The 51158-nt window shown below is 37.7% G+C and carries 55 protein-coding genes and 2 pseudogenes; 54 read left to right on the top strand and 3 right to left on the bottom strand.

From position 1 onward, the window contains the following. From H9632_RS16595 to H9632_RS16430, 35 genes and pseudogenes are all read left to right on the top strand, one after another. Positions 1-201, top strand: a pseudogene (locus H9632_RS16595) (SMI1/KNR4 family protein); the annotation flags it as partial. Positions 202-945: 744 nt separating this feature from the next. After that, positions 946-1647 (top strand): SMI1/KNR4 family protein, encoded by a 702-nt coding sequence (locus H9632_RS16590; protein ID WP_191705180.1) that lies wholly within the window; start codon positions 946-948, stop codon positions 1645-1647. A 108-nt stretch (positions 1648-1755) separates the two neighbouring features. Beyond that, positions 1756-2985, top strand: a complete 1230-nt coding sequence (locus H9632_RS16585) for a PoNi-like cognate immunity protein (RefSeq protein ID WP_191705185.1) — start codon at positions 1756-1758, stop codon at positions 2983-2985. A gap of 182 nt (positions 2986-3167) precedes the next feature. Next, positions 3168-3296, top strand: coding sequence for a hypothetical protein (locus tag H9632_RS19035; RefSeq protein ID WP_263618337.1), 129 nt, complete (start codon positions 3168-3170; stop codon positions 3294-3296). A 4-nt stretch (positions 3297-3300) separates the two neighbouring features. Next, positions 3301-4434, top strand: a complete 1134-nt coding sequence (locus tag H9632_RS16580; protein ID WP_191705179.1) for a suppressor of fused domain protein — start codon at positions 3301-3303, stop codon at positions 4432-4434. Positions 4435-4488: 54 nt separating this feature from the next. After that, positions 4489-4809 (top strand): DUF6572 domain-containing protein, encoded by a 321-nt coding sequence (locus H9632_RS16575; protein WP_191705178.1) that lies wholly within the window; start codon positions 4489-4491, stop codon positions 4807-4809. Between the two features lie 150 nt (positions 4810-4959). Continuing rightward, positions 4960-6270: a ribosome biogenesis GTPase Der gene (gene der, locus H9632_RS16570; RefSeq protein ID WP_191705177.1), complete on the top strand. Its 1311-nt coding sequence runs from the start codon at positions 4960-4962 to the stop codon at positions 6268-6270. Positions 6271-6384: 114 nt separating this feature from the next. Continuing rightward, positions 6385-7398 carry an NAD(P)H-dependent glycerol-3-phosphate dehydrogenase gene (locus H9632_RS16565; protein ID WP_191705176.1) on the top strand — a complete coding sequence of 338 codons (1014 nt, stop codon included), beginning with the start codon at positions 6385-6387 and terminating at the stop codon, positions 7396-7398. Between the two features lie 151 nt (positions 7399-7549). Next, positions 7550-7819, top strand: coding sequence for a DUF2768 domain-containing protein (locus H9632_RS16560; RefSeq protein ID WP_318247712.1), 270 nt, complete (start codon positions 7550-7552; stop codon positions 7817-7819). A 19-nt stretch (positions 7820-7838) separates the two neighbouring features. Further along, entirely contained in the window at positions 7839-8561 is a 723-nt protein-coding gene (locus H9632_RS16555) for a hypothetical protein (protein ID WP_191705175.1), read from the top strand. Positions 8562-8669: 108 nt separating this feature from the next. Then, a complete protein-coding gene (gene spoIVA / locus H9632_RS16550) occupies positions 8670-10175 on the top strand; it encodes a stage IV sporulation protein A (RefSeq protein WP_318247713.1) in 1506 nt (501 codons plus the stop codon). 198 nt (positions 10176-10373) lie between these two features. After that, positions 10374-10646, top strand: coding sequence for an HU family DNA-binding protein (locus H9632_RS16545; RefSeq protein ID WP_004232618.1), 273 nt, complete (start codon positions 10374-10376; stop codon positions 10644-10646). Positions 10647-11032: 386 nt separating this feature from the next. Next, positions 11033-11602 (top strand): GTP cyclohydrolase I FolE, encoded by a 570-nt coding sequence (folE, locus tag H9632_RS16540; RefSeq protein ID WP_191705174.1) that lies wholly within the window; start codon positions 11033-11035, stop codon positions 11600-11602. A 54-nt stretch (positions 11603-11656) separates the two neighbouring features. Beyond that, on the top strand, positions 11657-11872 hold the full coding sequence (gene mtrB, locus H9632_RS16535) for a trp RNA-binding attenuation protein MtrB (protein WP_191698172.1): 216 nt from the start codon (positions 11657-11659) through the stop codon (positions 11870-11872). A 73-nt stretch (positions 11873-11945) separates the two neighbouring features. Continuing rightward, the gene (locus H9632_RS16530) at positions 11946-12692 is read left to right on the top strand and encodes a heptaprenyl diphosphate synthase component 1 (RefSeq protein ID WP_191705173.1); all 747 of its coding nucleotides are present in this window, start codon (positions 11946-11948) and stop codon (positions 12690-12692) included. Between the two features lie 24 nt (positions 12693-12716). After that, on the top strand, positions 12717-13418 hold the full coding sequence (locus H9632_RS16525) for a demethylmenaquinone methyltransferase (RefSeq protein ID WP_191705172.1): 702 nt from the start codon (positions 12717-12719) through the stop codon (positions 13416-13418). A gap of 22 nt (positions 13419-13440) precedes the next feature. Beyond that, positions 13441-14415, top strand: coding sequence for a heptaprenyl diphosphate synthase component II (hepT, locus tag H9632_RS16520; RefSeq protein WP_191705171.1), 975 nt, complete (start codon positions 13441-13443; stop codon positions 14413-14415). A gap of 111 nt (positions 14416-14526) precedes the next feature. Beyond that, positions 14527-14946, top strand: a complete 420-nt coding sequence (gene ndk / locus H9632_RS16515) for a nucleoside-diphosphate kinase (protein ID WP_191698168.1) — start codon at positions 14527-14529, stop codon at positions 14944-14946. 169 nt (positions 14947-15115) lie between these two features. Further along, the gene (locus H9632_RS16510; protein WP_191705170.1) at positions 15116-15343 is read left to right on the top strand and encodes a hypothetical protein; all 228 of its coding nucleotides are present in this window, start codon (positions 15116-15118) and stop codon (positions 15341-15343) included. An 18-nt stretch (positions 15344-15361) separates the two neighbouring features. Continuing rightward, positions 15362-15592 carry a hypothetical protein gene (locus tag H9632_RS16505; RefSeq protein WP_225223891.1) on the top strand — a complete coding sequence of 77 codons (231 nt, stop codon included), beginning with the start codon at positions 15362-15364 and terminating at the stop codon, positions 15590-15592. 80 nt (positions 15593-15672) lie between these two features. After that, a complete protein-coding gene (locus H9632_RS16500) occupies positions 15673-16443 on the top strand; it encodes a CheR family methyltransferase (RefSeq protein WP_191705169.1) in 771 nt (256 codons plus the stop codon). Positions 16444-16693: 250 nt separating this feature from the next. Next, positions 16694-17875, top strand: a complete 1182-nt coding sequence (gene aroC, locus H9632_RS16495; RefSeq protein WP_191705168.1) for a chorismate synthase — start codon at positions 16694-16696, stop codon at positions 17873-17875. A gap of 1 nt (position 17876) precedes the next feature. Then, positions 17877-18968: a 3-dehydroquinate synthase gene (aroB, locus tag H9632_RS16490; protein WP_191705167.1), complete on the top strand. Its 1092-nt coding sequence runs from the start codon at positions 17877-17879 to the stop codon at positions 18966-18968. After that, the gene (gene aroH / locus H9632_RS16485) at positions 18965-19327 is read left to right on the top strand and encodes a chorismate mutase (protein WP_191705166.1); all 363 of its coding nucleotides are present in this window, start codon (positions 18965-18967) and stop codon (positions 19325-19327) included. The genes aroB and aroH overlap by 4 nt, the downstream gene beginning before the upstream one ends. Before the next feature lie 25 nt (positions 19328-19352). Beyond that, positions 19353-20453, top strand: coding sequence for a histidinol-phosphate transaminase (hisC, locus tag H9632_RS16480; RefSeq protein ID WP_191705182.1), 1101 nt, complete (start codon positions 19353-19355; stop codon positions 20451-20453). Next, positions 20450-21547, top strand: coding sequence for a prephenate dehydrogenase (locus tag H9632_RS16475; protein WP_191705165.1), 1098 nt, complete (start codon positions 20450-20452; stop codon positions 21545-21547). Before hisC ends, H9632_RS16475 begins: the two co-directional genes overlap by 4 nt. A gap of 56 nt (positions 21548-21603) precedes the next feature. Continuing rightward, positions 21604-22893: a 3-phosphoshikimate 1-carboxyvinyltransferase gene (aroA, locus tag H9632_RS16470; RefSeq protein WP_191705164.1), complete on the top strand. Its 1290-nt coding sequence runs from the start codon at positions 21604-21606 to the stop codon at positions 22891-22893. 415 nt (positions 22894-23308) lie between these two features. Next, positions 23309-24553: a tetratricopeptide repeat protein gene (locus tag H9632_RS16465; RefSeq protein WP_191705163.1), complete on the top strand. Its 1245-nt coding sequence runs from the start codon at positions 23309-23311 to the stop codon at positions 24551-24553. 12 nt (positions 24554-24565) lie between these two features. Then, positions 24566-25117 carry a ReoY family proteolytic degradation factor gene (locus tag H9632_RS16460; RefSeq protein ID WP_408022386.1) on the top strand — a complete coding sequence of 184 codons (552 nt, stop codon included), beginning with the start codon at positions 24566-24568 and terminating at the stop codon, positions 25115-25117. Positions 25118-25184: 67 nt separating this feature from the next. Then, positions 25185-25628 (top strand): YpiF family protein, encoded by a 444-nt coding sequence (locus H9632_RS16455; RefSeq protein ID WP_191705161.1) that lies wholly within the window; start codon positions 25185-25187, stop codon positions 25626-25628. 166 nt (positions 25629-25794) lie between these two features. Next, positions 25795-26301 carry a QcrA and Rieske domain-containing protein gene (locus tag H9632_RS16450; RefSeq protein WP_191705160.1) on the top strand — a complete coding sequence of 169 codons (507 nt, stop codon included), beginning with the start codon at positions 25795-25797 and terminating at the stop codon, positions 26299-26301. A gap of 22 nt (positions 26302-26323) precedes the next feature. Next, the gene (gene qcrB / locus H9632_RS16445; RefSeq protein WP_191698144.1) at positions 26324-26998 is read left to right on the top strand and encodes a menaquinol-cytochrome c reductase cytochrome b subunit; all 675 of its coding nucleotides are present in this window, start codon (positions 26324-26326) and stop codon (positions 26996-26998) included. 39 nt (positions 26999-27037) lie between these two features. Then, positions 27038-27832, top strand: coding sequence for a menaquinol-cytochrome c reductase cytochrome b/c subunit (locus tag H9632_RS16440; protein WP_191705159.1), 795 nt, complete (start codon positions 27038-27040; stop codon positions 27830-27832). Between the two features lie 224 nt (positions 27833-28056). Next, positions 28057-28656: a DUF1405 domain-containing protein gene (locus H9632_RS16435; RefSeq protein WP_191705158.1), complete on the top strand. Its 600-nt coding sequence runs from the start codon at positions 28057-28059 to the stop codon at positions 28654-28656. A 51-nt stretch (positions 28657-28707) separates the two neighbouring features. Further along, entirely contained in the window at positions 28708-29388 is a 681-nt protein-coding gene (locus tag H9632_RS16430) for a zinc metallopeptidase (RefSeq protein WP_191705157.1), read from the top strand. A gap of 144 nt (positions 29389-29532) precedes the next feature. Here the strand turns inward: H9632_RS16430 and H9632_RS16425 are convergent, their stop codons facing one another. The 3 genes and pseudogenes from H9632_RS16425 to H9632_RS16415 form a co-directional block, all read right to left on the bottom strand. Next, entirely contained in the window at positions 29533-29751 is a 219-nt protein-coding gene (locus tag H9632_RS16425; protein WP_191705156.1) for a transposase, read from the bottom strand. Positions 29752-29791: 40 nt separating this feature from the next. Next, positions 29792-30076: pseudogene (locus tag H9632_RS16420) on the bottom strand (transposase); the annotation flags it as partial. A 375-nt stretch (positions 30077-30451) separates the two neighbouring features. Further along, positions 30452-31318, bottom strand: coding sequence for a YitT family protein (locus H9632_RS16415; RefSeq protein WP_191705155.1), 867 nt, complete (start codon positions 31316-31318; stop codon positions 30452-30454). A gap of 220 nt (positions 31319-31538) precedes the next feature. On the opposite strand from H9632_RS16415, the gene dapB reads away from it, so the two are divergent. From dapB to H9632_RS16320, 19 genes are all read left to right on the top strand, one after another. Beyond that, positions 31539-32336 carry a 4-hydroxy-tetrahydrodipicolinate reductase gene (dapB, locus tag H9632_RS16410; protein ID WP_191705154.1) on the top strand — a complete coding sequence of 266 codons (798 nt, stop codon included), beginning with the start codon at positions 31539-31541 and terminating at the stop codon, positions 32334-32336. 16 nt (positions 32337-32352) lie between these two features. Beyond that, a complete protein-coding gene (mgsA, locus tag H9632_RS16405; protein ID WP_191705153.1) occupies positions 32353-32757 on the top strand; it encodes a methylglyoxal synthase in 405 nt (134 codons plus the stop codon). A gap of 87 nt (positions 32758-32844) precedes the next feature. Beyond that, positions 32845-33996, top strand: coding sequence for an N-acetyl-alpha-D-glucosaminyl L-malate synthase BshA (bshA, locus tag H9632_RS16400; protein WP_191705152.1), 1152 nt, complete (start codon positions 32845-32847; stop codon positions 33994-33996). Then, complete coding sequence (locus H9632_RS16395; protein ID WP_225223890.1) at positions 33941-35137, top strand: CCA tRNA nucleotidyltransferase; 1197 nt, start codon at positions 33941-33943, stop codon at positions 35135-35137. The genes bshA and H9632_RS16395 overlap by 56 nt, the downstream gene beginning before the upstream one ends. Next, positions 35115-36098, top strand: a complete 984-nt coding sequence (locus H9632_RS16390) for a biotin--[acetyl-CoA-carboxylase] ligase (protein ID WP_191705151.1) — start codon at positions 35115-35117, stop codon at positions 36096-36098. The genes H9632_RS16395 and H9632_RS16390 overlap by 23 nt, the downstream gene beginning before the upstream one ends. Positions 36099-36375: 277 nt before the next feature. Beyond that, a complete protein-coding gene (gene panB, locus H9632_RS16385) occupies positions 36376-37212 on the top strand; it encodes a 3-methyl-2-oxobutanoate hydroxymethyltransferase (RefSeq protein ID WP_191705150.1) in 837 nt (278 codons plus the stop codon). Beyond that, positions 37212-38075 (top strand): pantoate--beta-alanine ligase, encoded by an 864-nt coding sequence (gene panC / locus H9632_RS16380; protein ID WP_191705149.1) that lies wholly within the window; start codon positions 37212-37214, stop codon positions 38073-38075. The genes panB and panC overlap by 1 nt, the downstream gene beginning before the upstream one ends. Then, positions 38068-38451, top strand: a complete 384-nt coding sequence (gene panD / locus H9632_RS16375; RefSeq protein ID WP_191705148.1) for an aspartate 1-decarboxylase — start codon at positions 38068-38070, stop codon at positions 38449-38451. The genes panC and panD overlap by 8 nt, the downstream gene beginning before the upstream one ends. A gap of 201 nt (positions 38452-38652) precedes the next feature. Continuing rightward, complete coding sequence (locus H9632_RS16370) at positions 38653-39225, top strand: 3D domain-containing protein (protein ID WP_191705147.1); 573 nt, start codon at positions 38653-38655, stop codon at positions 39223-39225. 271 nt (positions 39226-39496) lie between these two features. Further along, entirely contained in the window at positions 39497-40834 is a 1338-nt protein-coding gene (lpdA, locus tag H9632_RS16365; RefSeq protein WP_191705146.1) for a dihydrolipoyl dehydrogenase, read from the top strand. 89 nt (positions 40835-40923) lie between these two features. Further along, positions 40924-41262: a transketolase gene (locus H9632_RS16360; protein ID WP_191705145.1), complete on the top strand. Its 339-nt coding sequence runs from the start codon at positions 40924-40926 to the stop codon at positions 41260-41262. Positions 41263-41419: 157 nt separating this feature from the next. Then, the gene (locus tag H9632_RS16355; RefSeq protein ID WP_191705144.1) at positions 41420-42568 is read left to right on the top strand and encodes a cation:proton antiporter; all 1149 of its coding nucleotides are present in this window, start codon (positions 41420-41422) and stop codon (positions 42566-42568) included. A 564-nt stretch (positions 42569-43132) separates the two neighbouring features. Beyond that, on the top strand, positions 43133-45919 hold the full coding sequence (dinG, locus tag H9632_RS16350; RefSeq protein WP_191705143.1) for an ATP-dependent DNA helicase DinG: 2787 nt from the start codon (positions 43133-43135) through the stop codon (positions 45917-45919). Between the two features lie 97 nt (positions 45920-46016). After that, positions 46017-46499, top strand: a complete 483-nt coding sequence (locus tag H9632_RS16345; protein ID WP_191705142.1) for a cell wall elongation regulator TseB-like domain-containing protein — start codon at positions 46017-46019, stop codon at positions 46497-46499. A 13-nt stretch (positions 46500-46512) separates the two neighbouring features. Further along, positions 46513-47706: a pyridoxal phosphate-dependent aminotransferase gene (locus H9632_RS16340; protein WP_191705141.1), complete on the top strand. Its 1194-nt coding sequence runs from the start codon at positions 46513-46515 to the stop codon at positions 47704-47706. A gap of 32 nt (positions 47707-47738) precedes the next feature. Further along, positions 47739-49034, top strand: coding sequence for an asparagine--tRNA ligase (gene asnS / locus H9632_RS16335; protein WP_191705140.1), 1296 nt, complete (start codon positions 47739-47741; stop codon positions 49032-49034). 83 nt (positions 49035-49117) lie between these two features. Further along, positions 49118-49849, top strand: coding sequence for a DnaD domain-containing protein (locus tag H9632_RS16330; protein WP_191705139.1), 732 nt, complete (start codon positions 49118-49120; stop codon positions 49847-49849). Between the two features lie 18 nt (positions 49850-49867). Then, positions 49868-50527, top strand: a complete 660-nt coding sequence (gene nth / locus H9632_RS16325; protein WP_191705138.1) for an endonuclease III — start codon at positions 49868-49870, stop codon at positions 50525-50527. Beyond that, the gene (locus tag H9632_RS16320; protein ID WP_191705137.1) at positions 50524-50874 is read left to right on the top strand and encodes a YpoC family protein; all 351 of its coding nucleotides are present in this window, start codon (positions 50524-50526) and stop codon (positions 50872-50874) included. The genes nth and H9632_RS16320 overlap by 4 nt, the downstream gene beginning before the upstream one ends. The last annotated feature ends 284 nt before the right edge of the window (positions 50875-51158 follow it).

Genomic DNA, 51158 nt, shown 5'->3' with positions numbered 1-51158 from the left:
TTTTCCCGGGACCAATTATTGCCGATTGCAGCCACAGAATTTGACAAAGATTTATTTGTTTTATGTCTACCTAATTCTTCTAATCCTGGATCAGTAGTCTGGTTCGCTGGGGAGGAAATTGATAGATTCGAGAATTTTAATGAATATTTTATGGCAATGATTGATTATAATCGAGATGAAGTATTAGCGTTAAAAGATTGATATAATGTGTAATTTAGAAAACCTGTTGAAGCTACTGTCTGTATTTTACAGGCGGTAGCTTTTTCTCCGGTAGGAATGAGGAATATGTAGATATAGAAAACGAATACTTGTAGTTACATTATATATAGGTAGAAGTTTTAATAGAATTAAAGCACTTGATTGTCTATAACAGGCGACAAGTGCTTTTTTTGCATGTTTAAATACGGGTATTTAATTAGTGTACTAAGTATTAAATTGTATACAAGTACTTGCATACAAGGGGAAAAACAGTCGATGGAAGTAGAGGTTTCGATAGATAAGTTCGTTATAGATTATAAGGATGTACCACATTTAGCGTTTTACATGTTTATATGGTGGGAGTGTAGAAATTTAAAGTGAAAATGAAGATTTATATTGGAAGATATAGCTATGATCTGCACATGCGGGAAAGTGACAAAATGTATACATTCATATATATTTTAAAAACTTTAGGATAACAGAAGGACATTTACATACCCTAAGGATTGAAACAATGCCGGAGTATTATCCAATAGAGTAAATACGAGAAATAGAAATTTTAAGTACTTGACTGTTTACTTCAACTTAAGCAACAAATCCCGTTACTGATTTTTATATACATAATTGTTAATATTAGGTTATGCATGAGGTTTGGGAGGTGAAATTTTTATTATAGATAATTTCGATGTACCATAAACGCCATTTTTTATAGGTTAGGAAATAATCAATTAGGGAGCTAATTAATAAATGGAAAAAATAAACTATTTAAAAAAGTACAATGAAAATGTTCGAATACTAACAGTTGATGAAATTAGTAGATTAAATAATAATGAAATACCAATTGAATGGAAAGAGCTATTTTATAATGCTGATATTAAATGGAATATTAATTTACTTTTGAGCCTATGGGAAAAAAATGTAGGGTCTGAATTAGGGAAAACAATTTCCTATCTTTATCAAAATCTTATAAATATTGAGATTATGGAAGAGGGAGGAGTTTATTCAATTTTATATACTATAAAAAATTCTAAAGGAGACATTTTATATTACGAAGGGCGTAATCCTCATAAGGGACAAAAAAACATAGAATTAGAGGGGGCGTGGGATAAAGTACCTGCTTCAATTCGAAGTTTTTACGAAAATATTCATGATGGTTTTTATTACTATGCGAGTGAATCAATGGGCCTAGTTCCACTTGAATCGGTAACATATCTTGGGGACGAGGATCTCGAATGGAGTATTATTGATGATTTAGAAGAACCAATAAAAATCAACCTAGACTCATCATTTGGTTTTTTCTCTAATGGTATGGGAAGCTACGTAGCTATAGATGTCACTAATTGTTTTAATAACAATGCTAGTTTTTGGTCTGCAAAATTAAAGCCCAAATATAATATAAGTTTTTGGGGTTATGTAGATGAATGGATTGTAATGGGCTTTGAAATGTAACTAGTTGTAACTACATAAAGGGACAATATAAACAGTTTCATTTAGATTAAATGCTCAGGGTGAAATAATTGGAGAATGGCCATAATTGGCAAGGAGGAATTAAATATAATGAGGGATCATCTATGTATAGGAGAAAAATGTAGAGAAGGAATTGAATATCATAAAGAATTTATTGCTGAAAAAAGGTTGGATATCAAAAATTTAGACGAAGATACTAAAAATGGTATACAAAGGAAATCGAAAGATAATAAAAGTATTATAGAGGCAAGATATTTAAGGACTTTTAAATACGAGATGGAGGATATTAGGGCAAAATATTCATTAGGGGATGAAATTACTACAATAGAAGAAGATTTTTATAATGCAATTAATGATTTAGAGAATACAGGAACTAGGGAAGTAGGCTATTTAAGTCTGCTTTGGACCATTTCTTTAGGAATCCTATTAGAAACAGATAAAAAGAATATAGAAAGATTAAGTAAGGTGGTTGAGAAAAAGGAAATAAACGATGCAGTAATTGATTATTTATTATATGCGAGTGATATCGGATACACAAAAATCAGCAATAACTATTATAAAGAAAACCCCTATGCAAAAACAAGAGAAATTATAGAACTTGCCCAAACCGATAAAAAAGAAGCCTCTAAACGATTACAAAAGTATATGGAGAAGGAGTGGTTTAAAGGGCATTATGACTATGAATGGAAAAATGCGCATAAAGAACCTGGCTATGTAGGATTTTGGAGTTTTGAAACAGCAGCCCTTGCCAAAATACTTGAACTGGATGATTCAAGCTTAATCAATAATAATCACTATCCATATGATTTAGCGCATTACAAGAATTCAATGAAATTTAAACCGATTTCTCTCAATGATATAATCATTGAGCAGGAAATTGAACAGACCGAAATAATAGAAGGTATTGAAAATAACTCGCTATTAGAAACAATTATTCCAACAAGATGGCATGCATTTGTCAATGAAGTAGTCCATGATTATGAGGTTATGGCTGATAGTGACTTCTATGAAAAATACAAAAAAATGATGGGCTTAGACCAAATTTGGTTCCAATACCAAGAGTATGAAGAAGCCAATGAACAGAAGGGTCTTTTAGGGAGTTTAATTGTTTTTGCGATGGTAGAGAAAGGTTATCTATTACAATTGGATTATAAAGAAGATTTGGAAGAATACGAATCCAGTTTAAAAGATTTTTGGAATCCTACAAAAACCAAATTGGTTCAATTTATAGTAGATAATGATCAATATTATTATGCTTTACTACCAATCGATATGAATATGAAGGAAATGTATGAAGTTAACCTTCTAGATGAAAAGTAAGGTAATGGAAAAAATGTTGAAATGGTGGTAGTTGGAAATTTCAACCGGCGCCATTTTTTTTTATAATTTTAGATACGGATAGTTAAATCGATAACAAGACATCGTCGTGACCCAAGCGAAAAAGCACGTCAAAGCCGCCGTAAAGAAGACGAAGAAGGCTTTGAAAAAGGGCGGTGGAAAAGTTGCCGTTACATATACGTTCTTCAATAGTAGATAGTATTAAAGAAGTAAAAAATCATGGCGGTGACCGATATTACATGGTCCGAAGGCTTAAAGAATTAGGTGACTTAGCCGCTACAAGGAGATCGTAATCATATGGGAAATATACAACTAGCCAAAGAAATTCGTACAGCTATCAAACAAAATAATGTTGAAAAAGTAGTCGAGTTAATTGGTTCTGATATGGAACTCATGAATATAGTTACACCATTTGGGACTTGGCTACATGTTGCAGCTAAACATGGGAAGCTTGAAATAGTCAAGCGACTGATAGACTTAGGTGCTGACATCAATAGACGCGGCGGTGTTTTTGGTGGTGGAGCAATGAACGAAGCGGCTTCAAAAGGACATCTTGACATTGTTGAATGCCTATTGTCTAGTGGAGCTGAAATGGATGTGAGCGAACCAGAAAGGAACCCATTATTTGCTGCTATTCTTGGTGGACATATAGATATTGTCAACCTTCTCATTGAAAATGGCATTGATATTCATGTTAAGTACACAGGAGAATCTATGAAAAATATGGATGCATTAGCATTTGCACATGAACGAGGGCAAAAAGAAATAGCAATCTTATTGGGTTCTGCTAAAAAAGAAGTGTATAACGATACTGCACAAAATGAAACAACTGAGATGTTGGATTACATAAGAGAACATTTCGGACCCATTTATCAGACAATCAGTGAAATTGTCCCTGGCAGTAAGGTAGCGGTTCATATTCACATTATACTGCCAACGAAAGAACAAGATTTTATCACGCTTGTGACTACAGGGATGAGTGATGTAGCCATGGACGAAACAGAAGAAAGTACTGGCGTTAAGTACGCGGAATTAGTACTCAAGTTACCTGCGAATTGGCCAATCAGGAAAGATGACATGGCGAACAATAATCATTATTGGCCTTTAAAATGGCTGAGAATGGTCGCTCATATTCCCCATTCCTATGATGGATGGCTAGAGGCAGGGGTCATTCTTCCAAACGGGGAACCTCCCATGCCATTCGCTGCTAATACAGCCTTATCATGTATATTGTTAAAGGAAACTGAAGCAGGACGTTTTATTGATTCGGTAAATAGAGTAATTGATTTCTTTACTCTACTCCCCATTTATGAAGAAGAAAGACAGATAGCTTTACAAAAAGGATCTGATTATTTAATAGAAACATTCGATGAATATGGGATATCAGATGTACTTAATCTAAAAAGGAAAAACATTGGGTTGGACGGTTAGGCAAAAATATCCTACGAATATGGATTATATGACCCGAAAAGAGAGGACACTACTATGTCTATAATAGAAACGAATAAAATTGATGCAATGGGTATGAGTAAAGATGGGCAAGGTTTAATGTTGATGCTCGCAGATCATTTAGATTGGAACAATGAACAGGAGCATTTAATTCTTTTACAAGAAAAAATTAATGCATATTTAGCCTTTATCGAATCAAATCAGTATTCAGAAACATACCCGGATACAGCATTTGAATATTACGTTATTGAGGTAAGTACAAAATATAAAGCCCCCGAGAATTGCTTGAAATTTTTTGAGGTAATCAATACTCAATTAAAAGAATATAGGATTCAAGTGATATTAAGTGAAGAATAAATCTCTGAGTATTACAACTTCATCCGAAAACAAAATATACTAACAAGCCGAACATACAATAATTCCATTTAGAATGTTGTGAAAAAATGATATAATAGTCAAATTCGTGTATAATACGGAAAGACAAGAGTTTGGAAGGATGAAGTACAGATGACAAAACCAGTAATCGCCATCGTAGGACGTCCGAACGTAGGTAAATCGACAATTTTTAACCGAATTGTCGGAGAACGTGTATCGATCGTGGAAGATATTCCAGGTGTAACACGTGACCGTATTTATAGTTCGGCTGATTGGCTAGCACATGAATTTAATATTATCGACACTGGTGGTATTGAAATTGGGGACGAGCCATTTTTAGAGCAAATTCGCCAGCAAGCGGAAATCGCTATTGATGAGGCGGACGTTATTATTTTCATGACAAATGGTCGTGAAGGTGTAACAGCTGCAGATGAGCAAGTAGCTAAAATTTTATATAAAACAAAAAAACCGGTTGTATTAGCAATTAATAAGGTCGACAACCCGGATATGCGTCATATGATTTATGACTTCTATTCATTAGGTTTCGGTGAGCCTTGGCCAATTTCAGGTTCGCACGGTTTAGGCTTAGGGGATTTATTGGACGAATGTGCAAAACACTTCCCGCAACCAGATGAAGAGCAATACGATGAAGATACGATTAAATTCTCATTAATTGGGCGACCAAATGTTGGGAAATCTTCACTTGTAAATGCCTTTTTAGGCCAAGAGCGTGTTATTGTAAGTGAAATTCAAGGGACAACTCGAGATGCAATTGACTCTCCGTACTCACATGATGGGCAAGATTATGTCATTATTGATACAGCGGGTATGCGTAAAAAAGGGAAAGTCTATGAAACAACAGAAAAGTATTCTGTGCTACGTGCACTGCGCGCAATCGAACGTTCTGACGTTGTTTTAGTTGTTCTGAATGCAGATGAAGGCATTCAAGAACAAGATAAAAAAATCGCAGGCTATGCACATGAAGCTGGTAAAGCAGTAATTATTGTTGTAAACAAATGGGATGCAATTGAAAAAGACGAGAAAACGATGAACTTATTCACAGAACAAATTCGTGAGCATTTCTTGTTCTTAGATTATGCACCAATCATTTTTGTTTCGGCAAAAACGAAACAACGTGTACTCAATATTTTACCTATTATAAAGCGTGTTAGTGAAAACCACGCGATGCGTATCCAATCATCTATTTTAAATGAAGTAATTGAAGATTCCATTGCACGTAATCCAGCACCAACAGATAAAGGGCGTCGTTTACGTATTTACTATGCAACACAAGTGGCGATTAAACCACCAACATTCGTTGTATTCGTAAATGAACCTGATATGATGCACTTCTCATACGAGCGCTTCTTGGAAAACCGTATTCGTGAGACATTCGACTTCGAAGGAACTCCAATACGTCTTATTACACGTGCTCGTGACTAATTAAATGTACAGGGCGCTAGTTTATGAAAATGAACTAGCGTTTTTGTACATAAAGGGAATTTAGCTTGAAGGAAATTATAATAAGGAACTTTAAGTGAAATTGGGGGTTTATTAATGGAAAATGTAGTAGTTTTAGGCGCAGGCTCCTGGGGTACTGCCCTGGCAATCGTTTTGGCGGAAAACGGACATAATACGTTAATTTGGTCTCATCGAGAAGACCAGGCGAACGAAATAAATGAACAGCATACGAATAAAAAATATTTACCCAATACCGTGCTGCCACAGAATTTAAAGGCAACTTCAAATTTAGCAACAGCAGCAAAGCACGGATCAACAATCGTCATGGCTGTACCAACAAAAGGAATCCGTGAAGTTTGTGAGAATATTTCGAAATATATTACTGGCAAATCTTTATTTGTACATGTTTCAAAAGGAATAGAACCAGATACATTAATGCGTATTTCTGAGTTAATGAAAGAAAGCTTAGTACCTGATGTCGTAAGTGACATCGTTGTACTTTCAGGACCTTCGCACGCAGAGGAAGTTGTGCTGCAGCATCCTACAACGGTAACTGCCGCTTGCCGAAATTTAAAGGCAGCGGAAAAGGTGCAAGATCTGTTTATGAACCACTATTTGCGTGTGTATACGAATGATGATGTCATTGGTGTTGAAATAGGTGGGGCCCTCAAAAATGTAATTGCTCTTGCAGCGGGTATGACGGATGGTCTGAATTTTGGCGATAATGCAAAGGCAGCTCTTATTACACGTGGCTTAGCGGAAATAACACGTCTCGGTGTAAAAATGGGTGGTAATCCTTTTACATTTGCTGGGCTGACGGGGATGGGTGACTTAATCGTAACTTGTACAAGTGTCCATTCACGTAACTGGCGGGCAGGTAATATGCTTGGAAAAGGAATGAAGCTTGAGCAGGTGTTGGAAGAGATGGGTATGGTTGTCGAAGGGGTGCGTACGACAAAAGCAGCTTATCAATTATCCCAAAAATACGAAGTTTCGATGCCTATTACATCAGCGCTGTACGATGTGTTATTTAACGATATGGAACCAAAAGCATTAGTTGAATCTTTAATGCTGCGAACGAAAAAAAGCGAAATCGATGAAATGAGCTAATCGCCTTATTTTAAGATGGCTAAATCTTTAAAATTTAATAATTTGTCACAAATAGGGAGGGATACTTGTATGCCTCCTGTTTTTTTTTACCTGAAAAGGCTATAATTATTAGCGGAATAACGCGAAAATTTATAGAAAGGCGGTTTTAACAGTGCAGCACATTCTACAATCGATGAACCCAATGTCAAATCTACTATTAAACTCTGCGCGCGGACCTTTAGCTACTATGCATGCATTGGATGTTATGTGGGTTTCGTTTTATTCAATTGGCTTATTATTAGCTTCATTATTAATAATTACAGCAGTCCGTAAATGGATACATAATATGTTTTTATCGATTTTACTTAAACTTGTTGCCTATGTAATGTTTTTTATCGGTACATTATTGATGGTGCTTGTCATATTAACATGGCCGAACTAAGAGAGGGGGAATACATATTATGAAATTATCAAAATGGTTTGTGCTGTTATCAATAGTCACATTGTTGTTGGCAGGATGTGGCTCATCGGCTAACTTCGATCAATCCAGCTTAAGACCTGATGTCGATATGCTTGCAGGCGTCCAGCGGGCTGTTAATGAGTACCGTGAAGATACTGGGGTGTTACCAATTAAAACACGCGACCAGGACACAGACATCTTCATTAAATATTTAATTGATTTTGAAAAACTTGTTCCAAAATATATTGGTTCTCCACCACAGAATGCCTATGAAAAGGGTGGGATATTCCAGTATATTATATGGAATCCGGAAGAAAACCCTACTGTAAAGCTTGTTGATTTACGTACACCTGAGCGTATACGTGAAATTAATATTCGATTTAAAGGGACTAAATATCCACAATTTAAAGATAAAGTGGCAGAGCATGTCTATACAATTAACTTTGAAAATATTGGCTATAAAGAAAATGTGACAGTTCAGAGTCCGTATTCGAATAATCAATTACCGATTGTTGTATCCGCAGAAGGGGATTTATACGTTGATTATTCGATTGATTTATATACGTATATGAAAGATAACGATATTGTTGCGCAACCTGGAGACGACATACGTGAAATTTTAGTGGATAATTTTCCGGTAGTTCCGGCATATTCGCTGCCCTACACAGTAGATGAAAACAATGAGCCAATCATTATGTATGATCCAACAAAAAAAGAAAAATAACGGAAATGGTGTACAAAAAGGTGAAACTTTTAGTACACCATTTTTCATATTTATAACCAGATATACATATAGTGTTTTGATAATGAATACTTTAACTGGAAACAGAAGATTAAGGCATATAAAGGAGGCAATACGATTAGCGAGCATATTTTTCAGCAACTGGCGGAACGTACGAATGGTGATCTTTATATTGGTGTAGTAGGACCAGTTCGTGTTGGTAAGTCGACGTTTGTTAAAAAGGTCATGGAAGGCGTGATATTGCCTAATATTGAGAATGCGGAAGACCGTATGCGTGCAATGGATGAGCTTCCACAAAGTTCTCCTGGACCTACGATTATGACGGCAGAGCCGAAGTTTGTTCCTGCTCAGGGAACTACTGTTGCATTTGGAGAAAGTTCAATACCATTCCGTGTACGATTTGTAGATTGTGTTGGATATGTAATTGAGGGAGCTAAGGGTTATGAAGACGAGTCCGGACCAAAATATGTGCAAACACCATGGCATAATGAAGCAATTGCTTTTCAGGAAGCTGCAAAAATCGGAACAGATAAAGTTATTCGTGACCATGCCAATATCGGGATTGTCGTAACGACAGATGGAACGGTAAATGGAATGTCACGGGCGGCTGTAGAAAAAGCAGAGAAGCAAATTATTGAGCAGCTTACGGAAATCGGAAAACCATTCGTTATTGTACTTAATAGTACAGCCCCACATTCGGCTGATACACAGAAACTACAGCAGGAATTAGTTCAAAAATATGATGTACCTGTAATTCCGACTGCTATTCAACAAATGCAATTAAACGACGTTATGATGATTTTGCAAGAAGCACTATTTGAATTTAATGTAAATGAGATTCAGGTAGAAAAGCCAGATTGGTTGGATGTGTTGGATGAGCATCATCATTTAAATGAAACATTATCATTTGCTACGTCACAATTACAAGATGATGCGATGAAAATTCGTGATGTAGAAGCTGCAAGTCAATTGCTCCGTGAAATTGACTTTATAGAAAGCTGTACGGTGGAAAACATTGATGCTGGGCAAGGAATTGCTACGTTACGTGTCAATATCCATAACGATTACTATAAAGAAGCGTGTGCAGAGTGGCTCGATAAACCAGTTGAATCGAAAAAAGAATGGCTTTTATTTATAAAGGAGGCAGCAGAAGCCAAAGCGGCACAAAGCAGATTCCGTGAAGCAATTGAACAGGCGAAGGAAAATGGTTATGGTGTTACATTGCCTGCAATGGACGAATTTACTCCTACTGAGCCTGAATTGATTGAGCAAAATAATTTCTATGGAGTACGAATGAAAGCAACTGCTCCATCCTACCATATTATTCGTATAGATATGGAAGCAGAATTTTCACCATTAATTGGCTCAGAGTTTCATAGCCAGCATTTGCTGAAAGATTTGCAACATGCGTATGAATATGATCGTCAGGCATTATGGCAAACTCAATTATTTGGTACCCCTCTACATGAAGTATTAACAGAAAGTATACGCTATAAAATGAGTGGTGTCCCGACTCATGCAAAAAACAGAATGCGTTTAATGTTGGAAAGATTAATTAATGAAGGAGAAAGAGGTTTAATAACATTTATTATTTAGTATTCAGTAAAATATCGTGATAGAAAAATTACAGGACCGTTCACTTTTATAGGTGAATTGTCCTGTAATTTCTGTTTTTTTGCAAAAAAAGTTAAAATATAAGCGAAACATGAATGAATTCAGTTGCGTAGCGGTTTTCTGTATGTTAATCTTTTTACAGGATTTAGATTCATGACCCTTTGAGAGGAGGTGAATGGTGTGAATAAAACAGAATTAGTAAACTCTGTTGCTGAAGCTGCAGGTCTTTCTAAAAAGGACGCTTCTAAAGCAGTTGAAGCTGTATTTGATACAATTCAAGATGCTCTTGCAAAGGGTGACAAAGTACAATTAATCGGTTTTGGTAACTTTGAAGTTCGTGAGCGTGCAGCGCGTAAAGGTCGTAACCCACAAACAGGTAAGGAAATCGAAATCGCTGCTTCGAAAGTACCTGCTTTTAAACCAGGTAAAGCACTTAAAGACGCTGTAAAATAATTCAGCCTCTGGAAGTACATAGAGTAGCTCTCAGTCTAACTGAGGGCTACTCTTTTTTGATGCCTGGAAATGATAGGCTCGTTGTGCTTTTGGTAATCGATTAATAAGGTTGGTTTTCGTTTAGGCTACAGTGCCAATTCCTCTGTTCTTATGAGTTGGACCGCCGAATTGGTTTCGGAATTTGACGGGGAATTTAGAGCTTCGGTTTATTTCTTTTTGTTTTTGAATAACTATGCTAAAAAAAGTAGAACTCTTTTGAACTTACGCGTCTAATGTGCTACGATTCAAGAGTGTATTTTATAACGAAAATAACAGCATTTAATGAGAATAAATATAGATAGACGTATACATAAAAACGTTTTGGTTTCTAGGAGGACCTGATTTCCATGGCAAATGTCGATTTAAAAAAGATAGAAGAAGCAGTAAAAATGATTTTAGAGGCAGTAGGAGAAGATGTAGAGCGTGAAGGATTACTTGATACGCCAAAACGTGTTTCAAAAATGTATGCAGAAATGTTCAGTGGTTTAAATGAAGATCCACGTGATTATTTTAGTACAGTCTTTCATGAAGACCACGAAGAATTTGTATTGGTAAAGGATATCCCGTTCTTCTCTATGTGCGAGCATCACTTAGTTCCTTTCTATGGTACTGCCCATATAGCATACATACCAAAAGACGGTAAGGTAGCCGGTCTAAGCAAGCTAGGACGCTGCCTGGAATCTGTTGCACGCCGTCCACAGCTACAAGAACGCATAACTTCGACTGTAGCAGATACTATTATGGAAATGTTAAATCCTAAAGGCGTCTATGTTGTTGTTGAGGCCGAGCATATGTGTATGACAATGCGTGGATTGAAAAAACCTGGTTCTAAAACTCTGACGGCAGTCGCGCGCGGTGTTTATGAAGAAGATGATACGAAGCGCAATGAAGTGATTACTTTCATCCAAATGAAATAAGTCGAAAAAATATGGTATTATAAACAAAGAAATTAACAGGTGGGGGATTATCAAATGGCGCAACCAGATTATATTATTATCGAAGCAGAAGAAGATGGTGTACATGTAATTGGTCTAACTCGTGGTACCGATACGAAATTTCACCATTCTGAAAAGTTGGATGCAGGTGAAGTAATGATTGCCCAGTTTACCGAGCATACATCTGCGATGAAAATTCGTGGCAAAGCAAAAATTCATTCTGCCCATGGAACAATCCAAAGTAAAAAATAATGAATGCAAAAGCACAAATTTTATATAAAAATTCTGATAATATGCTTTAAAACATTGAAATGGAGTAATTTCTATGAGTGCAACATCTATTATACAGTCGGTTCAAACGTTACAATCAAATATTCTACAGCATGTTCATCATAGAGCATTACTTCAAAATGTTGGACAACCTACGTTACAAGAAGAACAATTGTTTTTTATCCAGCTCCCTTTTTTGAATGGGGCTGCAATGACTGACGACCATAAAGTAAGTGCAGTAACTGTTGGTATTGTACATGCATCGCTTCTGGAACACGAAAAGGTATTGGAAGTAGATGCTACAAGTAAGGAACAGCAACTCATTGTCCTGTCGGGAGATTATTATAGTGGTCGCTATTATCAACTACTTGCACAGTCCGGTAATATTAGACTAATTCAAAAATTGTCAAAAGGAATTGTAGATCGCTGTGAGCATCAAATACGCATTTATGAGACGGAAACCCGTTCCGTTGAGCAATGGGTTCATAGTTTAACGGTAATTGAAAGTGCATTGATTTCGCAATACTATGATGTATACGGTTACAACGCCTATACTGAACTTATGGAAAATACATTGACATTTATTCGTTTGAAAAAAGAATATGGATTGATACAGGATACAAAACAAGGTTTTCTGTATAGAGCATTGGCCTTAGCTGATAATCCAACTGTTCTTGAATCAACAATGGAAAGGCTGCATGGGCAACTGATTACCCGAAAACAACGGGCATTAGAAGTTTTGAAGCAAAGCCATATCCACGATGATTTAAAACATTCCATTGAGCAATACATCACTTTGTAGTGAATTTAGAAAGGTTTTGAAAAAATGGCAAAATCGAAAGAAGAACATGTTCATGAAGTGTTTGAAAACATTTCAGAAAACTACGATAAAATGAACTCCGTTATCAGCTTTCAAATGCATGTAGGATGGCGTGAAGATACGATGAAGCGTATGGCCGTTAAAAAGGGTTCCACATGCCTGGACGTATGCTGCGGTACTGCTGACTGGACTATTGCTCTTTCAAAGGCAGTAGGTGAAGAAGGTGTTGTAAAAGGGCTGGACTTTAGTGAGAACATGCTGAAAGTCGGTAAGCAAAAAACAGAAAATATTCAAAACATAGAGTTAATTCATGGAAATGCAATGGAGCTTCCATTTGAAGATAATACATTCGACTATGTAACGATTGGCTTTGGTTTGCGAAACGTACCTGATTATATGGAAGTATTGCGTGAAATGAATCGTGTTGTTAAGCCAGGGGGAATGGTAGTTTGTCTGGAAACTTCACAATCTGAAATACCGGTATATCGTCAACTTTTCCGTTTTTACTTTAACTATGTCATGCCGATTTTCGGGAAATTATTTGCAAAAAGCTATAAAGAATATTCATGGCTTCAGGAGTCGGCAAAAGACTTTCCTGGCATGAAAAAGTTAGCGCAAATGTTCCGCGAAGCTGGGTATGAAAATGTCACATATAAACCATATAGCGGTGGGGCAGCAGCTATGCACATGGGTTTTAAAAAGAAATAATAGTGGGAGTAGGTTTTGACGCGTGGAAAAGATGAAAATCAAAATGCTATATGCGGATATCAAATCAGATATAGAAATCATCGAAAACGAATTAGAACAAGCGTTGAATTCATCTTCACACTTATTGAATGATGCCTCTATTCATTTACTGCAAGCTGGTGGTAAACGAATTCGACCAGTATTTACGTTACTAAGTGCCAAATTTGGTGACTATAATATTGAGCGAATGAAAAATATCGCCGTCCCACTGGAATTAATTCATATGGGATCATTAGTACATGATGATGTGATTGATGATTCAGATATGCGTCGCGGACGGGAAACGGTAAAAGCGCAGTGGAATAACCGTGTAGCGATGTATACAGGGAATTTTATATTTGCACGTGCATTGGAATATGTAACAAGCATTGAAAATCCGAGGGCACATCAAATATTAGCGAAAACAATGGTAGAACTAGTAAATGGTGAAGTCATTCAAATCGAGGATAAGTTTCGTTTAGATCAAAATTTGAAAGATTATTTCCGTCGTATTAAACGAAAAACAGCGTTGTTAATCGAGTCAAGCTGTGAATTAGGTGCAGTAGTGAGCGGTGCTGATGAGAAAACAGTGCGCCACCTAAAGCGATACGGATATTTTGTAGGCATGAGCTTTCAAATAGTAGATGATATTTTAGATTTCACAGCAACAGATAAACAGCTCGGAAAACCGGCTGGAAGTGATTTAATGCAAGGAAATGTTACATTGCCTATTTTATTAATGAAGGACAATCCATTACTTGCACCATACTTAGCAAAAGTATCAACGACGGGATTAACTGAGCAGGAGCGTCAAAATATGCTTGCACTCGTACGTAATTCGGATGCGATAAAAGAAGCGACTAAAATCAGTAATCTATACTTAAAAAAAGCATTAAAAGAAGTAGAGGCATTACCCAATCATCCGATGAAGAAAAAGTTGCGAGATATTGCTCTATTTATGGGCAAGCGAAAATCCTGAATATGCACCAAATTATAGCCAAATCTAATATTTGTTGCAGTTTGAGTAGGATTTTGGTAATATTTATCGGTAGGTGTAAAACCTTTTACTCAAATTTAGGGAGTGTTTATAATGGCAATCGAAAAAACATTTTTAATGGTTAAACCAGATGGCGTAGAACGTCAAGTGATTGGTGATATCGTAGATCGTTTTGAGCGTCGCGGTTTTGTAATGCGCGGAGCAAAATTAATGTCACCAACTCGTGAATTAGCTGAAAAACACTATGCAGAGCACGCTGAGCGTCCTTTCTTCGGTGAATTAGTAGACTTCATTACTTCAGGTCCAGTATTCGGTATGGTTTGGGAAGGCGAAAACGTTATCCAATTATCTCGTATCATGATGGGTGCTACAAAGCCAGAAGAATCAGCTCCTGGTACAATCCGCGGTGACTACGCTGTAACTTTATCTCACAACGTAATCCACGGTTCTGACTCTTTAGCTTCTGCTGAACGTGAAATCGGTTTATGGTTCCCAGAAGGCTTAGCTGAATAATTAGAACATACATTAAGCCATCACTTTTTAAGTGGTGGTTTTTTTCATTTGTTAATTTAACCAAATCCTGAAAATAATTAAAAATTAAGGATGTTTAAGTGCTATAATAATTTTAATAATGAAACTATTTTCCCGCATAATTCGTAATAGGAATAAAGGAGTGACATAAATGTTTTGGACTATGATTACAATTATCGCTGTCGTTGGAATTCTTACAGATACGTATACGAGAAACAAAAAAATTGACCTAAAGCGTCTAGACAAAGAAATTGAGCTTGAAAAACTTCGATTGGAAAATTACGATAAAGAAACAGCCAAGATGAAGTTAGAACTAGAACATACGAAACAAATTTTAATTGAAAACGAATCATCGAGCAGCAAGCAAAATATTTTTTAAGGGAGCGTAATGTGACGAATGGAAGATATTATTATTATCTGTATAATTTTTGGTTCAGGAGCTTTAATTTCTTTAACGGCGATTCTTACAGCCCATAAACGATCTACCTTGAAATTACAGATTAAAATGTTGGAAAAAGAGACACAACTTGAACAAATCCGTTTACAAAGCTATGATTCTGAAACGGAAAAAATGAAGCTTGAGCTCGAACAGTCAAAACAGCTTTTGCTCGATAGACGCACTGAATAGCCTTTATGCACAAAATCTGTTTCGGGAAGTAGGATTTTCGGCTATAATAGGCATACGTTAGATGAGGGGAAAGATGGACAATGTCAGATTATGTTCAATTTATAAATGGCATTAAGCGCAAAACGGGCATTGATCTAGCTCTATATAAAGAAGCGCAGATGAAACGCCGGTTAACATCATTGTATGAAAAGAAAGGCTTCGGAAACTTCGTTGATTTTCTTTCGGCTCTGGAAAAAGATCGGGACTTGATGAATGAATTTTTGGATCGCATGACAATCAATGTTTCTGAATTTTATCGAAATGGTAAGCGTTGGGAAGTATTACAAAATAAAATTTTCCCTTTATTGCTACAATCGAATAAACGTTTAAAAATATGGAGTGCAGCCTGCTCCACAGGTGAAGAGCCTTATAGCTTAGCAATGGTACTATCTCATCATTTGCCTTTATCTCAAATAAATATTTTGGCAACGGATTTGGATGAAAATGTACTCCAAAAAGCAAAATTGGGACTGTATCCCGAGCGTTCTCTTGCAGAGGTACCGAAGCCAATACAAGCAAAGTACTTTAACCAGGAAGAACAATTCTATAAAGTTAAAGATGAAATTAAACGTACAGTTACTTTTAAGAAACACAATTTATTGAAGGATAACTATGAGTCTAATTTTGACTTGATTGTTTGTAGAAACGTGATGATTTACTTTACAGAAGAAGCAAAAGATCAAATTTATGCTAGCTTTAGTAAAGCATTGCGATCAGGCGGAATATTATTTGTTGGGTCAACTGAGCAGATTTTTAATCCAGCCAAATATGACCTTGAAGTTGAGGATACATTCTTTTACCGAAAAAAATAATATACCTTTTTGAAAATGTTGAAGACTGCTGTGGAATACTTTTAAAGCTACATATTAATGCGCTTTTCGTATAATATAGCGAAAAGTGTATTTTTGTTTTATTTGCTTATAATTGTGCCGATTATTAGTTGGAACGTTCAGAATATTCTAAAATGACATATTAGTTAGGTGAATCAGTACTGTTATTTAGTATAAAATATGTTATAGTGAAAAATACATACTTTAGCGAGTTGAAGGGAGAAAGCGTTTAATGCGTTATTTAACAGCAGGTGAGTCACACGGACCACAACTAACAACAATTATTGAGGGGTTGCCTTCATTATTACCGATTACCGCAGAAAAGGTCAATTATGATTTAAAACGTCGTCAAGGAGGCCATGGTCGCGGACGCCGCATGCAGATTGAAACTGATACTGTAGAAATTGTTTCGGGAGTTCGTCACGGTAAGACGTTAGGTTCTCCAGTTGCGTTAGTAGTAACGAATGATGACTGGAAGCATTGGACAAAAATCATGGGCGCAGAAGAATTGCCGGAAGATATTGATCCATCTGAGATCAAACGCCAAATTTCACGTCCACGTCCAGGACATGCGGACTTAGTAGGTGGAATGAAATATGGTCATAGAGATTTACGTAACGTGTTAGAACGCTCGAGCGCTCGTGAAACGACGGTTCGGGTGGCAGTCGGATCTGTTGCAAAAGCATTGCTAAATGAACTAGGCATATCAATTGTTGCACATGTAACTGAAATTGTAGGCATCAAAGCGGATCAGAACTTATTGGAAGGCAAATCAGCAGACGAAATACGCGCAATTGTTGAACAGGATCCTTGCTACTGTGTAGATCCGGAAGCTTCGGCGAAAATGGTGGAAGCAATTGATGAAGCCAAACAGGCCGGTGATTCAATAGGTGGTGTCGTTGAAGTCATTGTAGAAGGTTTGCCAGCTGGTATCGGATCATATGTACATTACGACCGTAAATTAGATTCAAAGCTTGCAGGAGCTATGTTAAGCATCAATGCATTTAAAGGTGTTGAGTTTGGAATCGGATTTGAAATGGCACGTAAAAAGGGATCGGAAGTACATGATGAAATTTTATGGGATGAGGAAAAAGGCTATACTCGTGCAACAAATCGTCTAGGCGGTCTTGAAGGCGGTATGTCTACAGGTATGCCGATTGTTGTAAGAGGGGTAATGAAGCCAATACCTACATTATATAAACCATTGCAAAGTGTCGATATCGAAACGAAAGAGCCTTTCAAAGCAAGTGTTGAGCGCTCTGACAGCTGTGCAGTGCCAGCAGCGTCGATTGTGGCCGAACATGTTATTGCCTGGGAAATTGCTAAGGCGATTGTAGAACAGTTCCATAGTGATCAGTTGCCGCAGCTAAAAGCACAATTAGATGAAATGCGACAGTATACAAAGGGGTTTTAATATGAAGATTCCAGTTCGGGCTGCATCTCACTCGTACGATGTAACGATTGGGAAGGGCATATTGAAAGAAGCAACGACAGCACTTGACTACTTATTTGCAAAGGCAGATAAAATAGTAGTGCTGACAGATGAAAATGTTTGGCATTCACAGAAGGACTATTTTGAAGCCAACTTTCCGCATGCATACCATCTCCATGTAATGCCAGCGGGGGAAACGTGTAAAAGCTTTGAAAACTATAATACCGTACAAACATTTTTATTAGAACAAAAATGTACACGGAAGTCTCTTATTATTGCGTTTGGTGGTGGCGCGGTAGGTGATTTGGCGGGATTTGTTGCCTCGACTTATATGCGGGGCATTCCGTTTATCCAAGTGCCGACTACAATTTTGGCTCATGATTCAGCGGTTGGAGGAAAAACAGCAATCAATCATGCCCTCGGGAAAAATATGATTGGTGCATTTTATCAGCCGGAAGCAGTTATTTATGACATTACGTTTTTACATAGTTTAAATGAAAAAGAAGTACGCTCAGGGATGGCAGAAGTAATTAAGCATGCTTTAATTTCAGATGCGCAATGGGTTGAGGAGCTTTTGGAAGGCGAATTTGTAACGCAACTTCCGGAAGAGACGTTGGTTAACTATTTAGCGCATGGCATACAAGTAAAAGCGAAGATTGTTGAGCAGGATGAAACAGAACAATCTGTACGTAAATTTTTAAATTTAGGTCATACGTATGGGCATGCAATTGAAGCTGCAGCAGGCTATGGTCGAGTGGCACATGGCGAAGCTGTCATGATTGGTCTTCTGTATACTTTACTTTTAAGTGAACAATACGGTAAGGTAAACCATCAATTTACGAAGCGCTTTTTGCAGTTTGCTTTAGAGAACGGCTATCCTTTTGAAGCAGTCCATGAATTTACATTTGAACAGTTAACAGAGTATTTATTGAAAGATAAAAAAGTAGACTACGGACAATTACAGTTCGTATTGCTAGATACAATCGGTCATCCATTCGTTCAAAAAGTTGAACTTGAAAAATGTGAACAGATTGATCAACAATTAAGAGCATTACTGGAGGAGGTGCAACAATGATTCGTGGAATACGTGGGGCAATAACAATTGCTGAAGATAAAGCTGAATACGTATGGGGTGAAACAGCGAGACTTGTAAAAGAAGTTGCCAAGCAAAACAATATTGAACCGGAAAATATTGCATCTGTTACAATTTCAACAACACCCGATATCCATTCTGCCTTTCCTGCAAAGTCAGTACGCACAATGCCAGGGTGGCAGTTTGTACCGATAATGTGTATGCACGAGATGGATGTACCTGGTGCGTTGCCATTATGTATACGCGTTTTGTTGCACGTTAATACAAATACACCACAGCATGAAATCTGTCATGTCTATTTAGAGGACGCAGTAAAATTACGACCAGATTTAGTGAAATAATCGCCAGTTAGAGGAGACGTTAATGATGAAGTGGAAACAACAGTTATTTGGCATGAAAGCTTACCAACCGGGAAAACCGATTGAAGAAGTAAAAAAACTTTTCGGATTGGATGAAGTTATAAAGCTCGCTTCCAATGAAAATCCCTTTGGCAGTTCCCCAAAGGTGCGACAATTTTTACAGGCGCAACAATCAAATCATGCGATATACCCAGATGGCTATGCACAAAGCTTACGCACATCTTTAGCGAACTTTTATAGTGTTGAGGAAAAGGAATTGATTTTAGGAAATGGTTCTGATGATTTAATTGCTATTATAACGCGAGCATTATTATATCCAGGCGTGAATACCGTGATGGCGGATTTATCTTTTTCTCAGTACTGGCATAATGCGGACATTGAAGGTGCAGAAGTGCGTAAAGTCCCTTTGAAAGAAGGTGTGCATGATTTGGATGCGATGCTCGCTGCCATTGATGATAAAACATCGGTCGTTTGGGTTTGCAATCCGAATAATCCTACAGGAACAATTGTGACGGATGAAGCATTAAGTGCATTTTTAACGAAAGTACCTAAAGATGTTTTTGTAGTGTTAGATGAGGCTTACATTGAATATGTAAATGATAAAACCTATAAGGATACACTGCATTATTTCCGAGAATATCCGAATTTAATTTTACTTCGCACGTTTTCAAAAGCTTACGGTTTGGCATCATTCCGTGTGGGATATGGTATTGCTCAAGCAGAAGTTATTGCAAAGTTGGACCCAGTACGTGCGCCATTTAACAATACAGTTCTAAGCCAGCAGGTTGCGCAAATTGCTTTACAAGATCAGGAGTTTATTGCGAGCTGTCGTGAAGCGAATGAAATCGGCAAAAAACAATATGTGGCATTTTGCGAGCGTCATGGATTAAACTATTTCCCATCTCAAACAAACTTTATTATGTTCGAAGTGAAGGCGGATAGTAACGTAGTGTTTGAAGAAATGATGAAGCGCGGATTTATTATCCGCAGTGGTGCCGCACTTGGGTTGGAAGGTTATATACGAGTTACGATTGGGACAGAAGCTCAAAACGCGAAGTTTTTACAATTGCTTGAAGATGTATTAACAGAACAAGGAGTATTTGCATGACACGTAATGTTTTCGTAATCGGATTAGGGCTAATAGGTGGTTCAGTTGCGTTAGCTCTTCAAAAGGCTCCGCGTACGAAAGTGTATGGCTACGACTACCATGAACAAACGAGACAATTAGCTAGCACATTAAAGGTTGTACACGAAGTTGTAGAAGATCCGGCTGAATTTGCAAAAGAGGCAGATGTTATTATTTTTGGTACACCTGTAAACGTGACACTCCAGTTTATGGAGCAGTTAAAATCATGGGAATTGAAGAAAAGTGTCATTATTACCGATACCGGTAGTACGAAGACACAAATTATGGACAAGGCAAAAGAACTGAAAGAATTAGGCATTACGTTTATCGGGGGGCATCCGATGGCAGGCTCCCATAAAAGTGGGATTACTGCTGCGAAGCCTTATCTGTTGGAAAATGCCTATTATATGCTAACACCAAATGAAGGCGAAGAAATCGAAAAGCTAGCAATGCTTGATAATTTGCTGAAGTTTACGTTAGGGAAAATGGTTGTTGTAGATGCGAAAATCCATGATCATATGACAGCTGTTGTTAGTCATTTTCCGCATATCATCGCTGCATCACTTGTACATCAATTGAATTTCGAAAAGAAATCCTATCCAATGACATCCTCTTTGGCAGCGGGAGGTTTTCGTGATATTACGCGCATTGCTTCATCAAATCCCGCATTATGGCGTGATATTACGTTGCAAAACCGAAAAGAGCTTGTCGGACAGCTTGATACTTGGCTTGATGAAATGAATCGTGTTCGTCAGTTATTGGATAATGGTGATGAAAAGGCAATTGAAGCGTATTTTAGCGATGCACGTGATGTTCGTGACAGCCTGCCAATCGCTAACGGAGCATTGTATATGCCCTATGATTTATATGTAGACATCCCCGATTATCCAGGTGTTATTTCGGAAGTGACGGGCTTTTTGGCAGAAGATAATATAAGTATTACAAATATACGCATTGTCGAAACACGAGTTGACGTATTCGGTATTTTAGTAATCAGCTTCCAAACAAATGAAGACCGTGAGCGTGCAGCACAATGTATTGCACAGAAGGCAAAGTACGATACGTATATTTCATAAGGACACATCTCGCTTTTAAAAGGCGGGATGTATTTTTCTAAGGAGGGATTCGGAGCATGAGTTCAAAAAAGTTACAATATGAACAGGTGTCATTACAAGGGAACATTACAGTACCGGGGGATAAATCCATTTCACATCGCTCGGTTATGTTCGGCTCAATTGCAAAAGGCAGGACAACAGTAACCGGCTTTTTATTAGGTGAAGATTGCTTGAGTACGATTGACTGCTTTAAAAAATTAGGTGTTGAAATTGAAGTAGACGGAACAAATGTGACAATAGACAGTCCAGGTATTGATAATTGGACAGAACCGAAAGAAGTATTATACACAGGGAATTCAGGTACAACCACACGATTAATGCTCGGCATTTTATCAGGTACCTCGCTACATACAGTTATGACAGGCGATGCTTCAATTGGAAAACGTCCAATGCGCCGTGTAGCCGATCCGCTTCGTTTAATGGGTGCACAAATTGCAGGTCGGGAAAACGGGCAATATACACCACTTGCGATTCAAGGTAGTCCATTACAAGCGATTGATTACACTATGCCTGTAGCAAGTGCACAAGTAAAGTCGGCTATCCTATTAGCAGGGCTTCGGGCGCAAGGTACGACCATTGTTCGAGAAAGTGAAGTATCCCGTGACCATACAGAGCGTATGCTACGTCAGTTTGGTGCAAACGTAACGGTGATAGACGGAGTTGTGTCATTTGAAGGTGGGCAAGAGCTAACGGGGACACATGTGAACGTACCAGGCGATATTTCATCAGCAGCCTTTTTCTTGGTAGCGGGCGCCGTTACTACTAATAGCCACATTGAACTGCAAAACGTAGGGGTCAATGAAACACGGGACGGAATCCTGCAAGTGCTTCAAAATATGGGTGCCAATATGACAATCGAAATCGATGATGCAAATGCAGCAGAACCCACTGCAACCATTACAATTGAAACATCGCAACTTACAGGCACAGTAATTGAGGGGGCAATTATCCCTCGTCTAATCGACGAAATTCCAATTATCGCTCTGTTGGCAACACAAGCAGCGGGTAAAACGGTTATTAAAGATGCTGAAGAACTAAAGGTAAAAGAAACAAACCGCATCGATGCAGTTGTGAATGAGCTGAAAAAACTAGGTGCCAATATTGAAGCGACAGATGGTGGAATGATTATTGAAGGTCCAACGAAATTAACTGGAGCTTCCTTAAAAACATACGGTGATCACCGAATCGGTATGATGGGTGCTGTAGCTGCATTAATTGCAGACGGAGAAGTTACACTGGATGACGCAGACTGTATCGCGGTTTCCTACCCTACATTTTTTGAACATTTGAATAGATTATCGAAATAAAAGGAAAGCGGCAAAATTGTCGCTTTCCTTTAAATTTTCAAGAGCCTATAACTACTGATGATTCTATGTATACTATAAAGTATCAATGATTTCATTAACAAAAAAATCCATATGCAATTGGACTATTAAAGCCATTCGCCGTCCATTTGCGATGAAAATGAAGAAAGAGCACATTGGAATGTTGATACTGTCCGAGGAACTTGCGTGTATACTATATGAAAATAATTAATAGAACATTGTGTTGTCTCTAGTTTAAGTTGTATGCTAGGGGCAATTTTTTTAGAAATATGATATTTAGGAAGGTTTAAAAGTTTGATTTCAATAAATAATGATATATGGCAAAGCTTTTCCTTGAGAAGCGCCATTCAGTCATGTAGCATAAATATTGAAAACAAAAGAAAAAGGTGAACGACTTATGGAACAATTACTACAGGCGATTCAAGAAGGTAATTTAGAGCAAGTAAATACTCTTCTTGAATCATTTTTAATGGAGGCTGAACCAGCAGCACAATATGAAGTTGCAGAGGCACTAATGCATTATGGATTTTTAAATGAAGCAGACAAAGTTTTCGAGCATTTACAATTTTTATTTCCGGAGGAAGCTCAGATTTCAATTGATCGCGCAAGCGTTTTAATAGAAATGGGTGAAGAGGATAATGCGCTCGATTTACTGATGGGTATTGCAGATGATGCACCAGAATATCCACAGGCGCTTTTAGTTTTAGCAGATTACTATCAAATGCAAGGGTTATTTGAAGTAGCGGAACAGCGTATTAATGAAGCATTACAGATTTTGCCTCATGAGCCTTTACTGCAATTTGCGAAAGCAGAATTATTATTCGAAACTGGGAGATTTTCTGAAGCAGTTCGTATATATGAAGAACTCTACACAATTGACAAAAAATTTGCTGGTATAATATTAGCCCAACGCCTTGCAGAGGTTTACCGTGCCGGAGCAGGATATGAACGAGCGTTGGATTATTATATGGAGGCATTGGAAGAAGAAGTAACAGCCGATTTACTATTTGGCTCAGCCTATGCTGCATTCCAAACAGAAAAATATGAACTCGCTATAAAACAATTGGAAGATTTAAAGGAGCTTGATCCGGATTATTTCTCAGCCTACTTATTGTTAGCGGAAAGCTATGCAATGCTTGAAGACAATGACCGAGCACTTAAGGCTATAAAAGAGGGCTTAAAACGCGATGAGTATGACAAGTCATTGTATTTATTTGCCGGGAAGATGGCGATTAAAAACAGTAAGATACAGGAAGCAACTGAATATCTGCATGAAGCGATTGCATTAGATCCGGAATATATGGAGGCAATTTTAATATTAATGTCGGTATATAGTACAGAACAGCGCTTTGAAGAAATTATTTCACTATATGAACAGCTGCAGCAAAATGAATTTGAATGGGTCGCGCTCTATCCATTTGTTGCCAATGCCTATAATGAAGAAGAACAGTTTGAAAAAGCATACGAAATTTATAAAGAGGCATATAATGAATTTAAAGATGATGTTGAATTCTTGGAGAAATATTATCTGTTTTTAGTTGAGGATGGTAAACGTGAGGAAGCGAAAAAAGTTGTGGAGCGACTTGTACAATTACAACCTTCAGAACAACAATGGACTGATTTATTAGAACGCTTTGAGTAAAGGGAGGATTGCATGTTGACCTATTTCGTACCACTGAATGATAAAAAGCTATTCATCAGATGGTTTTTGAAAAATTTCCAATTAAAAAGGCGTGAAGGGGTATGGATATTAAATTACTTATTAAGTAATGATGAATTGTTGGAAAATGTTCACTTCGTTGATGAAGCACACTATTGTCCACGGTCTATCGTTATGTCGACAATTGAGACGACGAGTATCCCTTTTAGATTTTATAAAGAAAATATTATGACATCCGATGCAGAGAAAGCCTTTCATGATCTACGCATCAATGCACATGAATCTATCTACTTTCAATTGAATTTCCCTAGCATTCCGCCAGATCCTTTGTATTTGGCGGTGCTGGAAGAAAACCCATATGTACCTAAAGACTTGTTTATAAGTGAGAAAGACCGTTTAGCAGCGCAACGTTTGTTGGAGAATAGCGTATTGGAGTTTCAGGAACAACAGCTTTTGAGAGAGATTGATGAGGCGCTGGATGCAGGAGATAAAGACCGCTTTTTCGAGTTGTCCAATTTACTGCAGGCGTTGAAATATACGAAGTGACTATAACTATCAAAAAAATACTTATTGCCTATTTTCGTAGTCTTCAAAAGACCCAGGAGGAATAAAAATGAACTTTAAAGTAACTGATGTAGAACAATTCCAGGCACAAAAGCAATTTATCGATACCGCTATTGTTCCTCTTTTACAATTGGATTTTGCAGAGCAAGGAATGAAACAAAGCAGTTCTGCTGGAGAATATTTAATGTCATTAACAAATTTTATCGAACAGCAATTCAAGGGCCGTATTATGCTATTACCACCGTTTTCCTATACAGTTAACACTAAATCTGAAACTTTGCCTACGACAATTGAACAAGAATTAAAGGATGCAGGATTTAAATCTATCATTTTTGTAACTTGTGACCATAGTTGGACAGAATTTAAAGAATTTTTAAATATTATTTGGTTGCCTCCAATCCCCCTTGAATCTATGGATAAATCAGTAAAACAACGTATATTGGAAGATCAATTGAAACAAGTTATCCCAAATTTAACAAATATATGGGTATAATTACGCTCTATTTCCTTCATTAAATGTTCACAAACTACACATATGGAAATGAATGCTATATTGACCAACTTATTCAGTTGATATATCATAGATATGTCCTAGTTATTTACTATTTTTAAAAGTATATGTCCGTTGGACTGACCTTTTAGTAAGAGGGGGGAAAAGGATGAGTAAGAATCGAGTTACAAGACGTCAATTTTTAACGTATACGATTACTGGCGTAGGTGGATTTATGGCTGCAGGTATGTTAATGCCGATGGTTCGTTTTGCAATTGACCCAATTCTTCAAACGAAAGAAGAAGGGGATTTTGTACAAACAAGTCAAAAAGCTGCTGAAATTACAGAAGTTCCAGTAAAAGTTGACTTCTCGTATGAACAAACAGATGGTTGGTATAAATCAGAGGTTGCCGATGCAGCTTGGGTTTACAGAGAAGGCGACCAAATCGTCGCAATATCACCTGTATGTAAGCATTTAGGTTGTACTGTAAACTGGGCAAGTGATCCAACACACCCAGATCAGTTCTTCTGTGCATGTCACGCGGGACGTTATGAGAAATCAGGTGTAAACGTAAAAGGTACACCACCACTTGGACCACTAGATATGTTTGAAGTGGCAGAAAATGATGGCTTCTTAATGCTTGGGAAAAAAATCGCAAACACACACAGTAACTAAATAAGTTAGGGGGTACGACACAGTGCTAAATAAAATTTATGATTGGGTCGATGAACGTTTAGATATTACTCCTATTTGGCGTGATATTGCCGACCACGAAGTGCCAGAGCACGTTAACCCTGCCCATCACTTTTCAGCATTCGTTTACTGTTTCGGGGGATTGACTTTCTTCATTACAGTTATTCAAATTCTATCAGGTATGTTCTTAACGATGTACTATGTACCAGACGTAGAAAATGCTTGGAAATCAGTTTACTATTTACAAAACGAAGTAGCATTCGGTGAAATCGTTCGTGGTATGCACCATTGGGGGGCATCTCTAGTAATCGTTATGATGTTCTTACATACACTTCGTGTATTCTTCACAGGTTCGTATAAGAAACCACGTGAGTTAAACTGGTTAGTTGGTGTAGGTATTTTTGCAATAATGTTAGGTTTAGGTTTCACAGGGTATTTATTACCATGGGATATGAAAGCGTTATTTGCAACTAAAGTAGGTATCGAAATTGCTGCATCTGTTCCGTTTTTAGGAGAAATAATAAAAACACTTTTAGCTGGGGATTCTACAATTATTGGTGCGCAAACATTAACTCGTTTCTTTGCAATTCATGTATTCTTCTTACCAGCAGCACTATTTGCTTTATTGGCAGTTCACTTTATTATGATCCGCCGCCAAGGTATTTCAGGACCTCTATGATCTGAAACCAATTGTATGATTTTTTAAGGAGGGGACACTATGCAACGCGGAAAAGGTATGAAGTTCGTAGGGGATTCACGTGTAAAAGCGAATAACCGTATGCCGAACGTGCCGAAAGATTATACCGAATATCCAGGGAAAACAGAAGCTTTCTGGCCTGACTTCTTATTAAAAGAATGGATGGTTGGAGCAGTTTTCTTAATCGGTTATTTACTACTAACTGTCGCACATCCTTCACCACTTGAGGGTCCGGCAGATCCAACTAATGCATCTTATATTCCGTTACCGGACTGGTATTTCTTATCGATGTACCAATTATTAAAATATACTTATGCATCTGGTCCATATAATGTAATTGGAGCTATGGTTATTCCAGGTATTGCATTTGGTGCATTAGCATTAATACCGTTTTTAGATACAACACCTGAACGTCGCCCGTCAAAACGCCCATTACCGACAGCTTTCATGTTGTTAGCAGTAGCAGCACTTATTTATACAACTTGGGAATCTGTACAAGCAACTGATTGGGATGCGGTAGATGCGCAAGGTGAAATTACTGACAAACATTTAGGGCTATTGCCAGATGTTGAAGTTGACGAAACTTCTGAAGGCTATGAAATCTACCAAGCACAAGCTTCATGTATTGGCTGTCACGGTGGAGACTTAGCTGGTGTATCAGGTCCAATGCTTTTAGGCAATGAATTAACAGCTGAAGAGGTACAAGAAGTAATTGTGAATGGCCGTGGTGGTATGCCAGCTGGAACATTTACAGGTACTGATGAAGAGCTTCAAGTTTTAGCTGAATTTATTGCGGGATTAAAAGAAGCAGAATAATATTATTTAACTTAGAGAGAGTCAGAATTCTGACTCTCTTTTTTTATAAATAGATTACTAGGAAAACTTCAATAGAATTAAAGACTTTCATTAATTATTTCAAAATTAAAGGAAAATTTTGCTTCTCTCCTAAAGCACGTTTATAATAAAAGACGTGCATTGTTTATGTAAGTTGCACAAAATACATATGAAATGAAGATTTATTAGGAAAAGAAGGAGAAAAAATGAAAGCATATATCATGCAGTTATGGTATTTAATGAATCATCGTGCCTTTTTAAGCATTTTGCTTATTATTAACTTATTCGGCACAATTTACGGTTACTATTGGTATAAAGGGCAGCTTGCAGCTACAGATCCGATTTATTATATTTTCGTACCAGATTCTCCAACTGCGAGTCTATTTTTCTGCTTTGCCATTATCGGTTGGCTATTTGGGAAAAATTACAAATTAATGGAAGTGCTCGCACTTATTACACTCATTAAATATGGCTTATGGGCTGTTGTAATGAATCTTCTTACATTGGCGGAAACAGGGGAATTAGGTGCAGCTGGATGGATGCTTGTGGCATCGCATTTCTTAATGGCTGTTCAGGCAGTGCTATATTTACCGAAATATCGCTTTAAAATGTGGCACGTTATGGTTGGTGCGATTTGGACGCTGCATAATGACGTAATTGATTATTTATTTGGTCAAATGCCATTTTACCGCGTGATTAACCAATATCCAAGTGAAATTGGCTATTTCACATTTTGGCTATCTATTGCATGTATATTGCTCGCTTTTTTAGAAAGTCGCAAGCGCGAATATTTGCAACAACAGTAAAAAGCCTTTAAAATTAAAGAGAATTGAAAGATATAGAAAGGGAGTTCGGAAATGGGAATGTATATCGTTTATTTTATCATCATTATGCTCTTGCCGTTGTATGCACAAATGAAGGTAAAAAGTACGTATAAGAAATTTGCAAAAGTTCCTGCTGAAAAGGGTATGACAGGAGCACAAGTAGCACGTTACATTTTAGACCAGCACGGCTTAACAGATGTGCGTGTCGTACCAACACAAGGTTTTTTAGCGGACCACTATAATCCCGCAACTAAAACAGTTGCGTTATCAGAAGATAACTATCACAACTCTTCAATCGCGGGGACAGCTGTAGCAGCGCACGAAGTAGGTCACGCAATGCAACACGCAGATGCATATTCATTTTTAACATTACGCTCAAAATTAGTGCCAGTGGCTAGTATTTCATCAAACATGTCTTGGATTTTCGTGTTAATTGGTATTTTTGCATCGTCTTCAGGTTTCCTTTTATTAGGTATTGCATTATTGGCAGCAGGTGTTGTATTCCAACTAGTAACGCTACCAGTCGAATTTGATGCATCAAATCGAGCAATGAACGAAGTTGTTTCGTTAGGTATTATTAATAATACTGAAGAACGTTCTGCACGCAAAGTATTAAATGCAGCGGCAATGACATATGTTGCAGCAGCAGCTGTAGCAGTAATGGAGCTATTACGTTTAATCTTAATTTACACAGGCATGAATTCAGACGATTAATAATGAATACTGACTGGGACATAACGAGTTTCAGTCCACAAAAAAAGAGGCTGGGACAGAATTAGTTCCAGTTCACGCAAAAAGAGAAATTGCACAATGCAATTTCTCTTTTTGCGCTTTATAAAGAAAATATTCGGAGAGGTTTTATTCTCTTACCGCATACTTCCTTAAATTTGTGGCCATTAATGCCAAGCCTATTTCATTAGTAACCTTCGATTTTCCGCGAACAGAAAATCGACTGAAACACAAATTAGCCTTCAAGAATCCAAAAACTGGTTCCACGTCAATTTTACGATGAGGATAAATGGCAGCCGTTTTTTCTTCTGAAAGCTTCGCTCTTACTTCTTCTTTTTGTTTTTCCAATTCTCATTAATCATGAGTCTACGATTTTTACCTTCCGCAGTGGCTCATATCCTTGGGCAAGCCACATCATACGTAAACTATCTCTTGTCAGATCCTCTATTTTTCTCCCTGAAAAGGTGGATTGCGTGTAACCACATAGAATCAACTTCAACATCATACGTGGATGATACGATGGGCAACCGGTATGGTGAATGAAAGGAGCGAAAGCTTCGTTTGGAATGCTTTCGACCAAATGGTGGAGGGAAAAGGCAATATCATTTTTATGTAACTTTACTTCTAAATCTAGCGGGAAAATAAGTTGATTCATGTTATAATCTTTAAACATAGGGACACTTCTTTCGTTTAAAATTTGGTGGTAGGATACTTAAAGTTTAACAGAGAATGTCCTTTTTTCATGCCTGAAATTATGCAGAGATTTACTTGATATAGAAAGAAAATTAGTTGTTCGGAGTGAAGGAGGCGACTCCCAGGGGACAAGCACGTGGGAGAGACTACAGGCTCGAGCCGTGCCCCCAGGAAAGCGTCCGCCGTAACGGAGAACAACGGCTACGAAGTAGGCACAATAAGAAAGCCGTTCAAATTTTACTCATCGTAAAATTTGAACGGCGTTTGATTTTGAGGCGGGTTTTGTCCCAGCTCCTTTTTTTTACGATCAGCCCATACCTGATTTAGGTGAGGGTAGTCTCAGTGCTAGGCCATTTTAGTCTAGCGGCTGTTTTTTATCGTCTAATGTAAAGCCTTCACCGGATACATCATGAACATCCATAATTGTAACGAAGGCATGAGGGTCAATAGAATGAACAATGGATTTTAACCTTACAAGCTCACTACGTGAAACGACACAATACAGAACATTACGGTGTTCTTTCGTAAAGTGGCCATGCCCATCAAAAATTGTTACACCACGATCCATATTTTTTGTAATTAAATCTGCAATTTCATCAGAATGTAAGGAAATAATAAATGCACCTTTTGCAGAATAAGCCCCTTCCTGAACAAAATCAATCACGCGGCCTCCTACATAGACAGCTACTAATGTATACATCATCGACCGAGCATCTAAAAACGTCATCCATGAAAGAATAATAACAAAAAAATCAAAGCCGAACATTGTTTTCCCCATACTCCAGCCAAAATATTTATGGGCAAGTCGAGCTAAAATATCTACGCCACCGGTTGTCCCGCCAAAGCGGAAAACAATACCTAAACCGATGCCGACAAATACTCCAGCGAATAAGGACACAAGAAATAAATCATCCTTCAAATTCATATTGAATTCATAGATTTGAAAGATCTTTAAAAAGACAGATACGCCGAGTGTGCCGATAATTGTATAAATAAATGATTTTTTACCGAGCAATTTCCAACCTAGAATAAACATTGGTATATTTAATAGTAAATTCATTAATGCTGGGTCCCAATTTAGTGTAAAATATAAGATAAGTGTAATACCACTAAATCCACCTTCACCGAGCTGGTTTTGCATATTAAAATGAACAAAGCCAAAACTAAAGAGGGCGGAACCGATGAGGATCCCGATTATATTTTTTATTTTTATTCCTTGCATTGTCATCCTCCTATAATCTATTGTGAAAGAAAATATGTGTCGAAGCAGGAAAAAGGCTACATCGTTTATTATGTTTGATTTCGATGTATTTGACAACAGTGTGACTAATACGAATCATTGTTGATGGGCTGTTAACACTATTATTGAAAAATTATTATGATTATAGTCAAATTAAAATTGAAATATGGCATTAACTAAAGGTCAAAGGAGTTTTTATGTAATGACAATTAAAGTCGCAATTGCTGGAGCACGAGGTAAAATGGGTATGGAGGCAGTTCATACGATAATTAAAAATGAAGGCATGGAATTGGTTGCTGCCCTAGATTACAAAGAAGTTGGCACAACGCTTGCAGCATTGGATGAGTTTCCAAAGCAATATGAAGTTCCAATTTATACAAATTTCCCGGAACTTGTTAGAGATACAAAGCCGGATGTGCTTGTTGATTTAACGAATCCACATTTTGTTTATGAAAGAACAAAACAAGCATTATTACATAATGTACGACCGGTTGTTGGGACAACTGGCTTTACAGATGAGCAGCTTGAGGAATTGCAGCAAATTGCAAAAGACAAAGAAATAGGCTGTATTATTGCTCCGAATTTTGCCATTGGAGCAATATTAATGATGAAGTTCGCCAAAGATGCTGCGAAATATTTCCCGGATGTAGAAATTATAGAAATGCATCATGATCAAAAGCTCGATGCACCGTCTGGTACGGGTATTAAAACTGCACAAATGATTAGTGAAGTTAGGAATTCAAAAGAACAAGGTCATCCAGATGAAAAGGAAACACATAATGGTGCAAGAGGCGCAAACTTTGAAGGGATGCATATTCATTCCGTTCGCCTACCTGGTTTAGTCGCTCATCAACAAGTATTGTTTGGTGGTACAGGTGAATTATTAACAATTCGTCATGACTCTTTAAATCGAGGAAGCTTTATGGGTGGAGTTACATTTAGTATTGAAAAAGTTATGAATTGTAATACATTAATATACGGATTAGAGAACATCATTTAGAAATGAGTTGAGATTTATGAAAATTGCATTAATTGCACATGATCGAAAAAAGGATAATTTAATTCAATTTGCCATTGCATACCGAGATATTTTGGAAGAGCATGATCTGTATGCTACAGGTACTACTGGCACAATGATTGAAGCTGAAACAGGGCTTGACCTTACAAAGTTTCGTTCGGGCCCATTAGGGGGAGATCAACAAATAGGTGCCATGATAGCGAACAATGATATGGATATGGTTTTTTTCTTCCGTGATCCATTGACTGCCCAGCCACATGAGCCGGATGTTATGGCATTAGTGCGATTATGTGATTTATATCATATTCCTCTCGCGACAAATATGGGGACTGCTGAAATTTTACTAAAGGGTTTGCAGGAAGGTTTTGTAGATTGGCGCATTTTAGCGGAACGCAGAAAATAGTGAATAATGTAATCATGCTAAAGCATAATTGCGGTAAAATATTTACTAACGAAAGTTAATCGTATTGTTGAGAGGATGGGGAGACTAATGAAAAAACTTAAAATTGGTATTACATGTTACCCGACAGTTGGAGGTTCTGGTGTTATCGCAACAGAACTTGGAAAAATGCTAGCGGAACGGGGACATGAAATTCACTTTATTACATCGAGCGTACCATTTCGGCTTAATAAAATTTATCCAAATGTTTTTTTCCATGAAGTTGAAGTAAATAATTATTCAGTATTTCAATACCCACCATACGATATTGCATTAGCAAGCAAAATGGCCGATGTTATTAAGGAAGAAAAACTAGATATATTACATGTGCATTATGCAATTCCTCATGCTGTTTGTGCAGTACTGGCAAGACATATGAGTGGGGAAAATTTCGGGATTGTCACGACTCTTCATGGAACGGATATTTCAGTTTTAGGTGAAGATTCGACATTAGCTCAGGCTATTAAATATGGAATTGATTGTTCGGATGCTGTGACGGCTGTTTCTGAATCACTTAAACAGCAGACATATGCCTTAATAGATACGAAGCAAACAATCGATACAATTTATAATTTTGTCGATGACAATGTGTTTAAACCGGTGGATCCAGGAAATTTAAAAGAGCAGTTTGGGATATTGCCACATGAAAAAGTAATCATTCATATTTCCAATTTCCGCAAAATCAAAAATTTACCTGATATTGTTGATTCATTTTTGAAAATTCGAGAAAAAATGCCTGCTAAATTACTGTTAGTTGGTGATGGACCTGAAAAGCATCGTGTAACAGACCTTGTTAAATTATCACCATATAAGGATGATATTTTATTTTTAGGGAAACAGGAAAATATCACCGAGCTCTTTGCGATTAGTGATTTAAAATTACTGCTTTCTGAGAAGGAATCTTTCGGTTTAGTACTATTGGAGGCAATGGCATGTGGAGTCCCTGGAATCGGTACAGCGATTGGTGGTATTCCAGAAGTGATTAATCATGGGGTAAATGGCTATTTAGTTCCTCTTGGCGATACACAATCAGTCGCAGATTATGCTGTTGATTTATTACAGGATGAAGTAAAACATGAGGCATTCAGATTGGCAGCATTACAGGCAGTAAAAGAACAATTCCATGAATCGAAAATGGTTGAACAATATGAACGAATTTATGAAAGAGTGGCACAAGAAAAAAATGCACTGGCAAGCAGCTAAGAAAGTTATCAACACAATTGAGCAGGCAGGATTTGAAGCGTTTATAGTAGGTGGGGCAGTCCGAGATTATTATTTAAAAAAAGAAAATAATGATGTTGATATTGCGACAAGCGCATTACCAGAAGAAATTCAGGCGATTTTTCACCATACGATTGACGTAGGGATAGCCCATGGTACTGTGCTTGTCCTTGATTTTGGGGAACCCATTGAAGTGACGACATATCGGACTGAATCCGGTTATAGTGATCACCGTCGTCCGGATACCGTTCATTTTGTCCGCAACTTAAAAGAAGATTTAAAGCGCCGAGATTTTACGATGAATGCTATGGCACTTAGCAAATCAGGCGACTATATTGATTATTATAATGGACGTCAACATATTGATAACAAAGTAATTTGCGCTGTCGGTGAGCCGCTTCAGCGATTTGAAGAAGACGCACTTCGAATGCTGCGCGCTATTCGATTTGCCTCACAGCTCCAATTCTCGATTGAATATCAAACTTTGCAGGCCATTCATCAAAAAGCATCTACCATCTCATATATTTCAATCGAACGAATTCAAGTGGAACTTTCAAAAATCTTTACGTCCAAACATGCCCAAATGGGAATTGAATATATTGAGAATACTTCATTAAGCAACTATTTACCTGGTAAATTCAATACTCATAGTTGGACAGGGTTTTATTCAGAAGACCGGCAAGTTGGATGGGCGTACTTTTGTTTAGTAAATGAGAGTGACCTTTCTTTACTTTCGGCGTATCGCTGTTCAAACAAGGATAAACTGTTTACAAAGAGTATTTTAGGTGCATATGAAAGCCTACTGAATGGCATGCCACCGATTGATTTATTGCGCTATGATTTATCTATGTTAAAAACTGCTTGTCAATTTGCAGAATGGCAAAATAAAGTTCTGCCTTTTTCTTTTGATGATTTAGCTGATCGGAAAAGCACATTACCGATACAGCACATAAATGAACTTGCCATTTCGGGCAGGGATCTAATGGAATGGTCGTCAAAAAAGCGTGGTGCGTGGATTAAACAGACTTTGGATACCGCGATTTTGGCTGTCTTAAATGGAGAAGCTAATAATGATAAACAACAATTAAAGGAATGGTTTCATGCATTTCACGATGAAGGATGAAATATTAAAACGTTTTTTAAATGCGAACGGAGAACCGATTTCAGGGCAAGCTTTAGCAGATGAGCTACAAGTATCACGAACTGCTATTTGGAAACACCTGCAAACATTGAAACAAGAAGGCTATGAGTTTGATACAGTAAAAAAAAGAGGTTATAAGCTTGTGACAGTGCCTGATAAAGTCGATATGGGTCAATTACAACAATTTTTAAAAACAAAGCGATATGGTCGACAGGTGCATTATTTTGAAAGTGTTGAATCAACACAGCTTGTTGCCCATGAGCTTGTAAGAGAAGGTGGACCAGATGGTACCGTTATAATTGCAGAGCATCAAACGGCAGGACGTGGACGCATGATGCGTGAGTGGGAATCATCGGAAGGGAAAGGCATCTGGATGACAATTATTATCCGCCCTGAAATTGCCCCCCATCAAGCCCCGCAATTTACACTTGTTACAGCGGTAGCAGTTGTAAATGCCATGAAAGCTATGTTTAAAAATTTTACTCCTGAAATTAAATGGCCCAATGATATTTTAGTCAATGGTAAAAAAACAACGGGGATTTTAACAGAGATGGTTGCAGAAGCAGATCGTATTCAAGCTTTGTTAATTGGTATCGGAATCAATGTAAATCAGCAAATGGATGATTTTCCTGAGCCTCTGCAGTCAATTGCAACCTCGATTGCAATCGAAGAAGGTGAGCCAATTGAGCGTGTACATCTAGTCGCAAATGTGCTTGATTTTTTAGAGCACTATAGTGATATGTATGTGAAAAATGGCTTTGGTTTCATTAAAACACTTTGGGAAGATTCTTCCGGTACGATAGGGAAAAGAGTAAAAGCAACGACTTTACGGGAAGTTGTTGAAGGAGAGGCAATCAGTATAACTGAAAACGGTGTTCTTCAAATTCGTCAGGCTAACGGCGAAGTAAAAGGTATATACTCTGCCGATATCGAAATATTGTAAATAAATATGCTGTACGTTTTCTTCCAAAATTGTTATAGTAGCTCTAGGACAGTATCAACTAAGAACTGTACCTATTTTGCTAGTCTACTATAAAATTATCTGCTTTGATCTACACAAGACAGAGACGGAAGAAAACACACGCTGTAATTAGATTCATTTCATTTTTTTTATTACAAAAAAGTATGAAATGTATTTCATTTACTTACGACACTACCTTTCTGTCTAATTATGGATAGAAGGGTATTTTTTGTTTTCTTTCCATTTGAGGAGGAGAAACATGAAAACAACGGCTCAGTTTTTAAAAATGAAGGAGCAGGGCGAAAAGATTGTCATGATTACGGCATATGATTATCCCGGTGCTAAGTTTTCCGAGGCAGCGGAAGTCGACATGATTTTAGTTGGGGATTCATTAGGGATGGTTGTCTTAGGTTATGAATCTACAATGCGGGTAACTGTAGATGATATGATTCATCATAGTAAAGCAGTACGTCGAGGAGCGCCCGATACGTTTATCGTCGTTGATATGCCTTTTGGCTCTTACCATGGCGATGTTAACGAAACACTTAAAACTGCTGTCCAAATGATGCAACTAACAAATGCCAATGCACTTAAGGTGGAAGGCGCGGATAATGTTATTCCTGTCATTAAGAAACTAACTGATGCAGGTATTCCAGTTGTTGCGCATTTAGGATTATTACCACAATCTGCAGGTGTTCTTGGGGGTTATAAAGTTCAAGGTAAAACGTCACAGCAAGCGGAAAAATTAATTGAAGATGCATTGCTTGTTGAACAAGCCGGAGCTTGTGCGGTTGTGCTTGAATGTATCCCGCACCAGCTAACTGAGATTGTATCAGAAAAGTTGACGATACCGACGATTGGAATTGGTGCTGGCGCTAAGGCGGATGGTCAAGTATTAGTGTTTCATGATTTATTGCAGTATGGAAATCATCATATTCCAAAATTTGTTGAAGGCTTTGCACAAGTAGGCGATGAAATTGAACGTGGAATCATTGGCTATACTCAAGCGGTTAAAGCAGGAATATTCCCTACATTACAGCATAGTTTCACGATGAAAGAAGGCGAATTAATAGAGCTTTATGGAGGCGTAAAATAATGATGATCCTATCGACAATTGCTGAACTACGAAAAGTAGTAGTTAAAGCAAAAAGCAGCGGGCAATCAATCGGTCTCGTTCCAACAATGGGCTATTTACATGAAGGTCACTTAACGTTGGCAAAAAATGCTCGGGAAGAAAATGATGTTGTTGTTATGAGTATTTTTGTAAATCCGACGCAATTTGGTCCAAATGAAGATTTTGAATCGTATCCGCGTGATTTAGAGCGTGACAAGAAGCTTGCGGCATCAGTAGGGGTAGATTATATTTTTGCACCATCCGTCGAAGAAATGTATCCACATGATGGTGGCATATATATCCGCGCCGGACGTCAGGCACAAACTTTGTGTGGTGCAAGTCGGCCAAGTCATTTTGATGGGGTATTGCAAGTTGTTGCAAAGCTCTTTAATTTAGTACAGCCAGACCGTGCTTACTTCGGGCAAAAGGATGCACAGCAAGTTGCCATTATTCAAACAATGGTCAGGGACTATAATTTCCCGGTAGAATTACGCGTTGTTCCAGTCGTTCGGGAAGAAGACGGCTTAGCCAAATCAAGCCGGAATGTTTATTTGTCCTCTATAGAGAGAATGCAGGCACCGGTTATTCAACAAGCACTGCAAATAGCTAAACTTGAGTTAATGGATTCAGGGGATGTCGATAAGGCCCTGTCACAAGCAACAAAAATTATTGAACATAACACTGCCGGTAAAATCGATTACCTGAGCATATTAACTTATCCGGATTTGAAAGAAGTAGATGAAAAGTCAGATCAAATACTTTTAGCTGCGGCAGTATATATAGGAAAAACACGTCTAATTGATAATTTAATTCTTTCATTAAAAGGGGAACTTATCCATGTTTAGAATGATGATGAACAGCAAAATCCATCGAGCTCAAGTAACACAGGCCGATTTAAATTATGTAGGTTCGATAACAATAGATCAGGATATTTTGGATGCGGTAGGGATGTTGCCAAATGAAAAGGTGCATATCGTAAACAACAATAATGGTGCACGATTTGAAACATATATAATAGCAGGTGAGCGCGGGTCAGGGGTTATTTGCGTGAACGGAGCAGCTGCACGTCTTGTTCAAAGAGGAGATATCGTTATTATTATTTCCTATGTATATGTAGACAATAAAGAAGTGGCTGATCACTATCCAACAGTAGCTATCATGGGGGAAAACAATCAAATAAAAGAAATGATCCACTATGAACCAGAAGCGACTATTATGTAATAGTGGAGGAAGCGGCTGTGTTAAAAGTCAAATTGACTTTTAACACAGTTTTTTTTATATAAACACCTACTTTTGTTACAAAAAGTTATATGAGGAATAATTTTGTAATTTTTATATTACCTCCCTGTAATCTTTTTGAAATATTAAATGTGTAAACTGAATTTAGTTTCATTACAAATGATACAGGGGGAAATGACTAATATGTTTCGAAACAAACTATTATGTAGCTTTACCTTCATTATTTTTACGTCTTTATTCTTTTCCAATGCCATAAGTGCAGCTACACATACTATTAAAAAAGGGGAAGAATTAGATGAAATTGCAGAGCGTTATAATACGTCTGTATATACATTATTAGAATTAAACGAGCTTGAAGATGAAGAGCAATCGGTGGCAGGATACGTCCTAAAGCTACCTGATCATATTGAAAATAAACAAAAAAAAGTTGAAGAAAAAAAGGAAAAGCTAGATGACTTTGAGGTAGTCAAAACAATGACTGTTGAAGCAAGTGCTTTCACAGCTTCCTGTAAGGGCTGTTCAGGAAAAACTGCATCTGGCATCAATCTAAAGAAAAATCCAGACGTTAAATTAATTGCTGTTGACCCTAAAATAATCCCACTTGGAACTAAAGTTTGGGTAGAAGGCTACGGTATTGCTGTTGCTGGGGATACTGGCGGCTCGATTAAAGGCAGTAAAATTGATGTGTTTGTCAAATCGAAAAAAACTGCCCTTAATTGGGGACGTAAAAAAGTTGAAATTAAAATATTGAAATAATCGATCCGCCATCAGTAATTACTAACATAATTGCTGATTTTTTTGTTTTTAGAACTAAAAAAACGGTAAAAGTAAAGTTTACACTAAATATATGATTGACTATTTTGTAGTTTGCATTGACTAGAAGCACCTGATATTGAATATAAAGTAATAAGGCTTTGATAAGTAGAACAGAATTGAAAAAGTTTACTGAATAGATTTTCTATCAAATATAAGGGGCTAGGTTGCATTCCAAAAATTGTCATGATAATGTGAAAATTGAGGTGATAAAATGGAAAACTTTGATTTAGCCGTAATAGGTGCTGGACCAGGCGGATATGTTGCCGCAATTCATGCAGCAAAAAGCGGATTGAGAGTAGCTCTTGTTGAAAAGGACAAAGTCGGGGGGGCTTGTTATAACGTAGGCTGTATTCCTTCGAAAATTATGCTTGAGCATAGTAAATTGGTGCAGGAAATTCGACGTGGGACAGATTGGGGAGTAACTGTTCCTACTATTAATATCGATTTCCCAAAGTTAATGCAACGAAAAGATAAGGTTGTTGCCGAATTATTATCAAATATTGAATCTTTTATTGATAGCGCGCAAATTACGATGTTTAGAGGAAAAGCAATCGTAACAGCAGAGCGGAAAGTGATAGTAGGCGACAATGCATTTACAGCGAATAATGTGATTTTAGCAACGGGCAGTCGCCCATTTGTTCCGCCATTTAAAGGGATTGAAAGTGCAAACTTCTATACAACCGACACTTTCTTTTCAATACAGGAGCTTCCAAAACAGCTGACGATTATCGGTGGTGGTGTTATTGCGATTGAAATGGCGTTTGCTTTAGCGCCTATGGGTACTAAAGTGACAGTACTCAATCATAGTAAAGATATTCTACAAACGGAAGAACCGGATGCCCGTCCAATCATTAAACAGAAGATGAATGAGCTGGGCATTGAGCTTATTACAAATTTTACATTTGAAGAAATTCATGCAGATTATGTGCAAACGTCCATCGGAAATTTCCCATTTGAAAATTTATTATTTGCAACAGGGCGCCGTCCAAATACTGAAATCGCTGAGGCGTTGGAAATGCAGATGGATGGTCGTTTAATTAAGGTGAACAATCATTATGAAACAAGCATTCCAGGGATTTTCGCCATTGGTGATTTAGTTGGTGGCTTCCAGCTTGCACACTCCGCCAGTGCTGAAGGCGTCCATGCAGTGGACTTCATCTTAGGAAAACATCCGAAAGTGATTAATCAGCAGGAAATACCGCGTTGTGTGTATACACATCCCGAGATTGCAACATTTGGTATGCTTGAGCATGAAGCACCGGCAGATTCTATTGTGACAAAAATGTACTTACCGACAAACCCTAAAGCCCTATTGGAAGGGAATACACAAGGCTTTATGAAATTTGTCGCAAGTCCTGAAGGCGATATTTATGGTGCATGTGTCGTAGGCGATGGTGCAACAGAAATGATCAATTCCATGCTTGCAGCAAAAGTACTTGGCGGATCTGTTAAAGACTTAGCTCGACTCATTTTCCCTCATCCTACAGTAAGTGAGCATGTAGGAGACGCAGCGAGATCTGTTTTTGGCAAAGCGATTCACGCAAAATAGTATCGGTTATTCTGTCCACAATCCAATTTCTTTTTTATTTCCACTAGTTTTTATATACTAAATATATACAAACCTAGTAGAGGTGACATATGGAAATACAGCCAATGGAGCTTGTAGAAAAAGAAGTTGAAGACATATTATATCAATGTATTGATTTAAAAATAGAAGAGGACTATATTGCAATGGGGCAAATTTTTGCCAAAGTACTTGCACTTCTTCAGCAACATAATTTAATTAGTCCAACATTACAGGTAATTACTGAACCTGATAAATGCCCAACAGAAACGCGTATACTGCTGGAAAGCCTGCAAGAGGCGCAAAGAAGACATGTATCGCGCAGAAAGCTGCTTACTCATCGGCAAATATTAAATGTATGGCTACGTAAAAATCAATATTTCCAACGTGAAGTATTACCGGGCTTTTTCTAGTGAATTGAAATAATTTTCAGATAAATATAATTTTTGCATTGCATTTTATATTCTTTTTCTATAAAATAAGTAGTGTCTAATAAATAAGGTAGGCATGGTGGAGTCAGTCAAATCTGGCACCCCCATGCCTTTTTTTGTGAAGAAGGGGGATAATGTGGTGTTTATTTTTCAAATTGTGATCGTATTATTGGCAACAAAAATAGCGGGACATTTCACTGTACGTCTAGGGCAACCTTCCGTACTGGGAAAAATATTAATTGGTATTATTATTGGTCCTGCCATGCTTGGGTGGATAACGGATAGTGAAGTTATGCAAACCTTCAGTCAAATTGGTGTTATTCTATTAATGTTCTTAGCAGGGCTGGAAACAGATTTAGAAGACTTGAATGCGAATATGAAAGGTGCTATTTTCGTAGCAATCGGCGGTGTTATTTTACCGATTGCAATGAGCTATCCTTTAGCTCTTTCTTTTGGATTGACTCAAGGGCAGGCTATTTTCATCGGTTTAACATTAGCAGCGACATCTGTAAGTATTTCAGTTCAAACATTAAATGAAATAGGATGGCTAAAAAGTAAAGAAGGTTCGGCACTATTAGGTGCTGCCGTGTTGGATGACATTATCGTTGTAGTCTTAATTGCGGTTGCAATGAGCTTCCTTGTAGGTGACGATGTTTCCATTCCGGCATTAATCGGTGGGAAGGTATTCTTCTTCGTTTTATTATTTGTCGTAATGAAATGGGTAATTCCACCATTCATAAAGGCGTTTAGTAAATTGCGTGTTACAGAGGCAACATTATCCGGTGCGCTAATAGCTTGTTTTGCTTTAGCTTATGTCGGTGAGCATTACTTTGGTATAGCTACAATTATTGGCGCATTCTTTATCGGTATTGCTATTGGCCGAACTCCATTCAAAGAGGCGGTTGAACATAAAGTAGAGCCGATAGCGAGTGGAATCTTTGTACCATTTTTCTTCGTAAGTATTGGACTATCTGTTACATTCGCTGGCATTACGGAAAATATTTGGTTTTTAGTTATCTTCTCAATCGTAGCAATTTTATCGAAACTTATCGGTTCGGGTCTTGGTGCGAAATTGGCAGGATTCAATTGGAAATCTTCTGTAGGAATCGGGGCAGGCATGATTTCCCGTGGAGAAGTGGCATTAATTCTTGCAGGGATGGGTTTATCAAGCGGTCTTTTACCGGCGGAAGATTACACACCAATGGTAATCGTTATTATTATTACTACACTAGTAACACCACCTATGCTTAAAGGAATTTTCGGTAATCGTTCAACTTACATAAAATAAAAAGGTTGAATGATCTACTATTTTATTGTAATCTGTTATTTAGGTGCCAAAACCTCTGTGAAGATTTAGTCTTCACAACAAAAGACTCCACCAACAGCACGGATTTGCTGGGAGACTTTTGAATTGTGCAGGGAGATGAGCCCCTGCACACCTTTACATAGCGTATTAACCTAGTATTGTCCTTGAGACGGTACTAGGTTTTTTTTATGTTAAAGACGCAATTTAGCATCAGATGCATCAATTTATTAGAACAATTGAGGATATATTAGAATAAGTGACGCAGGTATTTGAAAAACTGTTATACATATTTGAAAAATGCGTATGCATATTAGAACAGTTAGCGGATATTTTAGAAAATCGCGATTTTTTTAGAATAAATAAATTTTTATTAGAAGATTTCAAATTATATTAGAATTTTTGGAAACGTTTCTATAAAGGCTCTGAGCTGCAGCGCAACACTGCCACTTCAAATGGGTCCATCAGCATTTCTATCCATTTACATGACCTCATCACCTTTAATATGATAAAATGCCGTTATATTACTTGAACTGTGAGCTGAAGAAAATGAATGAAAGTCAAAAATATGCAATCGTTGACATTGAAACGACCGGTCATTCACCTGCAAACGGCGATCGCATGATTCAAATTGCCATCGTGATTATGCAAGACTGGAACATTACAAAAAAATATTCAACTTTTATACATCCAGGGAAACCTATACCGTTGTTTATCCAAGATTTGACGAATATTACAGATGAGCATGTAAAAGATGCGTTACCATTTGAAGCGCATGCTGATTATATTTATGAACTATTGGAGGATGCAGTATTTGTAGCACATAATACGGATTTTGACTTATCATTTTTGCAGGCGGAATTTCAACGGGCCGGCTTACCGAAATGGTACGGAAAAAAAATCGATACGGTTGAACTGTCCAAAATTCTTTTTCCAATGTCCTTAAGCTATAAATTGGCTGATTTAGCAAGTGATTTGAATATACCTTTAGAAAGTGCTCACCGCGCTGATGATGATGCACTTGCTACAGCCTATCTACTAAAGTATTGCTGGCATGAACTTTTATCATTGCCGTTAGTTACATTGGAACAGCTGCATAAGCGCTCATTTCGGCTGAAAACAAACTTGGCTCAGCTATTCTTCGATGCGCTTGTGATAAAACGCAATAAAGCGTTAACAGATGATACGCATGTATATTTTAATAAAATTGCGATTCGTAAAATGGCACCGACCCCAAAAGGATATAATGACGAACTGGATTACCCACAATCAACCGATGATAAATTAGCTCTATTATTAAAAGGAATTTCTAATTTTGAAGTACGTCCGCAGCAATTTCGTATGATGGATAGTATTTGGGGAGCGCTTAATAATAAAGCCGAACATGTCATTGAAGCTTCCACAGGGATTGGGAAAACGTTAGGTTATTTAGTGCCTGCCATTTATTATGCCAAGAAAACAAAACAGAAAATAGGAATCAGCACCTATACATCACATTTGCTTGATCAGCTTCTGCAAAATGAAATTCCCGTCTTGGAACAAGCACTTGGCCAGCCAATCAAAATTGCACTATTAAAAGGGATGGGCAATTATATCGACATAGAGAAGTTCGAGAAGCAATTGAAAACACTCGATGATTCGTACGATCAAACATTTACGCTTTTACAAACACTTATTTGGCTTGCTAAAACAGAAACTGGTGATTTAAATGAGTTAAATGTTTCAGGTGGCGGACAGCTTCTAATTGATAAAATACGAAAAACTACATTACCGAAAACGACTATGCCGCTTTACGACTTTTATTCACGTGCGATTCAAAATAGTCGTCAAGCCGATATTATTATAACGAACCATGCCATGTTATTAAGTGATTTAGTCCGCAATGAGCAGATATTCGATTCTTTAGGTGGATGGATTATTGATGAAGCCCACCAATTTATCCAAGCGGCCATAAATCAAGATGAAAAAATATTTACGTACATGAATTGGAAATATTTATTTGGACAGATTGGAATAAATGAAGATGAACAGCTATTTTATAAAATTCGTCGTGTCGCATTAAAAAAACAGTTGCTCAATATTCAAACGCTCGACCAACTGGAAAAGCGATACATCTATATGGTTCAAACATTTGATACAGCGATGGCTGAGTTAATTCGAGAGGTAAAGGCAGTTGTCAGTACACAATATAAGCCGCTACAAAAAATTGAACTATTTATCAGTGATTTGGAGTTGCCGCACGAAGTCTTTTTGAAAGTATCTTTAACCGTACAACGGTGGATTGATGATGCAAGGGCACTTATACAGCAATTTAGTTCGGGAGTAGAACAGATGGCACCTGAGCATGAGTATTTAATTGAACAATGGCAGTATATTATTGGGGAACTTATGATAAAAATGTCAGAGTGGGATGAAGTGTTTCTTCAAAATGATTCAAATTATTCTTGCTGGCTTGAGTTGGATAGACGAAGTGTTCCAGGAAGCATTCAACTTTATAAGAAGCCAATTGACGTTACAGCAACGATAGGGAAGCTATTTGATCCCATTCGCAGCAAAAGTGCAGTTATTTGGACATCCGGGACATTGACTGTACCAAGCAATGAACGGTTTATTACGAGTCAGCTCGGAATTGATTCTTCTATTTCCATTGAAAAATTGCATGCAGATACGAGCTACTATGATGGAGCGGAAGTGTATATTGTAAATGACATGCCTGATATTCAAACTGTTTCTCAATCTGACTATATCGAAGAAGTAGCGCATGCAGTGACAAATGCAGTGCGGATGACAGATGGGAGATGCTTCGTATTATTTACTTCGCAGGACATGTTGCGGAAAACGGTAGATCTTATTCATGAAAGTGAATTATTGAATGATTATATGATTTTTGCTCAAGGTGTCACATCAGGCAGCAGAATGCGCTTATTAAAATCGTTCCAAAAGTTTAATCATTCCGTATTATTTGGGACAAATAGCTTTTGGGAAGGTGTGGATGTTCCAGGCGATGGACTGGCTGCGGTAATTGTCGTAAGGCTGCCGTTTTCTTCACCGGAAGACCCTTCGTTTAAGGCACGTGCAAATTATATTACACAGCAAGGACGTAATTCCTTTACTGAACTTGCATTACCTGAAGCGATTATTCGATTCAAGCAAGGATTTGGCCGATTGATACGATCAAGTCATGATAAAGGAGTATTTATTGTTTTAGATCGCCGTATAGAAACAAAATCCTATGGACAGCAATTTATCGAGTCATTACCGCCTGTTTCTATACAAAAACTGCCACTTCACAGTATGGTACAAAGCTTAGGAAATTGGTATAATGAAAAACGATGAGGAAGGAAAGCAGGTCGACAATCATGAAACAAAATTTTAAACGACGTACAAGTAAATTTAATGTACGAACAAAGAAATCGAATCGCAAGGTGCAGTTATGAAAAACTGGATTCTCTTTTCGGTTGTCTTTGTTTTATCGTTGTCACTTGTCATTACAGTGTTCGTATTTTGGAAAGCCAATGCCCCGTTCAATGAAATTAAAGAAAAAGCGGAAAGTCTTGTGCTAGATACGAAAGCACTTGCTGTTGTTGAGAATTCCTATGTATACAATGGGAATAAGCCCTATGTCACTGTATTTGGAGTGGATGAGTATGGAAAGGGAAAAGCAGTATTTGTCCCGATGAGTTTAGAAGAGAATTCAATGCAAGAAGTATTTTTAGCAGATGGTCTAACAGAGGAACAGGCAATGTCTGTCTTTAAAGATGATACAGATGCAAAAGAAATTCTTCATATGAAGTTAGGATTTGAGGAACCGGGTCCAGTTTGGGAAATAACATACAAAAGTGAATCCGGTACCTTGAATTATGTTTATCTTCTTTTTGAAGACGGACAATGGTGGAAGCGCATATTGAATTTGTAGAGGAGAGAGCAACATGAAACAATTGTTAGCAAATCGTGTAAAAACTTTAACACCATCAACAACTTTGGCCATAACAGCTAAAGCGAAGGAGCTAAAAGAGCAAGGGATTGATGTCATCGGTTTAGGAGCAGGGGAGCCTGACTTTAATACACCGCAAAATATTTTAATTGCTGCTAAAGAATCGATGGATGCAGGATATACAAAGTATACGCCAGCTGGTGGTCTACCGGCATTAAAAAAGGCAATCATTGATAAACTGGCACGCGACAACAGCCTTACATATAAAGCTAATGAAATTATTGTTGGTGTTGGAGCTAAACACGTTCTGTATACATTGTTCCAAGTTATATTGAACGAAGGGGATGAAGTAATCATACCAATCCCTTATTGGGTTTCCTATCCGGAACAAGTGAAGCTGGCTGGTGGTGTTCCTGTTTATGTAGAAGGAACTCAGGAGCAAAGCTATAAAATTACACCGCAGCAATTGCGTGATGCTATAACAGAAAAAACAAAAGCGGTCATTATTAACTCTCCATCAAATCCTTCTGGCATGATCTATACGAAGGAAGAGTTGGCAGAGCTTGCGAAAGTAGCAGAAGAAAAAGATATTTTAATCGTTTCAGATGAAATTTATGAAAAGCTTGTTTACAATGGAATAGAGCATTATTCAATTGCGCAAATTTCGGATGCCATTAAGGCGCGTACGATTGTTGTGAATGGTGTGGCAAAATCCCATTCTATGACAGGCTGGCGAATTGGTTATGCAGCAGGTGATGCGGCTATTATTAAGGCGATGACCGACTTAGCTTCCCATTCTACTTCAAACTCAACAACAACAGCCCAATATGCAACAATTGAAGCATACAACGGATCCCAAGAAACAGTAGAGAAGATGAGACAAGCTTTTGAATCACGTTTAGAAGTGATATTCCCAAAAATTGCGGCAATTCCTGGAGTAAAAGTATTAAAGCCACAAGGGGCATTTTACTTATTACCTGATGTTTCGGAAACAGCAGCAAAAACAGGCTATCTTTCCGTCGATGACTTTGCTTCGGCTTTATTGACTGAAGCAAATGTTGCAGTCATTCCAGGTTCAGGCTTTGGATCGCCTACAACAATTCGTCTATCTTACGCAACATCTTTAGAATTATTAGAAGAAGCAGTTCGTCGAATCGAAGCCTTTGTAAAAGCAAAGTGGCAAGATTAAGAACAGCTGTAGCTTAACTTTTGGAGGACTTTATGAAGAAAATTATGATTAAAGATATGCCAAATAATATTGGCGAAACAGTAAAAATCGGCGCTTGGTTAGCAAACAAACGTTCAAGCGGTAAATTAGCTTTCTTACAATTACGTGACGGCTCGGGCTTTGCGCAAGGGGTTGTCGTAAAAGAGGAAGTTGGAGAAGAACTGTTCGCAGTAGCGAAGGGTATGACGCAAGAAACATCACTATATGTTATTGGTGAAGTAAAAGCAGATGATCGTTCTTCATTCGGTGCTGAATTGAATGTTACAGGTATTGAAGTGATTAGTGCGGCAAACGACTATCCGATTACACCAAAAGAGCACGGCACGGAATTTTTAATGGACAACCGTCACTTATGGTTACGTTCTCGCAAGCAGCATGCCATTATGAAAGTACGTAATGAAATTATTCGTGCAACATATGAATTCTTCAATGAAAACGGCTTTACGAAAATGGACCCACCAATTTTAACTGGCTCTTCACCAGAAGGTACGTCAGAGCTATTCCATACAAAATATTTCGATGAAGATGCGTTCCTATCTCAATCAGGTCAGCTTTATATGGAAGCAGCGGCAATGGCATTAGGAAAAGTTTTCTCATTCGGACCAACATTCCGTGCAGAAAAATCGAAAACTCGCCGTCATTTAATCGAGTTTTGGATGATCGAGCCAGAAATGGCATTTGTTGAGCATGATGAAAGTTTGGAAGTACAAGAGCAATACGTGTCACATATTGTACAATCTGTGTTGAAAAACTGTAAGCTTGATTTAGAGCGTCTTGGCCGCGATACATCAAAATTGGAAAATGTGAAAGCTCCATTCCCTCGTATTTCATATGATGAAGCAATCGAGTTTTTACATGAACAAGGGTTTGATGATATTCAGTGGGGTGACGATTTCGGTGCACCACACGAAACGGCAATTGCCAACCATTATGACAAGCCAGTATTCATTACATGCTACCCGATTGGTATTAAACCATTCTATATGCAGCCACACCCAGAGCGTGATGATGTCGTATTATGTGCCGACTTAATCGCTCCTGAAGGCTATGGCGAAATTATCGGTGGTTCTGAACGTATCTACGATTATGAGTTAATGAAATCCCGTTTGGAAGAACATAACTTATCATTGGATGCGTATGCATGGTATTTGGATTTATGTAAACAAGGTGCGGTACCTCACTCAGGCTTCGGCTTAGGTTTAGAGCGTACAGTAGCATGGATTTCTGGAACTGAACATATCCGTGAAGCCATTCCATTCCCGCGTTTATTAAACCGTTTATATCCATAAATATTTATATCTTTTATATGAGAAAGCGTCCGGAATCTAACCGGGCGTTTTGTCGTTACGAGCGAACAAAGGGGGATTCAGCAATGTCAACAAATTTCAATCGAATCCGCGTTTGGACGGAGCAATTACAAGTTACTATTCCACAATTATTTTTTAAACATTATAGCGAATTGAACATCCAAGATGATGAAGCATTGATTGTTTTACATTTACTAAGCTTTGAACAAGAGGGAATCGATTTTCCAACACCAAATGACTTAATGCAAAGGACAAATTTTCAATTAACGGCTATTTCTCAAATTTTACAACGCTTAATGCAAAAAGGCTGTGTCGAAATTTCTCAAAGTAATGATGATTCTGGACGAATTACTGAAAAATATTCAATCTATCCATTATGGGAGCGGCTTTTGGATTTATTGCAATCCAAAGAACAGCAACAGCATACATCCGCTACTAAATTGGACGAGGCAAAAATTTTCCAGTTATTTGAGCAGGAATTGGGTCGTTTACTTTCACCTATGGAAATTGAAACAATCGGTATGTGGATGGATTTGGATCAACATAGTCCAGAAATTATTAAAGCAGCATTAAAGGAAGCGGTACTCGCAGATAAGGTCAATTTGCGTTATATTGATCGTATTTTAATCGAATGGAAAAAACGAAATATAAAGACACTTGCTCAAATCGAGAAGCATAGTGAGCAATACCGTAAAAATACGATGTCGCCATCATCCACTCATCCAATAAAACAACAGGAACCAACTCAGCAAACTAAAAAAGTCTCATTTTATAATTGGTTAGAGGAGCGAGAATAGGAGGACGCTTAATTTACTATGTTAACAAAAGTGAAATGGAATTACTTCTTAGACGAGATGGACCGAATGTATCCTAATGCGCATTGTGAATTAGTGCATGACAATCTATTTGAGCTAACAATCGCTACATTATTATCGGCACAATGCACCGATGTCCTCGTCAATAAAGTGACAAAACAATTATTTCAAAAATATAAAACACCTCAAGATTATTTAAATGTACCGCTAGAGGAACTTCAAAATGATATTCGTTCAATCGGACTCTATCGTAATAAAGCAAAGAATATTCAATTGTTGTGTGCACGTCTTCTAAATGAATATGGAGGTGAAGTCCCAGCATCACGGGAAGAGCTTGTCACATTGCCTGGTGTTGGACGTAAAACTGCAAACGTTGTGTTATCTGTTGCCTTTGATATTCCCGCATTGGCAGTTGATACACATGTAGAGCGTGTATCTAAACGATTAGGTCTTTGTCGATGGAAAGACAGCGTGTTGGAAGTTGAAGAAACGATTATGAAAAAAACACCGATGGAACGATGGAGCCGTGCTCATCATCAAATTATATTTTTCGGACGCTATCATTGTAAATCGCAAAACCCAGGCTGTGCAACGTGCCCTCTGCTGGATGACTGTCGTGAAGGACAAAAGCGCTTGAAAAAAGGTTTGGTGAAAGTATGATATTAGTTAATACAGAAGCGATTTCAAAAGAAATGGTCGATCATTGGTATGAAGAATGGGAAGCGATACGTGAGGATATTCATAATGCCCATGAACGTCGTGATGGTTCGGCTATACAATTTATGCAAAAAGGGATAGAACTTTTTGAAGGATTTCTCATGACTAGTTCGATAACGGAAGATACAGCGTTCTCTCAGCAAAATGTGTATGAGCTTATGCCGATTAATGGTATGGAGCGCTTGCAGTTTGTTAAAATGCGTCCTGGTCAATATGCATGTTATCGACAGCTGGATGAGCTTTTTAAAGAAACGAAAAAGCGCTGTGCCCGACTGAGAGTGAAAAAGTAATAACTACAATTATAGAAGAGGTTAGAACAAAATGAAATTTGAATGGCTTTATTTTGTGTCTGCCTCGTAGCGTTGTTCTACGTTTCGGCGGACGCTTTCCTTGCGCTCTCCCACGTGCTTATCTCCTGGGAGTCGCCGCCTTCACTACGAACAACTCGATATTATTCAAATAAAACACAAAAAAAGAAATTGCAAAGTGCAATTTCTTTCAGACTGTAGACAAACTCGAAGAAATTCGAGTTTGCCTACAGTCTTTTTTGTTTTAAAATAAAGTTAACTGATGA

Source organism: Solibacillus merdavium (assembly GCF_014836935.1).
In the GTDB taxonomy this organism is placed as follows: domain Bacteria; phylum Bacillota; class Bacilli; order Bacillales_A; family Planococcaceae; genus Solibacillus; species Solibacillus ferritrahens.
This window is presented reverse-complemented; position numbering and strand designations above follow the sequence as displayed.

Bases quoted from the DNA above. Each gene is read 5' to 3' on its own strand.
- H9632_RS16345 (WP_191705142.1), top strand. From the start codon at position 46,017: ATGAAAAACTGGATTCTCTTTTCGGTTGTCTTTGTTTTATCGTTGTCA.
- H9632_RS16575 (WP_191705178.1), top strand. From the start codon at position 4,489: ATGTCTATAATAGAAACGAATAAAATTGATGCAATGGGTATGAGTAAA.
- H9632_RS16585 (WP_191705185.1), top strand. From the start codon at position 1,756: ATGAGGGATCATCTATGTATAGGAGAAAAATGTAGAGAAGGAATTGAA.
- H9632_RS16395 (WP_225223890.1), top strand. From the start codon at position 33,941: ATGAACGAATTTATGAAAGAGTGGCACAAGAAAAAAATGCACTGGCAA.
- aroH (WP_191705166.1), top strand. From the start codon at position 18,965: ATGATTCGTGGAATACGTGGGGCAATAACAATTGCTGAAGATAAAGCT.
- H9632_RS16370 (WP_191705147.1), top strand. From the start codon at position 38,653: ATGTTTCGAAACAAACTATTATGTAGCTTTACCTTCATTATTTTTACG.
- H9632_RS16505 (WP_225223891.1), top strand. From the start codon at position 15,362: ATGGAAGATATTATTATTATCTGTATAATTTTTGGTTCAGGAGCTTTA.
- H9632_RS16340 (WP_191705141.1), top strand. From the start codon at position 46,513: ATGAAACAATTGTTAGCAAATCGTGTAAAAACTTTAACACCATCAACA.
- ndk (WP_191698168.1), top strand. From the start codon at position 14,527: ATGGCAATCGAAAAAACATTTTTAATGGTTAAACCAGATGGCGTAGAA.
- H9632_RS16330 (WP_191705139.1), top strand. From the start codon at position 49,118: ATGTCAACAAATTTCAATCGAATCCGCGTTTGGACGGAGCAATTACAA.
- H9632_RS16580 (WP_191705179.1), top strand. From the start codon at position 3,301: ATGGGAAATATACAACTAGCCAAAGAAATTCGTACAGCTATCAAACAA.
- lpdA (WP_191705146.1), top strand. From the start codon at position 39,497: ATGGAAAACTTTGATTTAGCCGTAATAGGTGCTGGACCAGGCGGATAT.
- dapB (WP_191705154.1), top strand. From the start codon at position 31,539: ATGACAATTAAAGTCGCAATTGCTGGAGCACGAGGTAAAATGGGTATG.
- hisC (WP_191705182.1), top strand. From the start codon at position 19,353: ATGAAGTGGAAACAACAGTTATTTGGCATGAAAGCTTACCAACCGGGA.
- panB (WP_191705150.1), top strand. From the start codon at position 36,376: ATGAAAACAACGGCTCAGTTTTTAAAAATGAAGGAGCAGGGCGAAAAG.
- H9632_RS16320 (WP_191705137.1), top strand. From the start codon at position 50,524: ATGATATTAGTTAATACAGAAGCGATTTCAAAAGAAATGGTCGATCAT.
- mtrB (WP_191698172.1), top strand. From the start codon at position 11,657: ATGGCGCAACCAGATTATATTATTATCGAAGCAGAAGAAGATGGTGTA.
- aroC (WP_191705168.1), top strand. From the start codon at position 16,694: ATGCGTTATTTAACAGCAGGTGAGTCACACGGACCACAACTAACAACA.
- nth (WP_191705138.1), top strand. From the start codon at position 49,868: ATGTTAACAAAAGTGAAATGGAATTACTTCTTAGACGAGATGGACCGA.
- H9632_RS16455 (WP_191705161.1), top strand. From the start codon at position 25,185: ATGAACTTTAAAGTAACTGATGTAGAACAATTCCAGGCACAAAAGCAA.
- H9632_RS16525 (WP_191705172.1), top strand. From the start codon at position 12,717: ATGGCAAAATCGAAAGAAGAACATGTTCATGAAGTGTTTGAAAACATT.
- H9632_RS16475 (WP_191705165.1), top strand. From the start codon at position 20,450: ATGACACGTAATGTTTTCGTAATCGGATTAGGGCTAATAGGTGGTTCA.
- der (WP_191705177.1), top strand. From the start codon at position 4,960: ATGACAAAACCAGTAATCGCCATCGTAGGACGTCCGAACGTAGGTAAA.
- H9632_RS16590 (WP_191705180.1), top strand. From the start codon at position 946: ATGGAAAAAATAAACTATTTAAAAAAGTACAATGAAAATGTTCGAATA.
- H9632_RS16510 (WP_191705170.1), top strand. From the start codon at position 15,116: ATGTTTTGGACTATGATTACAATTATCGCTGTCGTTGGAATTCTTACA.
- H9632_RS16465 (WP_191705163.1), top strand. From the start codon at position 23,309: ATGGAACAATTACTACAGGCGATTCAAGAAGGTAATTTAGAGCAAGTA.
- aroB (WP_191705167.1), top strand. From the start codon at position 17,877: ATGAAGATTCCAGTTCGGGCTGCATCTCACTCGTACGATGTAACGATT.
- H9632_RS16500 (WP_191705169.1), top strand. From the start codon at position 15,673: ATGTCAGATTATGTTCAATTTATAAATGGCATTAAGCGCAAAACGGGC.
- panC (WP_191705149.1), top strand. From the start codon at position 37,212: ATGATGATCCTATCGACAATTGCTGAACTACGAAAAGTAGTAGTTAAA.
- panD (WP_191705148.1), top strand. From the start codon at position 38,068: ATGTTTAGAATGATGATGAACAGCAAAATCCATCGAGCTCAAGTAACA.
- H9632_RS16440 (WP_191705159.1), top strand. From the start codon at position 27,038: ATGCAACGCGGAAAAGGTATGAAGTTCGTAGGGGATTCACGTGTAAAA.
- mgsA (WP_191705153.1), top strand. From the start codon at position 32,353: ATGAAAATTGCATTAATTGCACATGATCGAAAAAAGGATAATTTAATT.
- H9632_RS16530 (WP_191705173.1), top strand. From the start codon at position 11,946: ATGAGTGCAACATCTATTATACAGTCGGTTCAAACGTTACAATCAAAT.
- H9632_RS16360 (WP_191705145.1), top strand. From the start codon at position 40,924: ATGGAAATACAGCCAATGGAGCTTGTAGAAAAAGAAGTTGAAGACATA.
- H9632_RS16450 (WP_191705160.1), top strand. From the start codon at position 25,795: ATGAGTAAGAATCGAGTTACAAGACGTCAATTTTTAACGTATACGATT.
- H9632_RS16430 (WP_191705157.1), top strand. From the start codon at position 28,708: ATGGGAATGTATATCGTTTATTTTATCATCATTATGCTCTTGCCGTTG.
- asnS (WP_191705140.1), top strand. From the start codon at position 47,739: ATGAAGAAAATTATGATTAAAGATATGCCAAATAATATTGGCGAAACA.
- H9632_RS16415 (WP_191705155.1), bottom strand. From the start codon at position 31,318: ATGCAAGGAATAAAAATAAAAAATATAATCGGGATCCTCATCGGTTCC.
- H9632_RS16555 (WP_191705175.1), top strand. From the start codon at position 7,839: ATGAAATTATCAAAATGGTTTGTGCTGTTATCAATAGTCACATTGTTG.
- H9632_RS16565 (WP_191705176.1), top strand. From the start codon at position 6,385: ATGGAAAATGTAGTAGTTTTAGGCGCAGGCTCCTGGGGTACTGCCCTG.
- H9632_RS16460 (WP_408022386.1), top strand. From the start codon at position 24,566: ATGTTGACCTATTTCGTACCACTGAATGATAAAAAGCTATTCATCAGA.
- aroA (WP_191705164.1), top strand. From the start codon at position 21,604: ATGAGTTCAAAAAAGTTACAATATGAACAGGTGTCATTACAAGGGAAC.
- H9632_RS16390 (WP_191705151.1), top strand. From the start codon at position 35,115: ATGCATTTCACGATGAAGGATGAAATATTAAAACGTTTTTTAAATGCG.
- bshA (WP_191705152.1), top strand. From the start codon at position 32,845: ATGAAAAAACTTAAAATTGGTATTACATGTTACCCGACAGTTGGAGGT.
- folE (WP_191705174.1), top strand. From the start codon at position 11,033: ATGGCAAATGTCGATTTAAAAAAGATAGAAGAAGCAGTAAAAATGATT.
- H9632_RS16435 (WP_191705158.1), top strand. From the start codon at position 28,057: ATGAAAGCATATATCATGCAGTTATGGTATTTAATGAATCATCGTGCC.
- dinG (WP_191705143.1), top strand. From the start codon at position 43,133: ATGAATGAAAGTCAAAAATATGCAATCGTTGACATTGAAACGACCGGT.